This is a genomic window from Marivita lacus (assembly GCF_014637725.1).
GTDB classification, from domain to species: Bacteria; Pseudomonadota; Alphaproteobacteria; order Rhodobacterales; family Rhodobacteraceae; genus Marivita; species Marivita lacus.
This window is the reverse complement of sequence record NZ_BMFC01000001.1, coordinates 848,163-905,833: the sequence shown is the minus strand read 5'-3', so window position 1 is coordinate 905,833 and position 57,671 is coordinate 848,163. Positions and strand designations below refer to the sequence as shown.

Below are 57,671 nucleotides of genomic sequence, written 5' to 3'. Positions count from 1 at the left end.
GAGATATCCCCGATGGCTACGCTTCGCTGAACATCCTCGACAAACTGCGCTAATTCGGTGCGTAGTGCGGCTGACTGAAAACCCGCCCTGCGCAATTGATCAAGGATAGGCATATGCCGACAACGCTGGTCGTGCTGGCACATCCCGAACGGCGGTCCTTCAACGGCGCATGGTCGGATGCGACCGAGACTGCGGCGCGCGCGCAGGGTGATCGGGTCTTGCGATCGGATCTGTGCCAGATGGGGTTCGACCCGGTCGAAGGCGTGCACCATTACACCGATTGGCCCGAAAAAACTGCATTTGATCCGCTCAAGGCGCAGGAACGCGCGGCAGGGACAGGCACAACGCCGAGCGATGTGCAGATCGAGGTCGACAAGATCAAGCAGGCCGACCGTCTGGTCCTGCACTTCCCCCTTTGGTGGTTCGCTCCGCCCGCGATCCTCAAGGGCTGGTTCGACCGCGCGTTCCAACATGGCGCACTGCACGATACCAACATGAGGTTTGACAGCGGCACGCGCCGGGGAAAACAAGCGCTGATGTGCGTGACAACCGGATCAAACGCATCCGAGAGCGCGCATGATGGCAAGGAAGGCGACATCAACCTTCTTCTTTGGCCCACCGCCTACACGCTGCGGTATCTGGGGTTCGATGTGCTGGAACCGGTGGTGGTGCATGGCGTGCATGGCTATCACCGCGGCGACCGCAAGGTGCACCTGACCGAACGGCTGAACGCTGCGCTACACGCGCAGGCAGGCGTGCTGGCGGCGTTAGGTACAAGGCCGCGACTGCGGTTCAACGCCGACACGGATTTCGATCAGAACGGTCAGTTGCGATGCGACAGGCCCAGTGTGACACCGTTTATTCGTCACCGTGCGGCGTTTGACCCATAGATTGTTTGTACCGGACGCAGCCGCAGCCTACATCGCCAGAAGACATACCGGAGTCGGCCCTTGATCCTGAACATAGACGTGCACCTTGCCTACCAATTGTCGCAACCGACCGACCTGTTGTTGCAGATCGAGGCGGCGGATCTGGACGACCAAACGCTGCTGGACTCGCAGATCGACTTCTTCGATGTGCCGGATTTCACCCGCGTTCCCGCCGACGAAGCCTTGGGAAACCGCATCTGGCTGAAGGCCGATGGGCTGTTCCGCTGCACGTACAGCGCGCGGGTGCAGATCGCACGGTCCGCGCCGGATGTCCGGACCTTGGAGGCGGTGCCGCTGCACCTGCTGCCGGGGGACACGGTGCGTTATCTCATGCCATCCCGCTACTGCCCGTCGGACGAGTTTCAGACCTTCGTGGCGGCCGAGTTCGGGCATCTGAGGGGCGGCGCGCAGATCGCGGCGATCCGAGACTGGATCTACGGTGCCTTCAGCTATGTGCCGGGCGTCAGCAATGCGCAGACGACCGCGCTGGACAGTTTTGTGCAACGGCAAGGCATCTGCCGCGATTTCGCGCATGTGCTGGTGACATTGGCCCGCGCCGCAACCATTCCCGCGCGGTTTGCCAGCGTCTACGCGCCGGGTGTGACCCCGCCTGACTTCCACGCGGTGGCCGAAGTGTATCTCGATGGCGGATGGCATCTTGTGGACGCGACGGGGATGTCGCCTGCCGAGACGATTGCGCGGATCGGTGTCGGTGCGGATGCGGCCAGCGTTGCCTTTCTCAACATCTTCGGTCAGGCGGATTTCGTCGCGCAAAGCGTGTCTGTTCGAGCGGAGTAAACAGGGTGGCGCGGCCTAACCGGCCGCGCAGCGGTCACCGCGAAAACAGGCCAGCGCCTTTTGTACCTGCTCGGCGGTCGGATTGGCATGGGTCATTCCGGGGCAAGGCGCGATCTGCATCACCCAGCGACGGTCCTCCAACCTGAGAAACGCGAGGTGATCACCCTTGGTTATGCCGCCACACCACGGGCCAAGGCAGGACACGCGCAGGATCACATCCCGCTCGAACCGCTTGGTGAACCCGTCCTTTGTCAGGGAATAGCCGGCCAGCCACCCCGTGATGTCCACCGAGCTGCGGGCCCTCGACGTGCCTTGGTCGGTCCGGTCGGGCAATTCCGTTTCGTCGAGAAAGAGATCGCCCTTGACGATGATATAGGTATCTTCGGATTGGGCGGCGCGTTCGAAGTCTCGGGCAATGTCCGGGGCCGCGCAACTGAGCGCAAAGGCCGGTTCCGCGAGTGCGATCAGCGCCGCAAGGACAACGCCAAGGCGCGTCACAAATGGCCTTTGAACGCGGTCAGGACGCGGTCGTAGACGTGGCGCTTGAACGGCACGATGTTGTTGATGAGCTGGTTCGGGTCCATCCACTGCCAGCGGCTGAACTCCTGATGCTCGGTGGCGATGTTCACTTGGTCATCGGTGCCCTTGAACCGCATCAGGAACCATTTCTGCTCCTGCCCCCGGTAGCGCCCCTTCCAGAGCTTGCCGACAAGGTCATGCGGCAGGTCGTAGGGAATCCAGTCCTTGGTTTCGGCCTCGATCTTGACGAGGCTCGACAGGACGCCAGTCTCTTCCCACAATTCGCGCAGGGCCGCGTCCCGCGGGCTTTCGCCCTTGTCGATACCGCCCTGCGGCATCTGCCAGGCCGGGCCGGGATTGTCGATGCGCTGGCCGACAAAGACATGCCCGTCGTGGTTCACCAGCATCACCCCGACACAGGGGCGATACGGCAGGCGGGCAATCTCTTCGGGAGTCATGATGGGGCCTTTGCAAAATCGCGGCACAGGGAATGCCCCCTGTGCCGCTCAGTGGTTCAGTTCGTTCAGTCGTTCGACGGTTGCAGCGCAGTCAAGCCCTTGAGGATGTCGATGGCGTAGGCCAACTGGTAATCCTCTTCGCGCAGCGCGGCAGCGGCTTCGGCCTTGGCGCGGTCGGCTTCGATCTGCTCAACCTCGTCCTCGCTCAGGCTGTCATTGCCGAGACTTCCGCGCAGATCGGCCTCCGAACGGCTGAAGGCGTTGGTGTCCTCTTCCTCTTCGGTGGCTTCGGGGCGGCGCGGCTGCGCCACGACGATGTCGGGCGACACGCCCAGCGACTGGATCGACCGGCCGGACGGGGTGTAGTATCGCGCCGTTGTCAGGCGCATCGCGCCGTCGCCCCGCAGCGGCATGACTGTCTGGACCGACCCCTTGCCGAACGACTTGGTGCCGACGACGATGGCGCGGCGGTGATCCTGAAGCGCACCGGCAACGATCTCGGACGCCGAAGCAGAGCCGCCGTTTATCAGCACGACAATCGGTTTGCCTTCGGCCAGGTCCCCCGGTGTCGCGTTGTAGCGGTCACCGTCTTCGGGATTGCGGCCACGGGTGCTGACGATCTCGCCTTTTTCGAGGAACGCATCGCTCACGCGGATCGCCTGGTTGAGCAGACCGCCGGGATTGTTGCGCAGGTCCAGAACGATGCCTTCGACATTGTCCATGCCGCCCGCAGCTTCGATCTGTTCGGCCAGCCCAGCTTCGAGGTTGGCGTAGGTCTGATCGTTGAAGGTGGTGACTCGCAGAACCACGGATTCGCCCTGCAGGCGCGTACGCACGGCGGTCAGCTTGATCGTGTCACGAATGATCGACACGTCGAACGGTTCGGCCTCGCCCTCGCGGACAACGGTGATGATGATTTCCGACCCGACCGGGCCGCGCATCAGGTCCACCGCATCGTCGAGTGTCAGGCCCAGAACCGACGTGCCGTCGACATGGGTGATGAAATCGCCCGCTTCGATCCCGGCTTCATCGGCGGGTGTGCCGTCGATCGGGGACACGACCTTGACGAACCCTTCCTCCTGCGTGACCTCGATGCCAAGACCACCGAACTCGCCCCGCGTCTGCACCCGCATGTCTGCCGCGTCGTCAGGCGACAGGTAGCTGGAATGCGGATCAAGCGAGGTGAGCATGCCGTCGATGGCCGCTTCGATCAGATCGCCTGCATCCACCTCTTCAACATATTGCGCGCGGATGCGTTCGAAAATGTCGCCGAACAGGTCGAGCTGTTCATACACGTTTGTGGTGCGGGCGCTTTCCTGCGCGACCAGCGGACCCACGAATTGCGTCGTGGCCACGATGCCTGCGAGTGTGCCGCCCATGGCCGCCATGACTACTTTTTTCATTCGGTCCTTCCCTTATCCTGTGTGAACCACCCGAGGGGGTCCTCTGGCCTGTCGCCCAATCTGACTTCTATATAGAGCGTTTCGGACAGCGCTTCGCCAGCCCTTTCACCGGATGGTGATTGAATATCGTCGGTTTCTCCTGCGGGACCGCCCATCAATCCGACAGGGCTGCCTTGGGGAAGCACCTGACCGGTCTCGCCGAACACGGTGTCGAGACCCGCAAACACGAACAGGATATCCGGTTCTGGTTCAAGAATGCTGACCAGCCCGTAATCGAGCAACGGCCCCCGGTAGCGGATTGTCGCCGCTGTCGGTGTCGTGACCAGCGCGCGAGGACGGGTCGCAATCAGCACGCCCGGTCGCGTCACACCTGCCGCGTCGATCTCTCCCGCGCGGCGCAAAATCTCTCCGACGACGGGCAGCGGCAATTGTCCCTTGCGGTCGCTTGCCGCGGGCAGGTCGAGATCCGCCTCGTTTTCGGAGATCTGGGTGAGGCCCGCCGCGAAACCGTCCAGCGTTTCGGTCGCGGCGATCAACAGCGCGGTCTTGACCGGATCTTCGGTGAACTTGCGCGGCAGATCGGTGCGGTCGGCCATCGCCTGGCTCAGCGCGGTGCGCGCGGTCTGGATGTTGGCAAGGCCGGTCTGCAGAGTGTTCGCCGCCTCCTGCTGAAGCTGGCGCAGCACGGTCGCCTCTTCGACATCGGAGCGCAGACCTGACGCCGCTGCAGACAGCGCAGGCGTGACGGACGCCATGAGCAACCCAGCCCGTGCCGCGCCGATCGGCCCGTCGGGATGGACGAAATTCTGAGGCCTGGCATCCGGCCCAAGCGACGACAGCGCCGCCAAAAGGCGCGTCACTTCGGCATCGCGGGCATCAAGGTCGCGGCGCAACTCGGTTTCCCGGATCGACGCCGCGCGCAGACCGTCGCGCATCGCGGCCAGCCCGGTCTCGAACGCCTGAACCGCATCGGTCAGCGCCCGCACCCGGTCGCGCGCAGTGTCCGCCGCATCCAGCTGAATTGTCGCCTCTTCCAGTTGCGCCATCGCGCTGCGCGCGGCCTCTGCCGGAGTCTGGGCCGAAAGCGATGAGCCAATCAGGCAGAGAAGAAGCGCCAGATATCTCATGTGCGGATCAGGCTTTGTCCTGTCATGTCATCAGGTTGCGGCAACCCCATGAGCGCCAACAGCGTCGGTGCGAGATCGGCCAGCCGCCCATTGGCCAAAGTTGCACCATCCGGCCCGCCATAAAGCACAACCGGAACAAGGTTTGTTGTATGCGCCGTGTGTGCCCCGCCGGTGTCGGGATCGACCATCATTTCGCAATTGCCATGATCCGCCGTGACGATCATCGCGCCACCTGCCTGTTCGACAGCGGCAAGAACCTTGCCCAGCCCGGCATCCACAGCCTCGCATGCCTTGATCGCTGCCTGCAGATCGCCGGTGTGGCCGACCATGTCGGGGTTCGCGTAATTGGTCACGATCAGGTCATACCCCGCCTCGACCGCCGCGACGAATTTCTGGGTCACTTCGTCAGCCGACATTTCGGGCTGAAGATCATAGGTCGCCACGTTCGGGCTTTTTGGCATGAAGCGGTCTTCGCCTTCCTCCGGCGTTTCCCGCCCACCGTTGAGGAAGAACGTCACATGCGGGTATTTCTCGGTCTCGGCCAGCCGGTACTGCGTGCGCCCATGTTTGGCGACCCACTCGCCCAGCGTGTTGCTGATCTCCTGCTTGGGGTAGGCGGTGGTCATGTAGGCATCATGCGCCCTCGAATAGTCCACCATGCCCAGCAACGCGGACAGGTCGGGCCTGCCGCGCTCGAACCCGTCGAAGGCGGGATCACCAATGGCGGCAAGGATTTCGCGCGCCCGGTCGGCGCGGAAGTTGAGGCAGAAAAGCCCGTCGCCTTTTCTCAGGCCTGCATAGCCACCGATCACGCAGGGCTCGATGAATTCGTCGGTCTGACCCTTGGCATAGGCCTGCTCGACCGCCTGCAATGCCGTATCCACTGGAACGCCTTGCCCCCGGATCATCGCGTCATAGGCGCGTTCGACGCGGTCCCAGCGCGTGTCACGGTCCATCGCGAAATAGCGCCCGATCACCGTACCGATTGTGGCGGACGCGGGCAGGCTGCCGACCATGTCCTGCATGAACCCCTTGGCCGAACTGGGCGCCACGTCGCGCCCGTCGGTGATCGCGTGCAGCACCACGTCGACACCCTGATCGGCAAGCATCTTCACTGCCGCCTTGATATGGCTGATATGCCCGTGCACGCCCCCGTCCGAGACCACACCCATCAGATGCGCCCGTCCCCCGGCATCCTTGACCGTCTTGGAAAAATCGAGGATCGCAGCGTTTTGAAAGAAACTGCCGTCTTCGATGGCCAGGTCGATCTGCCCCAGATCCATCGCCACAACGCGCCCTGCGCCGATATTGGTGTGCCCGACCTCGGAATTGCCCATCTGTCCGCTGGGCAGGCCCACATCGGGACCGTGCGTGATCAGCGTTGCATGGGGGCAGGTCGCCATCAGGTGGTCCATCGTCGGCGTGTTGGCCAGTTTCGGCGCGTTCGCGTTAGGATCGTCGCGCAGACCCCAGCCGTCGAGGATGGTCAAAACGACAGGTTTCGGTGTGGTCATGTGCGGTGTCCTCTGCGCGGCGCGGTCTTTCGCACGGTGTAGCAGAGGTGGCGTCGAATGTGGAGAGAAGAGGGCGCGCTAGTCAAACACCCGCCACCCCGCCCACCAGCGGGTCAGGGTGGTGATCGCGCAAAGACCTGCGTAACCGTAGGCCAGCCAGGGAAACACAGCCGGGACCAGGCACATTGCCACGAAAAGCGCGATGGTCTCTGTGCCTTCGGTCAAGCCGCCGAGGTAATAAATGCCCTTGGTGGGGTATTCCCGGGACGCCAGCCTGCGTTTTTCAGCGATGATCGAAAACGCGAGAAAGCTTGATCCCGTGCCGATGAAGCTGCAGATCAGGACAGCGGCGGGCAGAGCGTTCATGGCGGGGTCGTGCAGCGCAAATCCCAGCGGGAACAGGCCGTAGAACATGAAGTCCAGCGCAATATCCAGAAATGCGCCCCTATCGGTGGGCCGGGTCAGCCGCGCCACCGCACCGTCCAGACCGTCCGCCAGCCGGTTCAGCGCAAGGCAGAGCAGCGCCACCCAGAACAGTCCTCCCCACAGCGCCGGCACCCCCAAAAGCCCGATGCAGAAACCCACAAGCGTGATCTGGTCTGCACTGATCCCGCGCGCGACAAGCATCCGCGCAGGCCGGTCTATGGCGCGTTTGACATACGGCAGGAGTGCGGCGTCGATCATCGTTCGGCCTCGCGCGTCAGGGTCGGTGATCGCCATAGCGGGCCGGTCTCAGCGCGTACACTGAAATCTTGCACACCTGTTTGTCATTTGACCACAACCGGGTAACGCTGGTTTTAAGCTAGGAACTCAGGCGTTTGCCTCAAATACCAAGGACATGATGACATGCGGACACTTCTTGCTGCCACGCTGGCCACATTTGCCGCCATTTCGGCCCAAGCCGAACCCGATCCGTCGAACTGGGACGCAGTGACCGAAGAGGCGCGCGGTCAGACCGTCTATTGGAACGCCTGGGGCGGATCGGACACGATCAACAGCTTCATCGCGTGGATCGGCAACCGGGTTCAGGAAGACTACGGCGTGACGCTCGAGCATGTGAAACTGTCCGACACCGCCGATGCCGTATCCCGCGTGCTGGCGGAAAAGACCGCCGGCAAGGACGAGGGCGGTGCGGTCGATCTGATCTGGATCAACGGCGAAAACTTTGCCGCGATGAAACGGCAGAACCTGCTGTTCGGTCCCTGGGTCGAACAGACACCAAGCTGGGCCAATGTCGATGTTGCGGGCAAACCGGCGGTGATCTCGGATTTCACCGTTCCCACCGATGGGCTCGAGGCACCGTGGGGCATGGCGCAAGTGGTGTTCTACTATGACACCGCGCGGATTGAAAATCCGCCAACGACGATGGCAGAACTGGCCGATTATGCCGCAGCCAATCCGGGTCGCTTCACCTATCCGCAGCCGCCGAATTTCCTCGGGTCTACCTTTCTCAAGCAGGCGCTGATCGAATTCGTCCCCGACGCATCGGTGCTGCAAGCGCCGGTTGACGAGGCGGATTACGAGGCGGCGACCGCCGAATTCTGGACCTTCCTTGACGGACTGACGCCGAGCCTCTGGCGCTCGGGCCGCGCCTATCCACAGAACGAATCCCGCCAGATACAGCTCATGGCCGATGGCGAGATCGACCTTGCGATCAGCTTCAACCCGAACGAGGCCAGCAACGCGATTGCCAACGGGCAGCTTCAGAACACAGTGCGCAGCTTCGTCATGGACGCAGGCAGCATCGGCAATGCCAGCTTTGTCGCCATCCCCTACAACGCCAACGCCAAGGCCGGTGCGATGGTATTGGCGAATTTCATCATGGCCCCCGAAGCGCAGGCGATGATGCAGGACCCCGAAGTCTGGGGCCTTGGCACCGTTCTGGACATCGCAAAGCTGTCGGGCGAAGACCGTGCGCGGTTCGATGCGTTGGAGCTGGGCATCGCCACGCTGCCGCCCGAAGAGCTTGGTAACACCCTGTCCGAGCCGCATCCAAGCTGGATGGTCAAGCTCGAGGAAGACTGGACCGACCGGTACGGCGTCGCCCAGTAGACAGGGCGTGACCCCCCGCTGCGACACGACAACGGCGCGGGCCCGGCTGTTGCCCTGGGCTCCGTTTCTGACACTCGCCATCATGGTCGGCCCCGTGGTGGCGGGTGTCTTGGGCACGATTGGCCCCGCCTTCGGCTACATGCCGGCGCTTGGCGGTGACGCGATCACCCTCACCGCCTTTGTCATGCTGTTCGACTGGCCCGGCATCACCCGCGCCAGCGTTCTGAGCGTCACCACCGGTGTCGCGGCAACCTCCTTGTCCCTGCTGCTGGTGGCCCTCATCTGCGCCGCCTGGAGCGGATCGCGCGCCTTTCGCATCATCGAACGCATGCTGTCGCCGCTCTTGTCGGTGCCACACGCCGCTGCAGCCTTTGGGCTGGCCTTCCTGATCGCACCGTCAGGATGGATCGCGCGGGCCACATCGCCCTGGCTGACCGGATGGGACAGACCGCCGGACCTGCTGATCCTCCAAGACCCGCTTGGCCTGTCCCTGATCGCGGGGCTGGTGGTCAAGGAAGTGCCGTTCCTGCTCTTGATGACGCTCGCGGCACTCACCCAGATCCGCACGGTACAGGCCCGCGACACCGCTCTGGCCTTGGGATACGCCCCGGTTACGGCGTGGTTCAAAACCATCTTCCCCCGCGTCTATGCGCAGATCAGGCTGCCGGTCTACGCGGTGCTCGCGTTCTCCATGACAGTCGTGGACGTGTCCCTGATCCTCGGGCCGACAACGCCATCGACACTGTCGGTGCAGATCCTCAAATGGATGAACGACCCGGACCTGAGCCTGCGCTTTCTCGCCTCGGCTGCGGCTGTCTGGCAACTGGCTCTGGTCATCGGCACGTTGATCCTGTGGCGCTTGGCAGAATTCGCGGTTGCGCGTCTGGGGCGCATCTGGGTCACCACGGGCACACGCGGAGGCGCGACACGCAGCATCAAGGCCCTTTCCCTGACCGCCGCGATCCTGAGCGCCAGCGCCATCGCACTCGGCATCCTTGGCCTGCTGGTCTGGTCCTTTGCCGGGTTCTGGAGCTTTCCCGACCTGCTGCCCGGCACGTTCACGACACGGACATGGATGCGCCACACAACGAACCTTTGGCCTGTCATCACCGAAACCCTGATCATCGCGTCGGTCTCGACCTTTGTCGCCCTGCTGCTCACACTCGCCTGTCTGGAGGCAGAGGAACGCCACGGCCTGAAACCCGGCACCCGTGCGCTCTGGCTGCTCTACCTGCCACTCATCGTGCCGCAGATCGCCTTCCTGACCGGGTTGCAGACTCTGGCCATTTATACCGGCCTGGACGGCAACCGGACCGCGGTGATCGCGGTGCATATCGTCTTTGTCCTTCCTTATGTCTTCCTGTCGCTGGCAGACCCATTCCGCGCCTGGGATGCACGCTATGGCCGTGTCGCGCGGGCGTTGGGCGCGGGCTGTGACGGGGTGTTGTGGCGTGTCCGTCTGCCGATGCTGCTGCGTCCCATCCTGATCGCGTCTGCCGTGGGCTTTGCCGTGTCCATCGGGCAATTCCTGCCAACGCTTCTGGCAGGCGCAGGACGGGTGCAGACCCTCACCACCGAGGCGGTCGCGCTGGCCTCCGGGGGTGACCGGCGGGTCATTTCCGTCTATGCGCTCAGCCAGACGGCGCTGGCGCTCTTGCCCTTCGCGCTGGCGCTGTTCGTTCCCGCCATCCTCTGGCGCAACCGCAGGGGGCTGCGCCATGCCTGATCCCGGACTGACCCTTGACGGCGTGGTGATCCGCCGCGATGGGCGCACGCTGGTCGACATCTCGGACCATGTCGCACCCGGCGAGGTGCTGACCGTGATGGGCCCCAGCGGATCGGGCAAGTCAACGCTGCTGTCCTACATCATCGGCACGCTCGACGCGGGGTTCGCGGCGCAGGGACAGGTAAAGCTGAACGGCACCGACATCACCGATCTCGCCCCCGAGGCGCGGCATGTCGGCATCCTGTTTCAGGACGACCTGCTGTTTCCGCACCTGTCGGTGGGCGAAAACCTTGCCTTCGGGCTGCGCGCCAGCATCAAGGGCCGGGCAGAGCGCAAACGCAAGATCGACGCAGCGCTTGAAGACATCGGGCTTGCTGGCTTTGCCGCACGCGACCCCGACACGCTGTCCGGTGGGCAAAAGGCGCGGGTCTCATTGATGCGGATGCTGCTGTCAGGTCCAAAGGCGCTGCTTCTGGACGAACCGTTTTCCAGGCTCGACACGGAACGTCGCGACAAGATCCGCGAACTTGTTTTTGCGCAGGCACGCGCGAACGGGCTGCCTGTTCTGCTGGTCACCCATGATCACGCCGACGCAGACGCGGCGGGTGGGCGGGTGCACCGGCTGGACTGACACTGCGTTACTCGCCCTCGGGTGCCGTTCGCGTCGGCACCTGTGCACACCGCAACTTCAGCGCATGGGCCAGTTCGACTGGCAGGATGGCAAAGCACCTCGCATAGCGCGGGATCAGGCGCGCGGGCTGCGACAGCGCCCGCCACAGCCATTCCATCGCGATGGCGCGCACCCATCCCGGCGCCCGCACCTGTGCGCCCGAAAAGAAATCCAGACCCGCACCGATCGAGATAAACCCGACATGATCCAGCTTGCCACGCCCGTAGGCCGCGAACAGCTCTTGTTTGGGCGCGCCCAGCGCAAGGAAGGCGATATCGGCTCTTGAGGCGATCAGCGCCTCCAGAACCGCATCCGCCGAAGCGCCTGTCGGATCGAACCCCATCGGCGGGGCCAATGTGGCCACGATCCGCGTGCCGGGCACTTCGCGTTCAAGATAGGTCTTTGCAGCGGCGAGTGTGTCATCGGTGCTGCCAACCAGCGCCAGCGTCTTGCCATGTGCCGCCGCGATCCGCACCAGTGGCAAAATGGCATCAGAGCCGGGGATCAAAGACACCGGCCGCCCGGCCAGTTTCGACATCCAGACGATCGGGTTGCCATCGGCCACCACAAGGTCTTGTGCAGCGTAGGCGTCCCGAAACCGCTGGTCCTGACGCAATTTTACCAAATGGTCCAAATTGATCGTGGCCAGTGAAAACCCGTCCCCCGCACGCAGGCGCGACGAGATCTGCCGCTCGAGAGCGACCCAATCGGAGACGTTGACCGTCACATCGAAGTCTTGGCCCCAAAAGCGCATCGGTGCCTCCTGTATCGTGACTTTGGGGATTTCTGCCTGCGTCATGCGGCCAAATCGCGACCACGGCGCTGCAAAATCAAGACATTCCTGCAAAATTTATCCTAAGACACACGAGAAATCCGGCGTTTGTCGAATTATGACCATGATTGGATGGTCTACGCCCTGCGGAAAAGACGCACAAACCACATGAGCAGCCTGTGAAACGCATCCGAAACCGTATTGTCCGCCGTCCTGTGAGGGTCGCGGCATGAGCGGTGTTGTCTCGATCATCGGCTGCGGTTTCGTGGCCGATCTCTACATGCGGTCGCTGCGCGCGATGGACGGCATCACCGTGGCCGGGGTCTATGACAAGAATGCCACACGGCTTGCGCAGTTCTGTACCTTCTGGGATGTGCCCTCCGTCTCGTCGCTGGAGCAGCTTCTGGATCAGCACCCGCGCGATGGCGTCGTGCTCAACCTGACAAATCCCTCCGCGCATTTCGAGGTGAATTCTGCCTGCCTTGCCGCGGGCTGCCACACCTATTCGGAAAAGCCGCTGGCCATGAGCGTCGACGACGCCAAGGCGTTGCATGCACAGGCACAGGCGGCCAACCTGATGCTGGCCTCCGCACCCTGCAGCATGTTGGGCGAGGCGGCGCAAACCCTTGGTCACGCCATTCGCACTGGTGTTGCCGGCGTGCCACGTGCCATTTATGCCGAACTGGACGACGGGTTCGTGCCGCAGGCGGCGTATAAAAAGTGGCTCTCGGAATCCGGCGCGCCCTGGCCCTTTGAGGATGAGTTCCGCGTCGGCTGCACGCTGGAGCATGCGGGCTACTATCTGGGCTGGCTGATCTCGTGGTTCGGATCGGTGCGCACCGTGGTGGCCGCCTCAGCCGAAACCATCCCCGACAAGGAAGGCACCGGGCCGTTCGCACCGGACCTGTCTGTGGCGACGTTGTTTTTCGACAAGGGTCCGATGACCCGCCTGACCTGTTCGATCGTCGCGCCGCACGATCACCGGATCCGCATCATCGGCAACGATGGCGTGTTGTCCTGCAAGGCGGCTTGGGACAATTCCGCCAAGGTGAGTTTTGCCAAGCGCATGACGATCCGCCGCCGCCTGATGGAATCGCCCTTTCCCAAACGGCTGAAGCTGCCCCAGCCGACCCATCCCAAGGTCAAACGCTGGGGGGCTGCCGCGATGAACTTCATGCTTGGACCAACCGAGATGCTGGATGCGATCCGGCAAGGCCGTCCGTCCCGCCTGTCCAACGATTTCGCGCTGCACATGACAGAGGTGACCCTCGCGATCCAGAACGCGGGCGAAACCTCCGGCGCACAGGCGATGACCACGCGCTGCAATCCGATGGAGCCGATGCCATGGGCGATGTGACACGCGTCCTGATCACCGGGGCGTCCGGGTTCATCGGGCGCGCCACGGTCCAAGCCGCCCGTGATGCGGGGCTGGAGGTCGTCGCGGTGCAGCGTCGTGCGGGACCCGAGCGCGAAGGCATCACGTACGTTTCGACCGACCTGACCGTACAGGACAATGCGGAGATGCTGGTTGACGCGATGCAGGGATGTGACGCCGTCATTCATCTGGCCGCCGCCATGTCGGGCGATCCGCAGGACCACGCGCGCCTGACCATCGGTGGCACGCAGCGGATCATCGAGGCGATGCAGGAGGCCGGTGTCGGCCATCTGACGCTGGCCAGCTCTCTTGCCGTCTATGACACCCGTCACGTGCCCGTCGGCGGAGAATTGACGGATGGCACACCGCTGGTGACCCAAAGCACCGCGCGCGATCCCTATTCGGGTGCGAAGGCACAACAGGAATCCCTTGCCCGTGCTGCGCGAGTCAACAGCCTGACCGTGCTGCGCCCCGGCATTGTCCATGACGCGGATCACCTGTGGAACGCGCATCTGGGTGTTGCCGTGGGGCCACTACTGTTCGGCGCGCCACCCAACGATCCGTTGCCCATGTGCCACGTCACGCGCTGTGCCGCGGCCCTGGTGCTGGCCACGACTCAGCGGGTCAATGGCACTTTCACCCTTGTCGATCCGGCGCTTCCGACCCGCGGCGCGGTGATTTCGGCTCTGCAACAGACCGGCTGGCCCAAGGCAGTTGCGCCGCTGCCCTGGCGGGGTCTCTGGACTGTTGCCAATATGCTGCGCCCGGTTGCGTCAAAGCTGCCGGGCCTTTTGCGCGCGCCGGTCCTGCGTCAACGGCTGCTGCCAATGACATACCGGTTTCAGCCTCCGATCGGGCTTGATCTGCCCGAACCGCCCCCGCTCTGGGACACCGCAACATGAGCCTGCCCAAGATCGCATACCTGACGGGCGAATACCCCCGCGCCAGCGACACGTTCATCCAACGTGAGGTGGCGAACCTGCGCGCGCTGGGGCACGAGGTTCTGACCTGTTCGATCCGCACCACGGGGGCCGAACATCTGGTCGGGCCAGAACAGCGCGAGGAGCATGCGCGCACGTTCAAGGTGCTGGATGCCCTGCGCAATCCGGCTGTGACGCTCAAGGCCCATCTGCGCTGGATGAAGACCCCGGGACGTTACTTGTCGGCGCTGTCGCTGGCGTGGCGCAGCGCTCCCAAGGGCATCAAGGGACGGCTTTACAACCTGATCTATTTCGTCGAGGCGGGAGTTCTGGCCGCGAAACTGTCCGATGAGGGTGTGACCCATTTGCACAACCATATCGCCAAGGCATCTTGTACCGTGGCGATGCTCGTGGGCGCGCTGTCAGGGCTGCGCTGGAGCTTTACCATCCACGGGCCGGACATCTTTTTCGAGCCGCACCACTGGCGCATCGACGAAAAGGCGGTACGGGCCGCGTTTGTCGCCTGTATCAGCCATTTCTGCCGTTCGCAGCTCATGTGCTTTGCCGACGCGCAACATTGGCACAAGCTGCATATCGTTCATTGCGGTGTGGACCCGTCGCGGTATGCGCCCAAGCCGGTTCGAACCGGCTTGCGGGCGCTCTTTGTCGGACGGCTGGCGGGCGTCAAGGGTGTGCCGATCCTGATCGACGCCGTGGCGCGATTGGCCAGCACATACCCAGACCTCAGCCTGCGCCTTGTCGGTGACGGGCCTGACCGCAAGGCGCTTGAGGCCGAGGTCACCCGACGCGGCCTGCAGGACCGTGTGGTGTTTCTGGGCTACAAGTCACAGGCCGAAGTGGCCGAGGAATTGGCCCAGACGGATGTGTTTGTCCTGCCCAGCTTTGCCGAGGGTGTGCCTGTTGTGCTCATGGAAGCGATGGCATCGCAGGTGCCGGTGCTGACCACGCGGATTGCAGGGGTGCCGGAACTGGTCGAGGACGGCGTGAGTGGCAGGGTGGTGGCGCCCGGTGACGTGAGCGCCTTTGCGGACGCGCTGGACAGGCTGTTGTCGGATGCGGAGTTGCGCAAGGCTTACGGTGCTGCAGGCCGTGCCAAGGTGGTCGCGGAATACGATGCTGCGCGAGAAGCACGGTGGTTGTCGGAACTGATCACCACCTATACCGAGGGACGCGCCACACCCGGCTTGCGACCCGAGGCGGAGGCTGCATCATGAGCGTGGATGTCGTCCTGATCGGCCGCAATGAAGGCGACAAGCTGGTCGCGTCGCTGGCCTCTGTCGCGCCGCAGGCGCGGCGCATGGTCTATGTGGACAGCGGGTCAAGTGACCAGAGTGTTGCCAATGCTGAACAGGCCGGTGCCATCGTTGTCAGGCTGGACATGTCGGTTCCGTTTACCGCAGCCCGCGCCCGCAACGAGGGGTTCACGGCACTGATGGCGCAGGACACGCCGCCTGACGTGGTGCAGTTCCTCGATGGTGATTGCATCATGGCCGAGGGCTGGCTGGCACAAGCCGAGGCGCGGTTGCGCTCCGAGGACGGGCTGGCGCTGGTCACCGGGCAACAGCGCGAGATGCGGCGCGATGCGAGTGTGTTCAACCAGATGTTCGACGTGGAATGGTCGCGCCCGGCGGGCGAGATCCTGACCTGTCCGGGCAACATGATGGTGCGCGTCGGTGCCTTTGAAAAGGTGGGCGGGTTCAATCCAAAGGTGATCGCCGCCGAAGATGACGAGTTCTGCACACGGTTGCGCAAGGCCGGGTGGCGGCTGGTGCGGATCGCGGAACCAATGGCCGGGCATGACGCGAACATGACGCGGTTCGCGCAATGGTGGAAACGCGCCGAACGCACCGGGCACGGGTTTGCCCAGGTCGGGCACATGCATCCGGAGTATTTCGTGCGTGAACGTCAGCGCGGCTGGGTCTACGGTGTGATCCTGCCTGTGATCGCATTTGTCGGAGCGTTTGTGTCGCCGGTTGTGCCGGTCCTCGCGATAGGGCTTTATGCACTGTCCTACTGGAAAACGATGCGCGGGTTGAAGGCCGAAGGTCTGCCCGACCAAGAGGCGCGCGCGCACGCGGTTTTCCTCACACTGTCCAAGTTTCCGAATGTCCTTGGCATGATCCGCTTTCACTGGCGGCGTCTGAGCCACGCGCAAATGCGCATCATCGAATACAAGTAAAGGGTAGACACGAATGGCGTCTTCGAAAATCCGGGTTGGTCTGATCGGGGCCGGGTACATCGCAAGCTGGCATGCCGACGCGTTGCGGGCCACCGATGGGGTCGAGATCACTGCTGTCTGCGATCCATCCCTGGCGGCGGGCAAGGCGCTGGCCGATGCGCTGGGTGTGCGCGCTTTCGGGGATCTGGCTGACCTGATCGAGGCCGGGGTCTGCGACGCCGTGCATATCCTGACGCCGCCGCATCTGCATCACCCGCTGGCGATCCAGTGCCTGAAGGCGGGCCTGCATGTGCTGGTGGAAAAGCCGGTGGCGACTTCGGCCATCGAGACAGCCGAGATCGAGGCGGTCGCGCAGGAACATGGCGTGCGGTTTCATGCGGGCCACAACTTCATGGGTCTGCCGTCTTATGACCGTCTGAAGGGGATGCTGGCGAAAGGTGATCTGGGTCGCGTGTCGGTCGCCGAGGTGCATTGGTGCCTGCCGCTTGCGCCACTGCGGTCGGGGCCGTTCGGCATCTGGCTGCTGCGGGAACCGAAGAACCTGCTGCTCGAACTCGGCCCGCACCTGATGGGATTCATCGTCGATCTGTTCGGCGTGCCGGACATCCGGTCGGTGCAGCTGTCCAAACCCGTTGACCTGCCGGGTGACGACACCCGGTACCAGTCATGGCGCATTGTCGCGCAGGCAGGGGATGTTGACGTGACGCTGACCATTTCGATGGTCGAGACGATTGATGACCGATCCCTGACCTTGCGCGGGTCGTCCGGCCGGGCGCGGCTGGACTTTGCGGCGGACACGCTGGTGGTCGAGCGCGAGAATGCGTCCGATCTGGTGTTGAATCCGTTGCGCCGGCAGCTGGACCTGTCTTGGCAACATCTGCGCGAAGGTCTGGGCAACACCTTTACCCAGGTCAGATCGCTGAATCGCAAATCGCCTTACGCGCTGAGCTTTCAGGGGATGAACACGGCGATCTACACCGCGCTGCGAAAGGGCACAGAACCGGACGTGCGTTTCTCGGGGGCCAGTGCGGTGCAGGTGATGTCCGCGCTGGATCAGACCTTGGCATTGATCCCCGCGGACATGCTGAAACCGGCTGCACCCAAGGTGAAAACCCGCGATCCGAAGCCGACTGCCATGGTGATCGGTGGTACCGGCTTTATCGGACGCGCCCTCACGCGAGCACTGGTGGCCAAGGGGCAGGATGTGCGTGTGTTGAGCCGGGGGCGATCCGGGCCGTTCCCCGACCTGCCGGATCAGGTCGAGACCGTCGGTGTCTCGCTTTACGACAAGGACGCGCTTGTCGAGGCGATGCAGGGCATCGACGTGGTCTACAACCTTGCCCGATCGCTAGAGGGGACATGGGACGAGGCGCTGGAGCATGACGTGGGCGTGGCTGTGCGGATTGCCGACGCGTGCCAAGAGGCAGGTGTCAAACGGCTGGTCTATACCGGCACGATCGCAAGCTATGACATGTCCTCGCCGCTGCAGAAGATCACCGAAGACGTGCCCTTCGCCGCCGACATGAGCGACCGCAACATGTATGCGCGGTCCAAGGCGGAATGCGAGAAGCGGCTGATGGAGATGCATCGGCGCGACGGATTGCCATTGGTGATCGCACGACCGGGGATCGTGGTAGGGCATGGCGGGCCGCTCCAGCACTGGGGCATCGGGCGTTGGCATGGCGCGGGCGCGGTGCGGATCTGGGGGGATGGGTTGAACATCCTGCCCTTCGTGCTGATCGACGATGTGGCGGACGGCCTGATCCTGATGGCCGAACATCCCGATGCTGTGGGCCAGAGTTACAACCTGATCGGTGAGCCAATGTTGTCGGGCAAGGGCTATTTCGATGCGATCCAAAAATCCCTTGGCGCGCGGATCGGGGTCAGCACGGGCAACCTGACGGTGTTCTGGGCGGCGGATGCGATCAAGCATGTGCTCAAGGTCTACGCGCTGCGGCGGCACGGGCTGACCCGCCCGTCACTGGCGGATTGGAAAAGCCGGGCGCATCTGTCACCCTTCGTGAACACGAAACCCAAGGCGGAACTCGGCTGGTCACCGGAACAGGACAAGACGCGGTTCATCGAGAAAGCGATTGGCAAAGCCAATCTTTTCGGGTTCTGATCGGGGTCATTTGATAAACAATCCCCTCAAATCGGACGTATTCTTGACAGAATACGCTGACAAAGATCGACGACGCGGCATAGGTCGCGCTGATTCAGGACCGGAAAGCAGAGATGCCGCGCACAGAGGCTGAGACATGACCGAACAGCCCAAGTTCCAACGCCGCAAACGGCGCGTGGCAGAGGACGCTGTCGCGCAGACTCAGCGTGCGACGACAGCCACTCCGGACCAAACGATTGCAGACCTTGAAGCGCTGATCGCCGAGAAAGAGGCGTTGTTGCAGCGCAAGGCCGAGCTTGAGGCAGAGCGCATGCGGCAGGCCGCACGCGAGGCCAAGCGCGCCCGCGCCGCGAAAGCCGCTGAAGAGCAGGCGCATCAGGCCAGACTGGCGCGCGAGGCCGAATTGGAGGCGAGGCAGCGCGCGCGAAAGGCAGAAGAGGATGCGCAGCGCAAACGCGATGAAGATGCGCACGCCGAACAGGCCAAACGCGCTCAGTCAGTGAAGCCAAAGGCGCCGCTGGTGCTGGCCCGTGCGCCCGATCCCAAACCGCAAAGCGCAGCTGTCTTTGATCCCGAAGCATCGTGGAAAAGCATCGACCGGTTCCCGCTTGATGCGCAGCGCCTTGCAGAGAGAAACGTGATCACCGCATTGCGCACCGATCCGTCACACACGCGGTTCGATATCCTGCGCACGCGCATGTTGCAGGCCTTGTCCGAGAACGGGTGGACGCGCGTTGCAATCACCTCTCCGACCAAGGATTGCGGCAAGACCTTTACGGCGGCGAACCTTGCCATCAGCCTGTCGCGGCAGGAAAACTGTCGCACCGTGCTGCTTGATCTCGATATGCGCAGCCCGAGCCTGCACAAGGTTTTTGGTGTGTCCGACACCGGATCCATCGGGGACATGCTGCGCGGAGACATTGCGCCGGACGCGCATCTGCAGGGCTTTGCGCCGAATTCCATCGCGGCAGGGTCCCATGTCGCCATCGGATTCAACGGAATCGTCGAACCCTATGCAGCAGAGCTGTTGCAAGACCCGTCAACGCAGGCTGTGTTTGACGAAATCGAGACCCAGTTCCAGCCGAACGTCATGCTGTTCGATCTGCCGCCTGCCCTGCTCAATGATGACGTGATCGCAATGCGGCCGCATATCGACGCGTTGCTGATCGTGGCTGCTGGTGGTCTGACCAAGGCAAACGACATCAAGGAAACCGAGCGCCGCATCGGTGAGAACATCCCACTGCTCGGCGTGGTTCTGAACAAGTCCGAACACATCGAGGCGGGCGACTACTCGTATTGAACCTTACTGCGCGTTGCGCGGCGACAGGGTGAGGCCTGCCAAAGAGGCAAGGGGTTTGGCCACGAGGGCAATAACCCCCAGAAGCAGCGCGATCACCGCGCCCAACATGAGCTTCAGGCCCTTTCCCTTTTTTCGAGAGGGGGTTGCGTTGGCCGCTTCAAGGACGGGCACTGAAATCACCGGACGGATGCCCAGAACACGCTCCATCTGAGCGGCGTTGCGGATCGGTGGGTTCATCAGTTCAAGAACAAAGGCGACGCCGACCGCAAGCATGAGACTGGCCACGCCGCCCATCATCGCGATCGACCTCTTGCTGCGCGACACCGCGTAGACCGGGACAATCGCGGGCTCCAGCACTTCGAACCGCGCGAGTTGGCGCTGTTCTGCGAGGTTCTGGCTCATCTCGGCATCCGCCTTGCGACGCGAGATCACAGTGAACTGTTCGTTCAACTGCGTGAGTTCGCGTTGCAGCGATGCCAGTTCACGCTCCACTGTCGGCGCTCGGCCCAGAAGCTCGTTGATCCGGGCGGTCCGCGTTTCGATCAGGTTGATCTGGTCCTGCAACAGGCTGATCTGGCGCTGCAGCTCTTCGGGACGGACACGCGCGCTGTTGGATTCAAGGGTCAGGACCTGCTGGCGCAGCGTCAGAAGCGAGGCGTTCAGCGTGGTCAGTTCGCCCTGCAGAACCGAGATGTTGCCGGGCAACACCTCGGCATTGGCCGATTTGAACTGTGCGATCACGTCTTCGGCGGCTGCAATTTCGGCGCGGATGCGAGCCTCTTCGACATTGAAGAACTCAAGCTCGACCTGGGCACGATCCACGCTGCGGCTGCGGGCCTCTTCCATCACGCGAGCCAACACTTCGTTGGCCACGTCCGCTGCCTTTTGCGGATCGCTCAGGTTGACGGTGATGACCATGCCGGACACGGCTTGCACCGGCTGCCAGGGCTCACCGGTCCCGATGGCTTCGATTGAGACGGACTGGCGCATCGCATCCAGACGCTGCGCCGGGGTCAAGTTGGGAATATTGGTAAAGAGATCGTACTTTTCCATGATCTCGACCAGAGAGCCACGGGACATGACGCGCTGTTCGATCAACTGAACCGTGCGGCGCGTATCAAGGCTGGCGCGGGTGTCGACCATTGCACCCACACTGGTGTTGGTGCCTGTGACCTGCGCGTCTTCGATCTGGACGACTGCGATGGCGTTGTAGACCGGAATACGGGAGAGCGCGATGACAAGCGCAATGACACACCCGACAAAGGTGATCAGCATGATGAGACGCATACGCCGCTTGAGTGCGGAGAATACCTCTTCGAACGACTGAAAATACAGCACGCGTCCAACTCCAGTACCAAGGCCCCCGCCTTGCCCAATTCGGGTCAGATCGTGACCGTCTGCCTTGGACAAGTCATAATCTAGTGAAATCAAGGCGGAATTGCGACACCAAAAACCGAAAGAAATGGAAACAACGTGTTTCCGCACCGTGCTTCACTGAAAAGTCAAAACGCGTTCAGTTCTGTGGAATGCCGGTGATCGGCAAGGTCGAGACCACGTCCCAGACTGTTCGTTGCATCAGATCGGCCAGAGCCTGCCCCGGTGCGGTTGACGGGGTGCCATCGGCGCGATCCAGATGCCTTGGCAGACCAACGGGCGTGCGTTGGTACAGCACCGCGTAATGGGTCAGGGCGACCAGATAGGCACCCAGATCATTGATATGGATCGGATCCAGCGTGCCGTCATCCATCCGCGCAAAGAGGTCTTCGCGTGATGTGATGCCGTCGACCCCATCGCCGGATTCGATCCGACGGACGAATTCGGCGATCACCCGACCGGCCGGGATCACGTGGATCGGACCGGCTTCAGGCGCAGAGGCCATGGCCTGTGCCAAGAGAACACCCTCCCAATAGCGCACCGGGTCTTCATCGAGCCGCGTCAGCCAGCCTTGCGGATCGTTCAGGTCGTGCCACGACTCGTAGAGAAACACACGAATGTCGGGGTTGCCCTCGCGCGCGGCGGAAGCCCATTTCTCAAGGTAATCCGGCGCGTCGAAATAGTTGATAGCGGCTTCGATCTCGAGCATCTCGGTCAGCACGAAGGCGTCGAAATCACCACTGGCCAAGGCGTCTTTGGCATCACGGTAATGGTCATGTGCGTTTTCCACATCGAAGCCCTGGATCGGTTCGTCGGGTTCCCAATGGGCCTTGAGCGGTGTGCCCCACCCAAGCTGGGACGCGTGATCATGCTCGGCCAATTGCGCCAGCATCGCGGGCATGTCGCGCCCGACGAGCGAGTGGCCAAGATGAAACACCGTCAAAGGGCCATTCGGCGGCGGGAGGGGTGTGTCGTAGCGCGCCGCGAGTTGATCCGGCGACAAGGGCTTTGGACCGGACAGATAGGCCCATGCTGCGGCACCGCAGGCCATCGCGGCCAGTCCGGCCAAAACAAGGTGAGCACGTCGCATCATGATGCCTGTCGCCGCGCGCGCATGGCGCGACGGCGCGCCATGGCATCGTTCCGGATCGCGGCGCGATCAACCTGGGCAGGCTGCGACATCGGAGTGACGTCTGCTGATCCCTGACCGCCTTGTGTCGCGCCGCCCAGCTTGGCCACGCGATCGGCCAGCGCGGACAGTGTCGGGAACTGGAAGATGTCGGTGATCGACAGCTTTGCCAGGTCCAGCCTGTCCCGCAAGGCACGGTGGGTCTGCACCGCCAAAAGCGAATGCCCACCGAGATCGAAGAAATTGTCTTCGGGTTGGATCGTCGTGACCCCCAGCACTTCCGTCCAGATCGCGGCGATCCGCGAGCGCAACGCCTCGTCCGCCTGACCGGTCATATGGACCTGAGTCCGCTCTTTTGCCTTGGGCCGAACAGCGATGATACCGGGCGCAGGCAGGGCCTTGCGGTCGATCTTCTGGTTCGGCGTGACCGGGAAGGCCTCAAGCGTGATCACATGCGCCGGGACCATGTAGTCGGGCAACCGCGCCGACAGGATTGCGCGCAGATCCTTGCTGTCGATCTCGGTCGTGGCGGTGATATAGGCCACAAGGCGCACATCTCCGGGTGTATCTTCGCGGGCCAGAACGACTGCATTGGTGATCCCGGTACAGGCCTGGATCGCGCTTTCAATCTCGCCCAGTTCGATCCGGAAGCCGCGCAGTTTGACCTGAGTGTCCGCGCGCCCAAGGAAATTCAGACGGCCATCGGCGCGGCGCTGGACCAGATCGCCGGTTCGGTAGATCCGGCCCGGCGCAAACGGGTTGTCGCGGAACCGGTCGGCTGTCATCTCGTCGCGCTGCCAGTAGCCCCGGGTGACACCGGCACCGCCGATCCAAAGCTCGCCCTCCTGACCGATCCCGACCGGGTTCAGATCGTCATCCAGAACATAAAGCTGCGTGTTCGCGATCGGGCGCCCGATATTGACGGTGGCGTCCTGTGCAGTCGCGATTTCCGCCGACGACCAGATCGTCGTTTCGGTGGGCCCATACATGTTGGTGATGGTGGCATCTGTGGCGGTACTGAGATCGGCCACCAAGGCACCCGGCAAAGCCTCACCCCCGAGCAAGAGGTGCTTCAATCCGCGCAGGTTGGGGCGCGCATCGTCGTCCATCGCGATCATCCGCGCCATGGACGGGGTGCATTGCATATGCGTCACACTGTGGCGGGACAGCATCGCAGCGATGGAGAAGTCGGTGTCTTCGTGATTGGGCGACGGCGCAGAGTGGCGCACGACCTCTGCCAAAGGTCTGAGACCTGCCAGAACCTGATCCGTGGCAATGCCGTAGTCGATCAGGCAGGCAATTTCCGAGACGCCAATCGCCTGAAGCTGTTGCACACGCGTCAAGGCATCGTCGATTGTCCCGAACAGGCCGGACTCGTTGAAATACCGTTCGAACGCGAAATCGAGGATGCCTTCCAGGTCTTCCTCACTCAGGTCGCCAAGGTTCAGTTCGAACGCGCTTTTCACGCCTTGCGGTTTCTTGAAGGCCGGGAAGGTCCAAGCGTATTGCTTGATCAGCCCCGCTGCAGAGCGCAAGTACTCCTTCATCGGTTCGCGCGCAATCTCGCGGGCCTGATCGCGCGTGTCGGCCAGACAGGTGTGCAGCATCAGCGTGACTGTGAAGTCATCCGGGTTGTGCCCTGCGTCGCGCAGCGCATGACGGTAGATCGTGATCTTGTCGGCCACCTCGTCGATGGACTGGCCCAGAAGATGCGTCAGCACATTGGCCCCGTTCGCCCCGGCCTCGCGCCATGTGTCCGGATTGCCTGCGGTCGTGACCCAGATCGGCAGTTCCTTTGACACAGGGCGCGGTTGCGTGACTACCTCGTGCATCTGGCCGTCCTTGCGCGGGAAGGCGACGGCTTCACCCCGCCAGAGCTTGCGCACCTTGTCGATGGCTTCGAACATCGCGGGCTTGTTGTCGGGGGGCGTGTTTTCCGGGCGCAGGACAAAATCGTCGGGCTGCCAGCCGCTTGCGATGGCAATACCCGCGCGCCCGTTGGTCAGGTTGTCGATGACAGCCCATTCCTCGGCAATGCGGGCGGGATGGTGCAGCGGGGCAACACAGCTTCCGGCGCGAACACCGATGTTCCTCGTCACACCGGCAACGGCAGCCCCTGTGACCGACGGGTTCGGATAAGGGCCGCCAAACGCGTGGAAATGGCGTTCCGGCGTCCAGACGGCGCAAAAGCCGTTTTCATCGGCGAATTTCGCGCCCTCCAGCAAGAGGCGATACTTGTCCCGACCAACGCCGTCATCATTGCCCCAATAGTAGATCGAGAATTCCATGCCATCGCCACCCTTGCGGGCAGGACCACCCGAGATGATGCCTCGCTGGCTGGCACTGGGCAGCACAACCTTGATGCCGCGGGCCATGGTGTAGAAGAGTTCCAGCACCGAGATATCGAAACTGAGGCTGGTGACCGCAAGCCAAGCGGCGTTGTCGCGGTCCGGAACAACCGCATCCATGCCCGCATAGAAATTCATCACGTTGCGATGTTCGACCATGACGCCCTTGGGCAGTCCGGTCGACCCGGAGGTGTAGATCACGTAGGCCAGATGATCGGGCGATGCGACCGGATCGGGATTGTCGGTCTTGGCCACGGCCAGACGCGGATCGCGGTCGATGACAAGAAGGTCAGCCTCGGTCGCCGGCAATTCGGCATGCAGAGCGTGTTCGGTGATGACCACAGATGCGCCGCTGTCCGTGAGGTAATGCGCGAGTCTGTCGCGCGGATAGTCGGGGTCGAGCGGAACATAAGCGCCGCCTGCCTTGAGAATGCCCAGCGCCCCCGCGACCAGCTCGGGACCACGGCGGCAATGCAGACCGACCATCCTGTCGGGCTGCACGCCCATCGCGCGCAGGGTATGCGCGACACGGTTGGCGCGTTCGTTCAGGGCTGCAAAAGTGACCTCTTGGTTTTCGAACACGAGCGCGATCGCATCCGGGGTGCGGGCAACCTGCGCCTCAAAAGCGGCATGCATGGTCGTCGGTCCATCAAGGGGCACGTCGGTCGCATTAAATGTGCTCAGGACATGTTCGCGTTCCTGCGGGGGCAGCGCCGCGATGTCCGCGGGTGCAGTGCCTTTCGCCAGTTGTCCGGCGATCCAGTTCAGACGGTGGACCAAGACATCGGCAAAATCGGGTGCGATCTTTCCGTGATCCACATGCGCGGTCACGTTCGGACCCGTCACCGTGAAGGTGATCGCCGTCCCGGGAATATGTCCGGCACCCTGCGACACTCCGATTGCGGGGGTTTCAAGCCGCGACAGAGCCGCATCCCGCAGGGGCAGATCGGTTGCAAAGCCCGTTTCGACATGCGGAAGCGTTTGGCCAAGTGACCCGGCGAGGACCGGAACCCAAGGGCGGATCAGCCCGAAGCGGGCATTTTCAATCAGCTGCGGATTGGAAAATGCGAGAACTGATGCGTGTTCCGGTGACAGACGTTGGGCCAGACAGCCCAGTGCCTCGCCCAGATGCTCGGAATGGATGAGAGTATCGCGTGTGGTGAGTGCTGAATCATCGGACCGGGTGAAGGGCAGCGACAGGGGCACCACACGAGCGAGCATTCGACGCCAGTGCCCTTCCATCTTTGCCACGGGGCGCATTGCGTCTGTGATCGCCGCGCGGTTAGTGTCGGACAGGGACGGCAGGACATCACCCAAGGCGACTTGGCTAGACGGGTTGGCGGACTTGCCGTCGGTCCCGGTCAGGTTCTTCATCTGCAGGGCACCATCCGCGAAGGCGACTGTCAGGGACGCCTCATCAACGGCGATCACGGTGCCCGGTGCGGCGCTGCTTTCCGTCAGTGATGCTGCACCGATGTTCAGGATCAGGTCGCCAATGACCAGTTTCGGCGTACAAAGCGGATTCCAATACGTCCCGTGATCCAGCGCGCGGATCAATCTCACGGCATCGGATGCAGGCTGGTCGAAACGGAGAACGCCATTGGCCTCGGGCCTGTCGGTCAGCGCGTGGTAGCTGCGGTGAGACATGCCCTGAGCGCGGCGGTTCGGCAGGCCGTGGGTCATTTCGTGAAGGAGGTCGGTGAAGCTGGTCAGCCCGGCCTCATAGCACGTGGTGTTCAGCGTGAGCGCCGTGTCGTGGGGCGAGATGTCAATGCTGCGTTCAACGAGGATATCACCGGTGTCGACACCTTCGTCGATCAGGTGCCAGGTGATGCCATGTGTGGTCTCGCCCTCGATCAGCGCCCAGATCGGAGCATTCAGACCGGCGCGTCTGGGCAATGGTCCGTCGTGGAAATTCACCGCACCTGTCCGGCCAAGCGACAGGATTTGGGGCGGCAGGATCTTGAGGTTGGCGATGCTCAGCACCCAATCCACCGTGACAGTCCCAAGCCGCGTGGAGAGGTCGGCACCGTGACCTTCGCAGCGGATACCGTGTCCCTTGGCCCATTTCGCCACATCCGGATTGTCGGTCACGAGGGCAGCCAGACCATGTCCCTGAGACAGGAGCGTCTCGGCGCAATGCTGTGTGAGGCTTTCGTCTCCGATGATGATGCAGTCGAACTGGGTCATGGATCAATCCACGCTGGTCTGAAGGGAAGGTTCCTGCGGCAGGCCGACGGTGCGGATCGACGCGTCGGGTGTCGGACGCACAAGCGCGCGCAGATCATGTGTCACCATGTCCCTGAGGAAACGCTGCGCGCCCGGCGTCGGTTTGCCCTCGATCTTGCGCCGTAGCCGCCAGATCAAGGTGCCGATGACATTGAGAGCGGTCGCAGCGATGGCGTAGCCCCGGCCATGGTTCTTGCTGAAATAATACCAGCGGCTTTGGTACCAATAGGCGGGCGTGCGCGTCCATCTGCCCATGCCGGTCGAGACAGAGCCGATATGACAGACGCGGCTTTCACGCACGAAATGCACCTCGTGACCCGCGCGATGTGCGCGCAGACACAGATCCGTTTCTTCGAAATAGAGAAAGAACGTCTCGTCAAAAAGGCCGATCTCTTTGAAGGCACTTGTCCGGGCCAGCATCGACGCGCCGAGAATCCAGCCCACCGGGCCGGATGTTTCGGGAATATGCAGTGGCAGCATGTGTTTCTTGAGCAGCCGCGTGATCGGACCCAGCCGGATCGAGGCTTCGAATTCCGAGGCAAGGCCCGGAAAGCGGAAGGCGCTGCAATGATCCTCGCCGGTTTCTCCGTAGACCCAGCTACCGGCGATGGCCACCTTGGGATGCGCGTGCAGATGGTTCACAAGCGTGGTGATCGCATCGCGTTCGACCTGTGCATCCGGGTTGAGGATATAGATGAATTCGGCTGACGGACAGATCGCCAGTCCGGCGTGGATGCCGAAATTGTTGCCAGCCCCGAAGCCCGCATTCCGACCGGATTGCAACACCTGAACCTCAAGATGCGCAGGCCATTCGGCGGAACGCGTCAGGTCGGTCATGCGCTGGAAGGAGTCGTCGGGCGAGTCGTTGTCGACAAGGATGATCGCACCACCGAAATCGGCCATGGCTGCCGCGGCTGACTGTGCCGCAAGCACGGCCAGATCCGGTGTCTTGTAGTTGAGAACGACGACAACGATGTCCGTCATACAGGTCACTCCGCTGCCTCCGTGGCGGTGAAAGACAAGACGCGCCCCTTGCCGCCAACGGCAGCTTCGGTCGTGGTGATGACCCTGCGCAAATAGCTGGCAAGAACACGCACATTTGGCTCGAGAACCATGCTGTCATGATCTCCGGGCACTTCAAATACTTCGATCTGGGGCACGTGCTGCCCCCAGTCATTGTCATCGTACAGGTACGCGCGTTCGTGGTTCACCAGCTTGCCACCGGAGACTGACCAGGTTCCCATCAAAGGCGGTCTGAACAATGCGATGCGTCCGGACCAGGGTGCGACCTCATACGTGCCAACCGCTTGCAGGAACGCCTGTTCGATCTCGGCGTTGTGGAAACTGTGCGCGGTGCGGGTTTCCCTGGTCGTCTTGCGCTTTTCGATTTCCCACTGAACCCGGTTGCGCAGCCACACCAACGGGTATGACACACCTTTGCGCCGGGTTTCCTGCATCTGGATCAACAGGCGGTCTTTCCGGCTAAGCGGACGGCGTTGCGGTAAAGGCGTATCGAGCAGAACGACAAGCGCGACCTCTTCGCCCATCGCCTCGAGCTGGTGCGCGATCTCGTAGGCGGTGATCCCGCCGCCTGAAAAGCCACCGACATAATACGGCCCTTCGGGCTGTACCTGCTTCATTTCGGCAATATAGTCGCGCGCTGCATCCTTGATCGACAGGTGCGGGGTCTCATCCCCGTAAAGGCCCTTGGCCTGAAGCCCGTAGAACGGTCGGTCCGCACCCAGAAGCTGGGCGAGATGGCGCAGGTTCAACACGTTGCCGAACATTCCAGCAACAAGGAAGAATGGCGCTTTCGGCCCGCCCTCGCCGTCATGCATCGCAACGATATGCTTGAATCGCCTTGTCTGCGGCTTGGGTTTCTTTTCGGCGGGACCGGCGGCATCTTCGCTGATGCCAGTGCGGTCCTTGATCAGCGATGCGCAGGCCCGGATCGTCGGCGCTTCGAAAAGGATCGAAATCGGGAAATCGACGCTGTAGGTCTTGCGCACCTTGGCAAACAGGCGGACGGCAATCAGCGAATGACCCCCAAGGTCGAAAAAGCTGTCTTCGACGCCGACATTCTGCACGCCCAGCAGATCTTCCCAGATGCCGGCCAGCGTCCGTTCGATTTCGGTCTCGGGCGCGGCATAGTCGCCATCAAGCTGCGGGCGATCGAATTTCTGCGCCTCCGACTTGGCGTCGCCGGCGATCCCGGCCTGTTCGATCAGCGCGCCCATATCGAGCGAGGAGATGAAAATCTGCGGTTCTGTCCGACCGAGCGCGCGCAGAAAGGCATCGGTCCCATCCTCTGGTCGAATGCCCTGTGACAGGTTGTGCTGGAACCGCTCTTCAGCTGGGGACAGCGGGTGGGTCGCTTTGCTGAAATCCGAAGGTTCGAATTCAGAGGCGCTGACCTTGACCGGGGCTGAAAGCGCGGACATGTCGGAGAGTCGCTTGATCGAAAAATCCCCGATCTCCATGCAGACCGTGCCGTCGGGCATGGCAATGGTGATGTCGAAAGACGCGGTTTCGTCGGCATTGCGGTTGGGTCCGGACGATCGGACCCAACTGACGATGCGGTCCGGTAACGGGTGGTAGACATGCACCCGGTCATAGGACACGGGCACCCACAATTCGTCTCCGGTATAACCGTCGATCAGTTCCATCGCCCAGCCCGTGGCAATGTCCAGAAGACCGGGATGCAAATGCAAGCGCTCCTCATCCTGCATTGCGCTTGCAAGAGACAGATCCGCGATCCCCTCACGAGTGCCGTAGGCGCAAGCGTCCAGAACCTTCCAGCGCGGACCAAAGGCCATCTGCGTTTCCTGCGCCGCATCCAGTTTCTTGCCCGTGGTGACCCTTCGTGCAGCGCCACACCGTTTTCGAATGGCGGCGACGTCGATCGGTTTCGGCTGGATCTCGGGGATCAGCGACAGGTCCGCAGTGACGATCGGCACGAATCCGTTACGCCCGTTCAACATACAGCTGCCCAGTACATCCATATGATAGCCGTCATCCCGCCGGGACAGCCGCAAACGAATGTCGCGTGCGCCCGCTTCCGGGATGTGAAGCGGCCTGAGGAAGGTCATGTTGCGGATTGCGTAGCCGCTGGTTTCGCCCTGTCCGCGCAGCGCCTTGGACGCCAGCGTCAGGTAACCGGCCCCGGGGAACAGGGCATCACCCTGCCGGGTCCTGTGCTGGTCAATGAACCAATCGTCGGTGGTGTACCGCGCCTCGAAAAGGCGGTGGCCCGCCGGATCGAACCCTGTCTTGTCGAGCAGCGGCAGATCAACCGGGCTGAAGCTGATCGGATCGGTATCACCGATACGGTCTGCCAAGGCGGTCGCAGCCATGCCGACATCCGCCCAGATACCCCAGTTGATCGCGAGGACTTTGGTTTTGTCACCCCTGCGCGCATGTGCATATGCGTTCAGATATTCATTCGCCGCGACATAGTCGATCTGGCCTGCGGGCGCTGTCTGTGTCGATGACGACGCGAAGAGGGCAATGAAGTCCGTCGATCCGTCCGGGAAAAGCTGATCCAGAACCTTGGTCCCGTGGATCTTGGACGAGAAAACCTTTTCGATCGACCCTGTCGATTTTGCGAGGAGCGGCGCATCCTCCATCACACCGGCGGCATGGATCACGCCGTCGATGCGACCAAGGCGTGCGAGGGTGTCGTCCACGACATGCTTCATCTCTGGCAGGTTGCAGATATCGGCCGCAAAGGCACGAACATGTCCGCCCAATGCCTCGAGCTCCTGTACCGCACGGATGCGGCGGGAAAGTTTGTCCTGCGGGGCGTGCCGCTGCAGGTAACGATCCCAGACCTCGCGTTCTGGCAAGGCGTCACGTGCAGTCAGAATCAACGTGCAGCCTTGGGCAGCGAGTGCTTTGCCAACGGTCAGCCCGATACCACCGAATCCGCCAGTGATCAGATATGTGCCACCCGGCTGAACGGATGTCTCGGCTGTCGGTCTCAATGCTGTTTTCTGGAGCGATTGTTCATAGCGACGCCCAGACCGAAAGACCGCAACACCCGAAGAGGGATCGGCAATCATCTCTTCGATCACCTGATCGGTCAGATCCTCCCACGCCTGATGCGTGTCACTCCTTTTTGCGCGGCGCAGGACAGGTCGCCTGGCAGGTTCATCCGGAAGCCGCAGATCGACCGAGGATACAGTTAGCCCCGGAATTTCACGCGGAATGACGCGCACAGGTCCGGCAATGATCGACTTTTCGGGCGACATGAGCCGCTCTTGCCCGAAAGCAGCAGCGCCATTGGTGAACACGGTGATCTGGGTCGGTTTTGGCAACGTGTCATCCGCAATCGCCTGAGCGATGAACATCAGGGAATAGAACCCATGTTCCTGCATGCGCTGGAAAAAGCTGGAGCCCGGACGGTGGCTGTTGTCTTTGGTGATGCCCCAGAAATGGGCGATCCGGCTTGGCACCAATCCGCGGGACAGCATATCGCGGAACAGAAGGTCATAGCCTTCCCGACCGCGTTCGGGTGCAAGGACATACGTCGTGTCATTCAACCGTGCGAAACTGTCGCCCGGCCAAACCTCGACAATCGAATGTCCCGCGGCGCGCAAGCGTTTCGCCGCGGCAAGGGCCACTCCGGCATCGTCCATGAATACAAGCCAGCTTTGCAAATCGGCTTTGCCCAGTTCGGTGCGCACCTCCACGGGGGCAGAAGCGTATTTTGGCCTCCATGCAGTGGTCCAGCCCCAGTTCTCGACGCCGTCGATGCGGGTCAGGAAGCTTGAGACCTTCTCGGTCTGCGGCTGCCCCGGTTCGATGAAATAGCGGGATCGCTGAAACGCGTATGTAGGCAGCGGCACACGATTGCGCCGCGCGTTGCCCCAGATCTGATCCCAGTCGAAGTCGCCACCCAACGCCCAGATGCGCCCAAGCACCTCGAGCATGTGGCGATCGTCTTCGATCTCTTCCTCGGGATGGCGCAGGCTGGACAGGACCTGGGTGGCCTGAATGCCCTCACATTGCCGCGCCAGCGCGGACAGCGCCTTGCCGGGACCAACCTCGAGGTAGATGCGGTTCTGCCTGTCCGACAGCGTGTCGAGGCAGTGCGTGAACTGCACCGTGCCGCGCAGGTGCGAGACCCAGTAATCGGGGCTTGTCGCCTCTTCATCGGTCATCATCACACCGGTCCGGTTGGATGTGATCGGAATTGTTGGCGGGTTCAGAGTGATCTTCTGTAGGTAAGACCGGAACCTGTCGAGGATCGGGTCGAGCATCCGCGAATGAGCCGCAATGTCGATCGGGATGCGCTGGAACTCGATCTCTCGATGCCTGAGTTCGGTTTCCAGCGTCATCAGCGCAGCGCTTGGACCGGAGGCAACGCTGAGCCCTGGGCTGTTCACAGCACCAAGATCAAGCGCGTCACCCAGAAGCGGCCTCAGATCCTCGGCCGGGAGCGCGACTGAGAGCATGCCGCCTTTTTCCACGCTGTCAAACAGCGTGCCCCGCAGATGGACAAGACCGATGCAGTCTTCGAACGACATCACACCGGCAATGCAGGCGGCGGTATTTTCGCCCATCGAATGACCGGCGACAGCGGCTGGCTGAATGCCCCAGCTCATCCAGAGCTGCGCCAGCGCGTATTCGACGATCATGATCAGTGGCAGTTGCAGCGAGGGCTGCCGCAAGGCCTCGGTCGCCTGCGCTTCATTGCCCGGATCAGGACACCACAAGTCTCGAATGCTGCGGGAGTCGAGCGTTTCAAGGTGGCTCAGCCCACGGTCGATCCATTCGGCAAAGACCGGCTCGGTCTCGTACAGATCGCGGGCCATGCCGACATATTGCGCTCCGCCGCCGGGAAAGAGGAACACGATGTCGGGCCGGGACATGGCATCATGTGTATGAACGCGGCGCGAGCCGGATTGTTCGAGCAGCATCGCCGCATCAAGATGATCCCTTGCGACCACAAGGCGGCGCTTTTCAAAGGCGCGCCGGCCTGTCCGCAGCGTCCATGCGACATCCGCAAAAGGCTGATCGGTATTGGCCCGCAGATGCGCCGCCAGGCGCGCGGTGTTTGCATCAAGAGCCGCCTTGGTGCGACCGGAAACCGTGATGATTTGGAATGGCCAATCGCTTTCCTCGGACGGCGGGGCATTGGGTGCCTCTTCGAGCACGACATGCGCATTGGTGCCCCCGACGCCAAGCGAGTTCACACCCGCGCGGCGCGGATGGTCGCGGCGCGGCCAATCCGTCAGACGGTCATTGACGCGAAAGGGCGAATTTTCGAAATCAATGGCCGGGTTGGGTCTTTCGAAGCCGAGGCTCGGCGGCATCTGGTGATGGTGGAGCGCCATCGTGGCCTTGATCAGACTGGCCACACCCGCCGCGGTATCCAGATGACCGATATTGGTTTTTACGGAGCCGATCCGGCAATGACCGACCTTGTTGCTGGTTGCAGCGAAAGCTTGCGTCAATGCCGCAACCTCGATCGGGTCACCAAGATAAGTGCCCGTGCCGTGACACTCGACATAGTCGATGCTGTCGGCGGTCACACCAGCCATCGCATGCGCCTCGGCAATTGCGTCAGCCTGACCCTCGACCGATGGCGCAAGGTACCCGGCCTTGGCCGCGCCGTCATTGTTGACCGCGCTGCCCTTGATGACTGCCCAGATATGATCACCATCCGCCAAAGCATCCGCGAGGCGACGCAGGACCACGACGCCCGCTCCGGATCCGAAAACCGTGCCCTTGGCCCGATGATCAAATGCGTGACACTGACCATCGGGAGACAGGATCTCGTTTTCCTTGTAAAGATACCCCCGCCCATGTGGCAGCTCGATCGTCACACCGCCAGCAAGCGCCATGTCGCATTCGCCGTTCAACAGCGATTGGCAGGCATAGTGCGTGGCGACCAGGGATGTTGAACAGGCTGTCTGCACGTTCACAGACGGCCCATCCAGATCGAAAATGTGGCTGACACGGGTCACCAGGAAATCCTTGTCGTTCCCGGTGTGGCGCAGCAGGAACATGCCGGTGCCTTCCACCAGGTCGGGATTCGAACACAGGTTGAAATAGAAATAACTGCCCATCCCGCAACCACCGAACACACCGATCCGCCCGTCGTGGCGGTCGGGCATGTGACCAGCGTTTTCCAAAGCCTCCCATGCGCATTCGAGGAATTGCCGATGCTGCGGATCCATGATCGCGGCATCCTTGAGAGACAGGCCAAAGAATTCCGCATCGAAATGGTCGAACTGTTCAAGCCGCGCCGCATAGGGCACGTAGTCACGATGGCGCAACAGTCCCGGCGGCACACCTGCCTCGGTCAATTCCTCATCGGTCAGTCGGTGAATCGAAGACACACCGTCCCGCAAGTTTCGCCAATATTGCGCCAGCGATGCCGCCCCCGGCAGGTGGGCGGACATGCCGACGATGGCGATATCTGCATCCGCAACCGAATGCGGCGCGGTTGTCTCATTCGTCATAGCCGTACCCTATTCCCAACTTTGGGTCAGTATTGCACAAATATGATCAAAGTTGGGCGTTCAGCAGGGTCGCAGATGGTCTCTTTGGATAAAGAGTTAATCCCGCCTCACAGGGCCGCAAGCTCTGCAACTGCATCAAAATTGATCCACAAGGCCAAAACGATGATCGCGGCCCCAACGCAGCCATAAATGGCGTCATGCTTTGGATCCCAAGCCCGGGCATGACGGGCGAGCCACACCACAAAGGGATAGGCAGCAAGCCCGGCAATGCCCTGACCAACAAGAGCGCCGAACAGCCCGCCGTAGCTGAGCCCCATATAGAGAAAGCCCAGCGTCAACGCCGCCCGTGCCGCCGACAAAACGAAGAACCGCCGCGAGTCGCCTGCAGCAAGCGCCGCCTGTTCGTAGGTCAACACGAGGATCTGTGGCATCTGCATCGCGGCGATCATGACAACCACTGTGCCTGCCATAATGTAGCGCGAGTCGTACATCACCTCGATCAGCACAACACCGGCCATCGACACACCGCCGGTGATCGCCATCATCCCACCGGTCAACACAAGCCGCATCTTTTGCAACTTGCGGAAATTCTCGGTGCTTTCGGCAGGGGCGCGTTCGCGGTAGACCGGGATCAGGATTTTCCGGGTCATCATCCCTCCCATAAGCAGCGGGAAGCTCGCGAGGAAAAATCCGATATTGTAGATGCCGAACTGCTCCAATGTCAGGAACTTGCCGATCAACAGCTTGTCGCCCTGCATGTAAAGAAACCCACAAATCGTGCTGAGAAAGATCCATTTTCCAAAGCCGATCAACTCTGACGCCGCGGCGCGTTCCCACTGGAACCGATTGCGTTGACCTGGAAGGAAAACATTGTACGCCAAGAGTACCATCGCCGACGAGAGGATCCCGCTGACGACAAGCGCCCAGACCGATTGAAGGTACCATGCGAGCAGAACCGCGAGCAGCAAGGAGATCGCTTGTACGGCAAGGTCAATGCCGGTCAAACGCCCCAGCAAGAGGTGTCTGTTCGCGGAATCAAGGCGGGTCGGGTTGAACCCCGAAATAAAAAGGGTGACACCAGCAGCAGGCAGAATCCACGCCAGCAAAGGCTCTCCGTAGAGAGCCGCAACAGGGACTGCGAGACCGCAGGCGACGATCCACAAAAGCACACCCCGGACCACCTGAATGGTCCATGCAGTATCGAGGAATTTCTGATCGTCGCCGCGTTTCGACTGCATGATCGACGGGCTGACCCCGACATCCGAGAACATGGCCAAGCCCTGCATGATGACCGACACAAGTGCCATCATCCCGAACGCTTCGGGGAACAAAAGACGGGTGAGGATTAGATTGGAAGCCAGTCGCAGCACTTGACCCGTTGCGTAGCCGCCAAGGGCGAACACGGAGCTGCGCATGAAGCGCGCGTCCAGCGAGGTGCCGCGAAATTTTGCAACGAGGGCTTCCATTACCGTCCACGACTCCAGCCGCTTGACTTACCACCTGTCACGCGCACTGCCAGCGAGACACCTGAGTAAACGGCAAACCCGATCGGATCCTGAAGGGCAAGCCTCAACTTTTCGCGTATCGGGAAAGCTGGCTTGTCGTCATTGTGCAGCAAATCCGGGTGGTGTTCGCGGATTTCATCCACCCCGGCATTCTGACGGCGACGCACACGAACAAGGTTGTTCCATCCCTCGACCAGAGGCCAGGTATAGGTCGCAGGCACCCCGATCCGTTCCTCAGGTCGGAAACTGAGGCGCACATAGGTATCATCGGAAATGATGTCCGGGAACGTATCCCAGCGCATTCGGCCTGCCGCGTTAACGGCAAACACCCCCGCTCCGGGCACTCCATGCGTCATGAACGGAACCTTGGAATAGATGCGGGAATAGGCGCGGGTCGCCCAGCTTTGCGGGTTTGCAAGAACAAGCGTGCCACTGGCATAGCATGGCTCAGCCGTATCAAGCGCCTCGTAAAGCTGACCGATCAGGCCATCAGAAACCTCGACATCGGCATCCAGATACACCCGGATCGGTGCCCGCGCCACATGATCTCCGGCGTTCAGCGCCCCAAGCTTGCCGCCCTGCTCGCGGTCGAGGACTTTCAGGTCCAGCCCTTTTTCGGCAAAGCGGTCGCGCATTGCCAAGGCGATCTGCGCTGTGCGGTCGCGGCTTCCATTGGAAATGACAATCGTCTCGAAGGGCGCGCCATGATCCCACCTGCTTTGAAGGACGCACTCGAGGCAATGCCCGATCAGCGCCTCTTCGTTCGAGGCCGGGATCAGAACACTGAGAACCGGCATTGGCTCGGATTTGGGACCGCGTGTATTGAGCGGCATATCGAGGCACTTCCTATACTGTCAAGAACCTGCGGATCAGAGCGCACGGCTTGCATAGGATAATGTCAAATTTATGGATAGCGGGAAACTCTTGCCTTATTCTTCAGTTTCCGCAGTGGCACTGGATCGCAGGGTCCGCCAGCGCGGATTGTCGTCGCTGAGATGGCGCAAGGCACCCCAGCTTCCCCATTTGCTTGGTCCGGCAACGTCGACAAAGGCATTGAACGGGCTGTCGGTTAGGCCGGTCCAGGCATCCAATGCGTCCTCGTAGAGACCCGCCATATGGTCAGAGTAGCTGAACGCGATGAGAAATGAGACAAGCGTCTCATCTTCCACAGCATCGCCGAACGCGGCAGCGTGCGTGCCCCCTTCGTACATGATCAACTCCAAACCGTTGGTTGATGCAACCTCGGCGTGGTAGGGCCAGAGCGTTCCGGTCAATTCGCGCAAAGACCCGCGCCGCACAAGGTCTGCGGCAAGCGCGGCAAGCCCGTTGAATTGGTTCTGCGCGACGTATTCACGCAACGCCACACGCGACAGGCCCTTGGCACGGCCATCGGCTTCGGCCTTGGCGGCAGCGTCTTGCAGCGCCGCAGCCAGTGTTTCAGGCTCACCCAATTCATATCCGAAATAACCGGTTACCGCGTAGGCATCGAACATCTCGACAGGATGGGTGCCTAAAGCTTGCTTTGCGCGGTCCCCGAACAGGATCGATTGCTCCAATTCCGGCCAACCGGTATGCACAGCGACCACCCGTTTGAGCCGGGTCTCTGCCTCAGCGCCGAACACCTCGGTCCAGATGCTCAGAACCTTTGCCGACCGCAGCCCGTAATATTGCATCCACCCATCGTCGGTCTGCCCCCAGAGGCGTTCTGCCTGCTCGCCTGCCCAAAGCGCCTGTTCGAAAATGAAATTCCAGACTTCGTTCGAGTATTCGACATAGGCGACGCGGGCAGGATCAAGATCAGCTTGGACCGTTTCCGCAAATCGACGAACGAGATCATCATCGGCCATATGCGGTATGTTGAACCAGGCATCCGCCCCGATCCTGTTGGACAGGTTTATCATAACTGGCAACGGCACGCCGCGCCAAACATAGGTAAAGTCTGCTTTTTCCGGCAGGTCGTCCCATGTCACAATCGGCGATCCGTTCGTGAACATCCAGTCCATGAATCGCACGAGCGCGACATCACCCAATCTTTCCAGCCAATCGGGATTGAACACTTGGCCCGCCTCGAAAGCCCCAAGGTGTTTTTCTGGAATCACGCGGATATTTCGGATTGGATCCGAAGCATCCGTCGCACTGATCGAAATGCCCACCGCTCCTTCGCCGGGGGTATACTGAAAAATCCGCAATCCCGGTTCTCGCGTGATGACACGTGCACGGCCTGTCACCGACAAACTACCTGAACCCTCGTAGAAGAGCACATACCGACCAGTCAGGTGGTCAGCGTCTCTCGGTTGATCCGTCAGAATGAGGCTTTCCAGCGCTGTCGCCGCCTCCGGAACGATGAGCGGCCAGCCATTTTCGTCAAAAACGCCCGCAGCCTCCATGTCTTCGAAGTCCATCCCCCCCCATTGGCCCGGCAGATGACCAATCCAGGGCCTTGCGGATTTCATCACATCCAGAAAGGGATGCTGGGTCGACCAGTCCGAAATGCCGTTCAAACCGAAAGCGATCTCTCTACTTTGCGGAGAACCCTGCGCCAGGCTGTTTCCGCCTGCGAAGGCCAGCAAAATCACGACCAAGACTTTTAACAAAGATCTCAAGATCACGCTCCGCGGAATTTTTGCCAAGCCAGATAACGGAAAAAACAGTGCGGTTTTCCAGTCATTAAAGATGTTACCGCGAAAGTGTTTCGGCAAGTGCTTCGCGCAAAGTTTGGGCAGATTCAGCGCGCTCTCTGGCCAGAGCAACAGTCCAGTCATCGGTGCTGGGCAGTGCAGGTGAGTCTTGGAAAACGGAGGGCGCCGTAGCACTTTCATTTGCCTGGCTTCGGTCCACATCGGGATCAGTCGCGCGGCCGAGCACAGCGCCGCCCCCCGGCACCATGAGTTGATTAATGATATTTGCCTCATCAATGAATCCTTCGCGGACAAGCCGCTCTGCAACTCCTGCAAGCGCAGTTTGCGATGGTGAAGGTGTCAGTCCAGGGAGGGTGTTAAGCGCGATCTGAACAAAAGTGACGGTGTCGGCATTCAAAATGAGGTGATTGACCAGTTCTGTCACGGCTTCCGCATGCTCGGCCTCCGTCAGGGGCAACCTGTCATCGAGCGAATTCAATGCATCAAAATATCTGGCATGCTCAAGATACGATGCAAAAGAGGCAAACCAACTGTCCTTTTCCTGATCCGTGCCCCTGAGCTCGATAGAAAGTGCGGCAAGGCTGTCAGGGTCCTGTTCACGACTGTTGGCCATGTTTTCGATGGGCGCGCGTTCGGCCATCGCAAGTTCCGCCTCGAGGTGACGTGACAACTCGGGAAACAGTGCTTCTGACGAAGCCTCGACAAGCCAATTCAACCGTGGGTAAACGACGATCTGAAGCCCAATGGGCAACGCGGAAAAATTGTTGAGAAGCTCTATTTTTATGTCCTTTGGCACGTCCACCTCATGGCGCATCGCCGCGATAAAAACATCATCCAGCGGGTTGCAATCGCCGAACCTGAGCATGCCGGGGTCCGCGCTGCCCGATAGCATGCTTTCAAACTCGGAAATCTCGCGAAGCTGGACCTGTGAGCCATGCCCGATCTTGGCCGCCATCCGCGCTTCTTCGATTTGACCTTCGGACAAGTACCGGACAATCAACGCAGTCTGAAGCGCGGCTGAATCATCAAATCCCTCTTCAATCGGCACATCCGAAGGATCACTGATCTGCGACCATACCGCATCAGATAGGGCACATCTTTTGCCTGAAATTGCTCGACCCTCAGGCAACAAGGTCACTGTCAACGCCGCATCGGCACTTGACCAGTCCCGAAACGAAGGAGTCGCCAACTGGGAAAACCCGCTGATATGCGCAGTCTGGTCGATTTGGGACGCGATCATCTTGCCAAGACGCTCCACAACCGAAAAATCCAGCGCAAACAGATCGCTCTCGATTTGCCGAAGCGCAGGACTGCTCGGAAATGTGCCCGTTTCAATTGGCAGAACAGGCAGTAGCGACGCCTCCGATCTTGGACGGTCCCGAATATCAATGACGACCAGCCGCGGGGTTTCGCGTTTGACACGCACTTCGCAATCACAGTTCAGCTCGATTTCAAGGCCGGTTCGGGTTGCTATCACTGCGTTGATCCGGTCGGTATTGATCCGGTCGAATAATCTGCTGGTGTCCAGATCCGCGAGACCAGGCGAAAAACTCAGACCGAATTTCCCGGTTGAGAGTGGTTCTGATCGTATCTCGATAATGTCGAGCTCTGTTGCGATAGTCAGGCGAGTGAAATCGCCATGCTCGCCAGCGCGGACGATCCCGATATTGGCGAATGCAGCCTGCGGCAACACAAGACAAATGCCGAGAATGATGGCGCGAAACACCTCATGCATGGGATTTCAACGAACGGATGGCTTCATCCAATGCGGCAAAGCCCGGGCGGTGATGATGCGGTATACTTTGCCGTGCGACCTCAAGGCACATCTTGGGCGGATGCTGGTGGAAGTGCGAGACGAAAACCTCCTTGATGGTTTTGTAGAAATTGATGTCATCATCTGCGGCTGCTTTGACCTTGAGAGCGAAGGGCGCGACCAGGCAATACGCCAGAAAGACCCCGAGAAATGTTCCGACCAATGCGCCACCGATCAGTTTTCCCAGAACCTCGGGCGGCTGGTCGATCGACCCCATTGTCTTGATCACGCCAAGCACGGCCGCAACGATACCGAGCGCCGGAAGCCCGTCTGCAATGGATTGAAGCCCGTGCACGGAGTGTTCGAGATGGTGTTTGGTTTCGTCGATTTTCCGGTCCAGAAGCTCTTCGACCTGCATCGGATCATCGTAATTCATCGACGCTGACCGCAACGTGTCGCAGATGATGTCAAGCGCGGCATGATCTTTCAGAAGCTTCGGGAATTGCAAAAAGATTTCTGATTCCCGCGGGTTGTCGATATGCGCTTCGAGCCCGACGGGATTCTTTCGGGCAAGGTTGATCAGCTGGTACAGAACCTGCAAAAGCTGGTTGTAATCCTCGGCCTTCCACTGACTGCCCTTGAAGACTTTCATGGTGTCCCTGCCAGTCTGCTTGAGCGAAGCCAAGGTGTTGCCCACGGCAAACGCTCCGACAGCGGCACCCCCGATCATCATCATCTCGAACGGAAGCGCCTTGAGAATTATGGTCATCTTGCCACCAGCCAGAAGGTAACCTCCGAAGACCATGCAGAAGGTGAATGCGATGCCCGCAAATGCAATCATTCGCCCATGTCCTTTCCCTTGTTCGGGTCGTGTTCACATCACGACGAATTCTGCATGCAGCGCTCCAGCAGCCTTGATCGTTTTCAGAATGTCGATCAGGTCGTTCGGAGTAATGCCCAGAGCATTCAAGCCGGTGATGACGTCCGAAAGCGTTGTGCTTCCCGGCACCTCCGCAAGAGATACAGCCGGAGCGTTTTCGATCTGCGCGGCCGTGCGCGGAACAACCACCGTTTCGCCTTCTGCAAAGGGGTTTGGTTGCACCACGATGGGCTGTTCCTGAACCGTCAGGGTCAGGTTTCCCTTTGATACAGCCACCCGCGAGACGCGTACGTTTTCGCTGATAACAATCGTTCCCGAGCGCTGGTCGACCACGACGCGGGCCAATGTGTCGGGCTCGATCCGCAGATTTTCGATCTGCGCCAGAAGGTGGGACGGTGATCGCTGACCCGAACCACCAAGATCGACAGAGATGGTTCCGGAATCGCTCATGGTCGCAATGGACGCGCCAACCGCCAAGTTTATGGCCCTCTCAACCCGGAAGGCCGTCGAAAAATCAGGGCTCTTCAATGCCACTGTCAAATTCTGCATCTGGCTGAAATCAAAAGACACTTCGCGTTCGACGATCGCCCCAGAAGGAATGCTCCCGGCGGTCGGCACACCTTGAACAGTACGTGCCGCATCACCTTCGGCAGCAACACCTCCGGCGATGATCGATCCTTGTGCGACTGCATATATCTGCCCATCCGCAGCGTTCAGCGGCGTCATCACAAGCGTTCCGCCACGAAGGCTCGACGCGTCGCCGATCGCAGACACGGTGACATCGATCCTGCCACCGGCACGGGCGAAGGGTTGCAGTTGCCCGGTCACGATCACTGCAGCCACGTTTTTTGCGCGGAACTGTTCACCGGTGACGTTCACCCCGAGCCGTTCGAGGATGTTCGACATCATGTCTTCCGTGAAGGGTGAATTCCTGAGCCCATCCCCGGTGCCGTATAGCCCCACGACCAGACCGTACCCAACAAGGTCGTTGCCCCGGACACCTTCGAAGGTCGCGAGGTCTTTCAGGCGCACGCCCTGTGCCAATGCCAAACCTGGGAGCAGCACAAGGAGGATCGCGCCCAGAAACGCTTTCATCGCAGATACTCCGCCAACGAGACACGGCCTTGGCGTGCAGCTATGCGGTAAAACACCTCAAGCTGTTGTTGTGCCGCTTCGAATTCGGACGCGGCCTTGAACTGGTCCACCCCAGCCAGCGACATCCGGTCAAGGGCGATCCGGCTTAGATCGGACTCCGCCGCAAGGCGTGCCGTATCGATCCTTGCTTCGATCAACCCGAGCCCAGCGCGTTCTTCGGTTATGCTGCTGTCAACCTGCAACAAAGCGATGCGTCCCTCATCCAGCAAGGTTTTCTGATCGACCACGCCAAAGCCCAATGACGCATCAGAGGCCAGTGCAGCGATCCCGAGCGCCTTGAGCATGTCCCGCACCGTTTCGCCATCTGCGCGAAGCCCGAGTGTTACCGCTTGATCCGGACCGATTGGCAGTTGCGCAAACCCGGTTTCCGACCCGGAATAGGCCAAACTCTCGAACGGACCGCCCGGTGCGTCGAACCAGGCTTCGACCGCCGCAATCGCATCGCCCGGATTGGTCGCGCCAGCAATCTGCGATCTCAGCATGGCAAGTAGGGACTCACCGTTCGGCAATGGCCTTGCGCGTGTCCCGGACCCCGAAAAGAGGTACCGCCCTGCAATCTCGGAATTCAACGCGTTGACGGTGTCGATCATTGTTGCCGCAGCGGCATCGGAAAGGGTCTTCAGCTCTGACGGCTGCTGAAGCTGAGAGACAAGCGAGAGGCTTGTTCCGAGTTGCCCGGTCTGATCCTGTATCTTGCCCAGCACCGATTGCATCGCGCTTGCAAAGAGTCCTGCTTCGGCGATTCCGCGTTTGTGTTGCTCGAGCAATTCGGATTTCCGGTCAAGCAGCGAAACCGCCATGGGCGATCCGCCAAGATGGCGCGCCGTGTCTTTGGCCAGACCGGTCGTCGCCTCTTGTGCCGACGCATCAGCGGCGATGCGCAGACGGGCCTGAAACTGGCTGGAGAGCATGAATGTTGCAAGATCGCCGATAGAGCGCATGATAGTTTCCTTCAAATTCTGAGAAGTTCTGACAGCATGTCGTCCACGACCTGAACGACACGCGCATTGGCGGCATAGGATTTTTCAAGCTCGATCAGCTTTTGCAGTTCCTGGTCCGTATTGACCCCGTCGGCTGCACTTGCCTGGCGAACATCATTCAGATGCGCTGAAGCCGCAGTTTCGGAATCACTGAAACGCACTCGGTTTGCTGCGACATCATTGGAGAGCGCCTGGATGTGATCGACCAAAGAGCGCGGCCCAGATCCCAAAATAGAGGAACCGGGTGCCTGAGCGGCGGTCATTTGACTGCGCAGTCTCAAGAGCAGATCGGCCTGACCGGCGTCACCCTCTCCGAGGGCATTGATGCCATCCCGCCAGCGCCACGGATCGGTGGTCGAAATGCTCAGCATCGAGTTCAGAGTGATGCGGCCTGCAAGTCCGACCTCTGCAGTGGCAGAAAACGGCATGCCCCCATCCGTGAAGACACCAGAATCACCTGGGGCCAGCGTCGTGTCTGGCCCTCCCGGTCCGAACCGGTCAACGGCGTCGCGTGCAATCGCGTCAAGTCGGCGCTGCACCAACGGAGCGCTGACATCGCGCAGGTTAAAATGCGCTTCGAGCGATCCGCCGTTCATCATCCCCGATCCGGGAATATCGACACTTTTTCCATCCAGTCGGAGTGTGGACAGAAGACCGTTATCGGCCGTCATATGCGGCAGGATCGTTGATGTGGGGTCAAAGTTAAAGGTTGCCGCCTTTTCATCCAGAAGGGTGCGGCCCTGCGTTGTGAACACGGCAATGACGCCACTGTCACGTTCCACCACGTGGAGCGGAACGATTTCTGCAAGCGAATCGAGCGTTGCATCGCGCCGATCCATCAGCCCATGTGCGTCTTGTCCGAGATGTTTGGCACTCATGATCTGGGCATTGAGGCGTTCAAGCTGAGACAGTCCGGCGTTCAGTTGGTCAACGGTACTGGCGATGTTGGCGTCGGCCCGTGCGCGCAATCCGTCGACACCCGCACTGGCATCGCGCAGACCCGAGGCGAAATTCTCGGCTGCAAAGGAAATGTTTCGCAGACGCGTTTCCGAGGACGGGTCAGATGCGGCGGACAACAGCGCGGTTTCCAGGCGCGTCAGCTTTTCGGCGACCGACCCCTGTGTATCGACGCTGCCGACCAACTGTTCGAGATCCGAGTGGAATCTCGATTGTGCAGAGGTCGCGGACGCGTCCGCCAAGGCCATGCGCTTTTGATGGGCCCGGATCGGATCGGCGTGCCGCGTAACCTGGGCCACGATCACGCCACCAGACGACTGCGTCGCGTTGGTCGACAGAGATGTTTCACGTCGCCCGTAGGTTTCGTTCAGTGCATTGGCGATGTTCGAGGCAATGACGGTCGTACCGCGGGCGTTTGCGGAAAGACCGCTCAGGGCGTTTGAGAGAGCACCAGAGAGACTCATGGCTATGTCCTTAAATGTTCAGGGGATCAGCGTTTGATGTTCGTTGCTTCCTGCAGCATTTCATCAACGGTCTGGATCACCTTGGCATTGGAGGAATAGGCCCGCTGGGTCCGGATCAGCTCGGTCAGTTCATTGGCGATATCGGTCGCAGATTCCTCGAGTGCGAAGGACAGGATATCACCTGTCGATCCGTTGCCCGCATCCCAGAGAAAGAAACTCCCGCTTTCCGGTGTGGGCATATAAAGCTGGCTGCCCGCTGCAGCCATTCCGTTGGGATTGGGAATGTCCACCAACGGAACCTGGTACAAGGTTCGTGTCGTGCCGGTGTCGTAAAACGCATTGACGAGGCCAGTTTCATCCACTTCGACCGAGGTCACCTTGCCCACCGGGGCACCGTCCCGGCTGATGTTGAACGGGGCAAAGATATCGGAAAGCTGTGAAAGCCCCTCGTTCAATCCGAGGCGTCCGATATTGATGTCGATAGGTCCACTGGGTGCCGTGATGGTCAGAATGCCAGTTGCAGAATCATAGGGTCCGCCGGTCACGTCATCGACACTGAGCAACGTGCCACCAAGAGTACGCGCATCGTCGAACTCGAGGTCGTATTGACCGATGACCGTTGCGGGATCAGCACCGTCGACGATTTCAAGGCGCCATTGGTTGGAGGTTCCAGCGGTTGGCACAACCGGAGTGAAGGTAAACTCGAGCGTTTCGGCGCGACCGAGGTTGTCATAATATTCGATCGACTGAGTCAGCGGATCACCCAATGCGCCCGCTTCGGTCTCCGTTGCCGGCAGGTTGATTCCCAATTCGATACGAGTGGTCGGTTCGCCACTGAACTGGTTGACATTGATGCGCACGGGTTCCAGCGCCTCACTTGTCGCACGGGGATAGTTGGGGATCGTGCCATCTAGGTTTGCGGGCCATCCAAGAAGGATCTGACCCGATGCCGTGCGCAGGTACCCGTTTGCATCCGTACGGAATGAGCCGGTTGTCGTCAGGAACATTTGTGGCGTTTCCGACCCGGAAAGAACCTCTGTCGCCTGGGCAACCGGTAGGAAGCCGCGTCCGCTGACGGCGAGGTCAGTGGAGTTCGATGTCGTGGTGATCGCGCTGTCCTGATCAATGTAGCGCTGCGTGGTCGTGCGGACGCCCCCGGCAGTGTAGGTGCCGCCGCCCGAGGTCACGACCATCGAGTGAAAATTCGCCTCGACCCGTTTGTATCCGGGTGTTTGTGAATTGGCGATATTGTCGGAAATCGTCGCCAGACGTGTCGCATGGGACGCGAGACCAACAACGCCCGCGCTGAGAGAAGAAGAAATCGACATGAAACGCCTTTCTGGTGTGATGGCTTGTGCTCTTCACAGCAGTAAGGCGTGCGCTTTAACGCGGACCTAACGGATAAAACTTGATCTAGTTTCCCGTGCAGTCGTCAGTACCGCAGGAAGATCAGTTCGATCCTGTTGTTGCGCGCGGACATGAGGTTTTCGACGACGGGTTCACGATCGCCATAGGCGGTCAGGCGCTTCACCCGGTGCGCATCCATTCCGTAACCGATCAGGAGTTCGGAAAAGGCAAAGGCGCGATCGGCGGACCAATCCCATGCAGGATCGTTGATCTGGACAACCGGAACCTTGGCGACATGACCCTGTATCGCAATTTGGTTGTTCAGAAGCTTGCTGGCTTCCCGAACGGCAAAGGCGATCTCGTGCGTCAGTTTCGTCGGCTTGGCGCCATCGGTGAAGAGCGGATCGTCCTCGGCATCGAAGAATTCCAGAACCAGCCCTTCATCGGTGACCCGGGTGACCACGTGGCGCAGCCATTGGTCTTCCAGCATGCTTTCCCCGCTCAGGCCCAGAAGAACGTCCTGCACTTCCTTGAACGCGCTGTCTTGGGCATTGTCTTCGGAACCGTCGCTGGTGGTGTCCTGCAATGAACTTGCGCCCACGCCCATGCGGGGCAAAACGTCAGCGGCAAATACGCTGTCGCCCATGAACAGCCCGTCCGATCCGCTTGACAAGCGGCTGATCGGAGCCGTTGGGCTGAAATAATCCGCGATGCCCTTGCGTTGTTTCTCGGTTGTCGCGTTCAACAGCCACATCAACATGAAGAAGGCCATCATCGCCGTGACAAAGTCTGCATAAGCGACTTTCCAGGCACCCCCATGGTGCCCGCCAGCAACGATTATCTTCTTTCTTTTGATGATGACTGGCGCGACATTTCTGTCGGTCGCCATACCCTACTCTCCTTACACCCAAGTCATGGCGTAGCAGGTGGATGTAAACCTTGGCTTAACACTTAAAAATCGAGGCGTTTCGATGCTGCCCCGTCAAGCACCGAAACGATGCGGAGAAAACGGTGTCAGGTTCAGGTTGCTTGGTTGATCCGCGATCAGACCAGCCACGAGGCGTCCGGTTTTCGGTCCGGCCGTAAGCCCGACATGCTGATGCCCGAACGCCGTGTAGACGCCGGTTTTGCGCACCTCTCCGATCAAGGGCAGACTGTCGGTCGTGGCTGGGCGGTGCCCCATCCATGTCTCTTCACGCTCGAACTCCAGCGCCGGGAACGCCTCTGAGATCTTGCGGTGCAGCAGGGCGAAAGGCGCATCGGACGGACCGGCCTCGAGCCCGCCAAGTTCGACGATACCCGCACACCGCAATCCTGCCCGCATCGGCGTTGCCACAAACTTGCCCGACGAAATCATTGAAGGCGCCCGCGGGCCACCGGACGCATTCGTCATGACGATGTGATACCCACGTTCGCTTTCCAGCGGGATATTCAGCCCAAGCCTGGTCATCAACGATTTGGACCATGCGCCAGAGGCAATGACCACCGCGTCGGCCTCAAGCGAACCCACGGACGTGATCAGCCGTGGCGCGGTACCGTCGATTGCCTCGATATCGTCGACCGTGGCCCTGATGATGCGACCACCTGTCTGTTCGAATTCCCGTGCAAGGGCCGCAACATAGCCACCCGGGTCGGTGACGAACCCGTGATCCTTGACGACGGCAAGACAGGTGATCCCGGTGCCGAAGCTTGGATCGAACTCCTGAACCGCAGCGCCTTCGATCAGGGTCGGTACGAACCCGTGCTCGCGGCGCAGGTCCCAGGAGTAACGGTCCTTTTCGAATTCGGCTCGCGTTCCGTATGCAAACACGTAGTCACTTTTGCACAGGTAGTCACGCGCGGCCAATCCTTCGGTCAGGGCATAGTGCTGGTCCACGGTATCGGCGGTGATATCGGTCAGATCAGACGCGATCCGTCGCGTGTCGCGGTCATTGGCGTGCTTGAGGTAGCGCACAAGCCACGGCGCGATCTTTGGCAGATAGGACCAGCGCAGAAAGAGAGGCGAGTCGGGATCAAGCAGCATCTTCGGGGCCTTGGTGATCAGCCCCGGGGTCGTCACCGGCACCATCGCGCAGGCTGCCAGAAGCCCTGCGTTTCCATAGGATGTGCCCTGCCCCGGCCCGTCCCGGTCGACAAGCGTCACCTCCTGCCCGAAACGCCGCAGCCAGATGGCGGTCGACACACCGACGATACCTGCACCGATCACGATGACATGCTTGGTCATGGAGAACACCCTGTTCACGCCGACGGGATTCATGCGGCGTCGGGGCAAGATGGCACGGGAGCAGAGTGTATTCCAGATGGATGTATTTCAAAAGGCGTCGCTTTGCAGCCCGAGACTGGAACGCTTTATGTCGGGTTCGACAGCGGCAATGCGCTGGCGATCTTTGACTGGATCCCGACAGAGATCACCATCGACACGCCCCTGAATCGCGGACCGGATTGCGCCTATTCCTGACGAAGCCGAATTTTTTCAGGCGGTTGCAGGTGCGGTTGTGACAGGCGGCGTCCTTCCGAACCGAATGTTGATGGCCAGTATCCCGAAGGCGGCGATTGCACCGGCGATGTTCACGAAAACCATTTCCGGCCACAACGTCGCGATCCCGGCAAGAAGACTCAGGGCACGCATGACAATTCCCAACGGCTTCTCCATGCATCCCTGCAACGCACCCGCCAATGCGTAGACCCCGACCACACCAAAGCAGAACACCTGGATCATGGCGGGCCAGTCCCCGGACAGGAACGGCGTGTAGGCGAACAGAACCGGGATGATGTAGAGACCTTTGGCCAGCTTCCAACTTGCGACACCCGTCGCCATCGCAGGTGCCTTGGCGATGGCCGCTGCAGTGAACGCGGCGAGGGCCACGGGCGGTGTCACATTGCTGTCCTGCGACAGCCAGAAGATGATCATATGCGCAGACAGCAGCGCGCTTGTGGCAACTGCCGGCGGCACAACAAGATCGCGCACAGGCGCCGCGATCTCAAGCGGCAGCGACCGGATCAGGCCGGACGCCTCATCGCGGGTCAGTTCGCGACTGAGCAGTTCGATCTGCTCTGGCACACCGAACATGAGCACGGCCTTCGCCGCTTCGGGCAATGTGCCCGCCGCCAGTTGCGTGATCACGAACTGGTCGCTGATCATGCCCGACAGCGCCGGAGCAGACAGAGTTGCCAGCACGATATAGGCAGCGGTCACAGGCAGGCCCATGCCCAGAACGAGGCTCGCAAGTGCAATCAGGATCAGCGCGATCAGGATATTCCCGCCAGCCCAGCTTGTGATCATCAGGCTGAAGGTGTTGCCGATACCTGCGGTTGCGATCACATTCACGACCAAACCAACCGAACACAGCAGGACTGCGGTCAAAACCATGCCCTTGGAGCCCATCACAAAGGCCTCGAAAACGGCTTTCGGTCCCATGGGATTCTTGGTCAGCCAGCTTGACGCGATCACCGCGAGGATTCCGAAAACCGCCGCATAGGTGGGCGTGTAGCCCACAACCAAAAGGCCGATCAGCGTGCAGATCGGGATGATGAAACTGGCACCTCCTTGCTTGAAGGCAGAGCCGAGTGTCTGGCCTTCGTCCGGGATCGGCTGCAGATTGTTGCGGCGCGCCTCGATGCGGACAAAGAATGCGACCGAAAGAAAGTACAAAAGCGCAGGCAAGGCTGCGACCGCGACGATGGTTTCGTAGGGAATCTGCGTAAAGCTCGCCATGACGAAGGCACCCGCGCCCATGATCGGCGGCATCAACTGCCCACCTGTAGAGGCAGCGGCCTCGACACCGCCCGCGAATTTCGGGGCAAATCCCGCGCGTTTCATCAGCGGGATGGTGATCACACCGGTCGACGCCGTATTGGCCACGGCAGAGCCTGAAATCGTGCCCGTCAAACCAGAGGCGATCACTGCAACGATGCCGGGGCCGCCGACCAGCTTGCCCGCAACAGCGCGGGCCATGTTGATCACGAACTCCCCAGCACCGGAGCGCAGCAGAAAGGCTCCGAATATGATGAACAGGAAGACATAGGTGGACGAGATGCGCGCGATTGTCCCGAACATGGCATCATCGCCATAGATCGACCGAAACGCCACGGTTTCAGGACTCAGGCCCGGGAAAGAGAATACGCCCCCGACGAAGCGGCCCCAATAGGCCACGTAGGTCAGAGACAGTATGATGAGGATGGGAATGACGATTCCGGCGACACGCCGCGTCAGTTCGATCGCGCCGATGATGCAGATGCTTGCCGCGATCCAATCCGTGGTCGCGAACTTGACGCCCCGGTCGTAGATCGCGTTTTCGGCCTGCGCCAGCCAGACTGCCGATACCGCCACCGCAAATCCAAGCGCGAAGTCAATCGCCAGCGGTGCTGCGTTGCCGGTCCCCCCACGCCACATCGGGTAAAGCAGGGCCGCGAGCATGGCGAAGCCCGCAAAGTGAAACGCGTTGCGTTGAAGTTCGGACAGAACCGGATCAAAGGCCACATAGATATGCGCGACCGCGATCGCAAAGCAGATGAAAGACAGAGCATTGTCTGCAATCCCATCAAACGAACGGAGGCGTCCTCCGTCTTCGTCTTCTTCATTTTTTGACATGGTCCCACCCAAACATCAGAGGACCAGCCCGCAAAAAGCGCGGGCTGGCTGAATCCGTGTGGATCAGTTGGCGATCAGGCGTTCGGGAACATCGAGGCCGACTTCCTGGTAATAGCGCAGCGCGCCGGGGTGCAACGGCAGCGGCAGACCCGCAATCGCGCTTTCGAGGCTCATCACCTTTGTCGCCGGGTGGATCGCCTGCAGGAACGGCAGGTTTTCATAGATCGCCTTGGTGATCTGGTAGACATGCTCCTCGGGGATATCCGCGTTTGTGGCAAGGAAGTTCGGCTGTGCGACTGTCTGCACATCCGTGTCCTGCCCCGGATAAGATCCCGCCGGAATGGTGTAGGGTGTCCACAGACCGCGATCCGAATCCGCCATGGCCACTTCTTCATCGGTCAGGCTCAAAAGCGTGACGCCGTCGCCAGCCGAGGCCATCAACTGGCTGATCGCACCGACAGGCACGCCGCCTGGGGCACCAAGACCCTTGACCTGACCGTTCTGCAACGCCTCTGCAGCCGGACCGTATCCGCCATAGACCAGTTCGTAATCGGTATCGATGTCAACGCCGAAGCCGGACAGGATCGTTCTGTTCGAATCGATCGTGCCGGAGTTCTGCGCACCCATTGCCATGCCTTCGCCCTTGAGCGCGACCATGTCGGCCAGAGTGCCGGTCGGGGCCACGTCAGACGACACGACGAAGTGTTCGACGTTCTGCCACAGCATGGACACGGAACGCAGGTTTTCCTGCGGACCAACCTCTGCAATCGGGCCTGTGCCTGTCGCGGCGTAGTAGCCAAACAGACCCTGCAGGATTGCGAACTGCGCTTCGTCTTCACGCAGCAGGCGGATGTTTTCGCCAGAGCCCGCAGAGCTGATCGCGGACATGCCGATCTTCTGGGTCGGTTCAAGCTTGACCTTCGCCAGCGTCGCCAGGGCCACACCGACCGGATAGTAGGTACCACCCGTCGAAGCTGTTGTGAGAATGTAGCTGCCGCCCTCGTCCTGCGCGTGAGCGGCAAGGCCGGATAGAGCGATGGTCGCCGCAAGAGCGGCGGTCTTGAAGTGTTTCATGAAGTCCTCCCGGTATGTGCACCTTAGTAGCGCTGAGGACACCTTAGGCACAGGAATGCAAAAAGGGGTAGGAAACAATCCGCAGGTTAGCGACATCGCCGCTTGCGGAAATCCGCAGGGATCATTCAAGCAGCTTGGATTTCTCGAGGCCCAGCTTGACGATCTTGTCGTTCAGCGTGCGCCGCCCGATGCCCAGCGCCTCGGCCACGGCATCCATACGCCCGCCATGGTTCGAGATCGCCTGCGAGATCAGAGTCTTTTCAAACCGCGCCACGGCCTCGCGCAGGGTTGCGGGAACATCGTCGATCAGATCGTCGGTCCGCAGCGCTTCGGCCACCGATCCACCGCCCCGGCGCGCGGCCAGAACCCGGCGTTCGGCGACATGGCGCAGCTCTCGGACATTGCCGGGCCAGCCATGGGCCAGCAGGGCCGCCGCGTCCTCGGACGTGATCTCGATGGGGCTGATCTCGTAGGTTTCGCAAAACTGGCTGACGAAATGCTCGTAAAGCATGACAATGTCGTCGCCTCGGTCGATCAAACGAGGCAGGCGAAGTTCAAACGCATTCAGGCGAAACAGGAAATCCGCGCGAAACAGACCGGCATCCACCAGAGGGGCCAGATCCTCGTTCGTGGCAGCCACGATGCGGACATCGGTCTGGATCTCTGCGTCAGTGCCCACAGGCTGGATCACACCCGTTTCCATCGCGCGCAGCAGCTTGATCTGCACCGGGATCGGACAGGCCGCGACCTCGTCCAGAAACAATGTCCCGCCATCTGCCTTGCGGAAACTGCCAAGCAGCGTTTCGGCTGTTCCAAACATCTGCTCTTCCACACGGTCAGGCGCCAGCGTCGCACAATTGAGCGCCACGAATTCCTTGTCGCGCCTCGGGCCCAGCCGGTGCAGCGCCCGCGCCACCAATTCCTTGCCCGTCCCGGTTTCCCCGGTGATCAGCACGGGTGCATCCGACAATGCCAGATCGACAGCTTCAGCCTTGAGTTCCGCGACCCGCAGATCGCTGCCCAATAACACGCGGTCCAGACCGGAGAGCGACACAAGCTGTTCGCGCATCCGCTTGGTCATGTCCGACAGACGGTGCTGTTCAGCTGCGTGTTTCAGAACGGTCAACAACCGTCGCGGCTCGAACGGTTTTTCGAGGAACGAATAGGCGCCGTTCTGGATGGCATCCACCGCCATCGGAATATCGCCATGCGCCGAGATCAGGACCAGCGGCGGAGCGGGCCGCCTTGACATTTCGTCCAGCAGTTCAAGACCGGACATGCCGGGCATGCGGACATCGGACAGGACCACGTCAGGTGCGGTCGCCACGATCCGTGACAATGCGACCTGCGCGCTGCCAACGGCATCGACCACCCAATCGGAGCGTTCCAGCAGAACCGCCAGAGACTGCCGCATTTCGGCATCGTCATCGACAATGAGGGCGCGGAAGTGCTCAGCCATTTGACGCAGCCTGCGTGGGAACCGTGATCATGAAAACGGCCCCGCGATCCGCTTTGTTTTCCGCATGCAGCGTTCCCCCCATCTCGTTGATGATCTGACCCGATATGGCAAGACCAAGCCCCATGCCCTTGCCGGAAGGCTTGGTGCTGAAGAACGGTTTGCTCAGATCGGCGATGTTCAAATCCCCCAGCCCGTGTCCGTTGTCCTCGATTCGCACAACCACTGTGTCGTCCCGTTCAGCCATCGAAAGATCGACCACGCCTTCGTCCATGCCTTCAGTCGCGTCGATCGCGTTGCGCAGGACATTAACGATCACCTGCTCGAACCGCTCGGGGCGTCCACGCACCATGACCGGCTCTTCGGGCATGTCAAAGGTCAATCGGGTGCCAACCTCACGCGCCGTGTGCTGCACCAGCTGGGCAGCGGCGATCACGGTCTCCTGCACCGGAAAGGCAGTTGCACCTGTGGCGGATGTGCGTCCGAACAACCGCAATTGATCGACGATACGCTGCATCCGGTCGAGCAACCCGGAGAGCTGCGGCCAGAGCGCGTTCGGTTCGGCATTGGCGGCAATCTCTTCCGCGACAAGGTAATTGCGCATCGCGGAAATCGGCTGTCCCAGTTCGTGGGTGATCGAGGCCGACAATTGTCCAAGGGCGGCAAGCTGCTCCTTCTGCGCCAGTTCGCTGCGCGCGGATTCCAGTTTCTTCTCGGTGTTGCGCCGTTCCTCGATCTCGCGGGTCAGACGTTTGCGATCCGCGTTCGAAAGCGCCAACGCACTGCGCAGCTGCGCCGCGCGATAGACCGACGCCGCCACTGTCAGCAGCAAAAGCGTCATCAAGCCGCCGGCGACGTATAACAGCGCTTGCCTGCGGGAATTGCGCACCTCGGACAAAAGGTGGAGCGACCAGTCCTCTTCTTCGAGATCGGCCTTGGTCCAGACATAAGCCGTCCCGTCAAGTCGCGCACGACGATCACTTTCAGGTGTCCAGTCTAATGGAAACAGGGTCTCGCCCCCGAATTGCTGCTGCTCTGCCAGTGTGCGGCGGTCCCCATCGGACAGCGGAGCCATGTAGCCGTAGATCAAATCGGGATCGGAACTGGCCAGCACGACCCCTTGTTCATCCGCCACCAGTACCAGCTCGCCATTGCCCGACAGCGCACGGTTCAGGTCGTTGAACCCGATCTTGACGGTCACGACCCCCTGGATCGTGCCTGTCTCATCTCGCACAGGTTCGGCAATAAAATAACCCGGCCTGCCGGTGGTGACGCCAACCGCGTAGAACCGACCGGCACCGCCCACGACGGCATCGCGGAAATACGGGCGAAAGGTGTAGTATTTCCCGACAAGGCTGTCGGTGTCGCGATAGTTCGAAGACGCAACCGTCTTGCCATTGAGGTCGAGCACAAAAACGAACTCGGCCCCGGCACGCGAAGCGATGTCGGCAAGTATTGGATTCAGTTCGGCGGTTTCGCCCGTCACCAAGGCGTTCACCGTACTTTCGTCGATCGACAGAACATATGGCAGATGTTCAAGCCGGGTGAGCGCGTCGTCGATGGACGAAGCAAAGAATTGCGCTCGTTCGGGCGTCTGCGCGGCTTCGGTTCTCAAGAAGTAGGACGCCAGCACTAGGTAGCTGCCAATGGCGATTACGCACAGACCAAGCACCGCTGCCAGCAGGAACAGCCCCCGCCGCGACGACGGGTCTCCGGTATGTGGGGACGGCTTTGTCAGCGTGTCGGTCATGCTGCAATCTATAGCGAATGACAGGGAGCAGAGTCAGCGATAAATCGCGGTGCTGTCCGGCCACAATCCGTTCCAGCCAGACCGCAGGCCCACAAGGCAATGCGGCAATGCCGTCAGTCGGCAAGAAACCCGACCAGCGCGTCCAGCAACGCGTGAGGCGCTTCCTCGGGGATGGCATGCCCACAGTCGAGCGCGCGGCCTTGCACCGAATGGGCCTTGTCCCGCCATGTCCGTGTCACGTCGTACAACTCCCCGACCACGCCCTTGTCACCCCAGATCGCCAGCACCGGGGCGTCGATTTTTCGCTCCCGGTCGGCTCGGTCATGGTCAAGGTCGATCGTTGCAGCGGCACGGTAGTCTTCGCAGATCGCATGGATGGTTGCCGGGTCGCGGTAGCTACGAAGGTATTCGCCCATCACCTCTTCGGTGATCGCGCCCGGTGTCTTGACCTGTCCGCCGATGTGACGCCGCAAGAAGTATTCCGGGTCAGACCCGATCATCCGTTCCGGCAGATCCTCGGGTTGGATGAGGAAAAACCACCAGAAATAGCGTGTGGCGAATGCCTGATCGGTCTGCTCGTACATGGTCAGTGTCGGTGCGATATCGAGAACCACCAACCTGTCGACAGCCTCTGGATGATCCAGCGCCATGCGATGCGCGACACGCCCGCCCCGGTCATGCCCGACCACGGCAAACCTGTCATGCCCAAGGGCACGCATCAGTGCGACCTGATCCTTCGCCATCTCGCGCTTGGCATAAGGATGATGCGGCGCATGGCTTGGCACCTTTTCGCTGTCGCCATAGCCGCGCAGGTCCGACGCAACGACGCTATAGCCCGCCTTCACAAGATCAGGCGCGATCTTGCGCCAGACGACATGGGTTTGCGGATGCCCGTGCAGCAGCAGCACCGGCGGACCGTCACCGGCGCTCGCATAGTGAATGCGAACGCCGTTCACCAGTTTCCAATCAAGCCTGAAGCCCGGCAGAAACCGCGACTCGGTCATGATGGCCAGAACCGAAGGTCAGGCATTGTCGCCACGGATCGCGTCACAGACCGCTTCGGTCACCTCCTTGGTGGTGGCGTTTCCACCGACATCCGGGGTAAGGATACCGTCCGCGCAGACCTTTTCGACTGCGCGCATCAGGCGGGCCGACGCGTCATGTTCACCAAGATGGTCGAGCATCTGGCTCGCTGTCCAGAATGTCGCCACGGGGTTGGCGATGCCCTTTCCGGTGATGTCGAAAGCCGAGCCGTGGATCGGTTCGAACATGGACGGAAACCGGCGTTCAGGGTCGATATTCGCGGTCGGTGCGACGCCAAGCGAGCCGGCCAGGGCTCCTGCCAGGTCCGAAAGGATATCGGCATGAAGGTTGGTCGCCACGATCGTGTCGAGCGACTGCGGATTCTTGACCATGCGCACGGTCATCGCATCGACCAGCATCTTGTCCCATGTCACGTCCGGGAATTCCTGCGCCACTTCTGCCGCGATCTCATCCCACATGACCATGCCGAAGCGCTGTGCGTTCGATTTGGTCACCACGGTCAGGAATTTGCGCGGACGCGACTGTGCGAGTTTGAACGCGTAGCGCATGATCCGAGTCACGCCAACCCGCGTGAAGATGGCCACCTCCGTCCCCACCTCTTCTGGCATGCCCCTGTGGGCACGTCCGCCATGCCCCGAATATTCGCCTTCGGAGTTTTCGCGCACGATCACCCAATCCAGATCGCCCACCCCGACATTCCGCAAGGGTGATGTGACACCCGGAATGATCTTGGTCGGGCGCACATTGGCATATTGGTCGAACCCCTGGCAGATCGGCAAACGCAAGCCCCAGAGCGTGATGTGATCCGGCACGTCGGGCGCACCTACAGCACCAAAATAGATCGCGTCGAACGGCTTGAGCTGCTCCAACCCGTCTTCGGGCATCATCACGCCGTTTTTCTTGTAATAGGCGGATCCCCAATCGAACCAGGTCATGTCAAAGCGCACATCCCCGGCGCGTTGCGCAAGCACGGACAGGACTTCGCTGCCCGCGTCGATCACCTCTGGGCCAATGCCATCGGCGGGAATGGCAGCAATTTTGTAGGTCCGCATCATATTCTCCTGATATCTCGTCCTCGCGTCAGGCACGGCTGCACCGGACGTTCGGCGCGACAATCGCAACTTGACCCGCCCAAGACAACGCGCCAAAGATCATATAAAAAAATCAAATAATGGACAGTAATGGAATTACGTCAACTCAGATGCCTTATCGCAGTGACCGACACGCTTCACTTCGGTCGGGCCGCGCAAAACCTGGACATGCTGCCCGCGTCATTGGGTCGTCATATCAAGTTGCTCGAAGACAGTCTTGGCACCCGACTGTTGATCAGAACGACCCGAAACGTGTCGTTGACGGAGGCGGGTCGCACCTTTGTCGAGGCGGCGCGCGACATCGTCGAACAGGCCGACAGGCTCGAGGCAAGCTTTCGCGAGAACCGTCAGGATCAGGCATCGATCCTGCGGATCGGAGCCATCGACAGCGCCGCAGCAGGCCTGATGCCGCAGCTTCTGCCGCATTTCCGCGAGCTTCACTCCGACATCGATGTCGAGCTGCTCGAACAGAAAACCATCCGCCTTGTCCCAAGGCTGTTGTCTGGCCGTCTCGACATCGCAATTGTGCGCCCACCCGAAGTGCGCGATGC

The 57,671-nt window shown here is 61.0% G+C and carries 43 protein-coding genes (2 of these 43 cut by a window edge); 14 read left to right on the top strand and 29 right to left on the bottom strand.

The genetic code is table 11. The annotated features are described in order from the left end of the window. The 3 genes in view from IEV82_RS04315 to IEV82_RS04305 are tightly spaced (at most 60 nt apart) and all read left to right on the top strand, a layout consistent with a single transcriptional unit that may run on beyond the window. Positions 1-53 carry the final stretch of a lytic murein transglycosylase gene (locus tag IEV82_RS04315; RefSeq protein ID WP_188480700.1) on the top strand. Its footprint begins 1,291 nt before the window's first position, so 53 of the gene's 1,344 nt are visible here — the last part of the coding sequence; the start codon falls outside the window, past its left edge; the stop codon is at positions 51-53. Between the two features lie 60 nt (positions 54-113). Beyond that, complete coding sequence (locus tag IEV82_RS04310; RefSeq protein WP_188480699.1) at positions 114-890, top strand: NAD(P)H-dependent oxidoreductase; 777 nt, start codon at positions 114-116, stop codon at positions 888-890. Between the two features lie 60 nt (positions 891-950). After that, positions 951-1,727 (top strand): transglutaminase-like domain-containing protein, encoded by a 777-nt coding sequence (locus IEV82_RS04305; RefSeq protein WP_188480698.1) that lies wholly within the window; start codon positions 951-953, stop codon positions 1,725-1,727. A 15-nt stretch (positions 1,728-1,742) separates the two neighbouring features. On the opposite strand, the gene IEV82_RS04300 is transcribed toward IEV82_RS04305, so the two are convergent. The 6 genes from IEV82_RS04300 to IEV82_RS04275 all read right to left on the bottom strand — a co-directional run bounded on the left by IEV82_RS04300 (position 1,743) and on the right by IEV82_RS04275 (position 7,432). After that, on the bottom strand, positions 1,743-2,225 hold the full coding sequence (locus IEV82_RS04300; protein WP_188480697.1) for a hypothetical protein: 483 nt from the start codon (positions 2,223-2,225) through the stop codon (positions 1,743-1,745). Beyond that, on the bottom strand, positions 2,222-2,704 hold the full coding sequence (locus IEV82_RS04295) for an RNA pyrophosphohydrolase (RefSeq protein WP_188480696.1): 483 nt from the start codon (positions 2,702-2,704) through the stop codon (positions 2,222-2,224). Before IEV82_RS04295 ends, IEV82_RS04300 begins: the two co-directional genes overlap by 4 nt. Before the next feature lie 65 nt (positions 2,705-2,769). Further along, positions 2,770-4,107, bottom strand: a complete 1,338-nt coding sequence (locus tag IEV82_RS04290; RefSeq protein WP_188480695.1) for a S41 family peptidase — start codon at positions 4,105-4,107, stop codon at positions 2,770-2,772. Then, positions 4,104-5,234 carry a murein hydrolase activator EnvC family protein gene (locus IEV82_RS04285; protein ID WP_188480694.1) on the bottom strand — a complete coding sequence of 377 codons (1,131 nt, stop codon included), beginning with the start codon at positions 5,232-5,234 and terminating at the stop codon, positions 4,104-4,106. The genes IEV82_RS04290 and IEV82_RS04285 overlap by 4 nt, the downstream gene beginning before the upstream one ends. After that, on the bottom strand, positions 5,231-6,748 hold the full coding sequence (gene gpmI / locus IEV82_RS04280) for a 2,3-bisphosphoglycerate-independent phosphoglycerate mutase (RefSeq protein WP_188480693.1): 1,518 nt from the start codon (positions 6,746-6,748) through the stop codon (positions 5,231-5,233). The genes IEV82_RS04285 and gpmI overlap by 4 nt, the downstream gene beginning before the upstream one ends. A 78-nt stretch (positions 6,749-6,826) precedes the next feature. After that, positions 6,827-7,432: a CDP-alcohol phosphatidyltransferase family protein gene (locus tag IEV82_RS04275; RefSeq protein WP_188480692.1), complete on the bottom strand. Its 606-nt coding sequence runs from the start codon at positions 7,430-7,432 to the stop codon at positions 6,827-6,829. A 162-nt stretch (positions 7,433-7,594) separates the two neighbouring features. On the opposite strand from IEV82_RS04275, the gene IEV82_RS04270 reads away from it, so the two are divergent. The 3 genes from IEV82_RS04270 to IEV82_RS04260 all read left to right on the top strand — a co-directional run bounded on the left by IEV82_RS04270 (position 7,595) and on the right by IEV82_RS04260 (position 11,157). Next, complete coding sequence (locus IEV82_RS04270) at positions 7,595-8,800, top strand: ABC transporter substrate-binding protein (RefSeq protein WP_188480691.1); 1,206 nt, start codon at positions 7,595-7,597, stop codon at positions 8,798-8,800. An 82-nt stretch (positions 8,801-8,882) separates the two neighbouring features. Beyond that, the gene (locus IEV82_RS04265; protein ID WP_188480813.1) at positions 8,883-10,526 is read left to right on the top strand and encodes an ABC transporter permease; all 1,644 of its coding nucleotides are present in this window, start codon (positions 8,883-8,885) and stop codon (positions 10,524-10,526) included. Beyond that, on the top strand, positions 10,519-11,157 hold the full coding sequence (locus IEV82_RS04260; protein ID WP_188480690.1) for an ATP-binding cassette domain-containing protein: 639 nt from the start codon (positions 10,519-10,521) through the stop codon (positions 11,155-11,157). The genes IEV82_RS04265 and IEV82_RS04260 overlap by 8 nt, the downstream gene beginning before the upstream one ends. 7 nt (positions 11,158-11,164) lie before the next feature. Here IEV82_RS04260 and IEV82_RS04255 read toward each other — a convergent pair whose 3' ends face one another. Continuing rightward, a complete protein-coding gene (locus tag IEV82_RS04255; protein ID WP_188480689.1) occupies positions 11,165-11,950 on the bottom strand; it encodes a WecB/TagA/CpsF family glycosyltransferase in 786 nt (261 codons plus the stop codon). 247 nt (positions 11,951-12,197) lie between these two features. On the opposite strand from IEV82_RS04255, the gene IEV82_RS04250 reads away from it, so the two are divergent. The 6 genes from IEV82_RS04250 to IEV82_RS04225 all read left to right on the top strand — a co-directional run bounded on the left by IEV82_RS04250 (position 12,198) and on the right by IEV82_RS04225 (position 19,885). Beyond that, positions 12,198-13,325 carry a Gfo/Idh/MocA family protein gene (locus IEV82_RS04250; RefSeq protein WP_188480688.1) on the top strand — a complete coding sequence of 376 codons (1,128 nt, stop codon included), beginning with the start codon at positions 12,198-12,200 and terminating at the stop codon, positions 13,323-13,325. Then, positions 13,313-14,245: an NAD-dependent epimerase/dehydratase family protein gene (locus tag IEV82_RS04245; protein ID WP_188480687.1), complete on the top strand. Its 933-nt coding sequence runs from the start codon at positions 13,313-13,315 to the stop codon at positions 14,243-14,245. Before IEV82_RS04250 ends, IEV82_RS04245 begins: the two co-directional genes overlap by 13 nt. After that, on the top strand, positions 14,242-15,498 hold the full coding sequence (locus tag IEV82_RS04240; protein ID WP_188480686.1) for a glycosyltransferase family 4 protein: 1,257 nt from the start codon (positions 14,242-14,244) through the stop codon (positions 15,496-15,498). The genes IEV82_RS04245 and IEV82_RS04240 overlap by 4 nt, the downstream gene beginning before the upstream one ends. Continuing rightward, complete coding sequence (locus tag IEV82_RS04235; protein WP_188480685.1) at positions 15,495-16,463, top strand: glycosyltransferase family 2 protein; 969 nt, start codon at positions 15,495-15,497, stop codon at positions 16,461-16,463. The genes IEV82_RS04240 and IEV82_RS04235 overlap by 4 nt, the downstream gene beginning before the upstream one ends. Before the next feature lie 13 nt (positions 16,464-16,476). After that, positions 16,477-18,585, top strand: coding sequence for an NAD-dependent epimerase/dehydratase family protein (locus IEV82_RS04230; RefSeq protein ID WP_188480684.1), 2,109 nt, complete (start codon positions 16,477-16,479; stop codon positions 18,583-18,585). Positions 18,586-18,721: 136 nt separating this feature from the next. Next, positions 18,722-19,885 (top strand): CpsD/CapB family tyrosine-protein kinase, encoded by a 1,164-nt coding sequence (locus IEV82_RS04225; RefSeq protein WP_188480683.1) that lies wholly within the window; start codon positions 18,722-18,724, stop codon positions 19,883-19,885. 3 nt (positions 19,886-19,888) lie between these two features. Here the strand turns inward: IEV82_RS04225 and IEV82_RS04220 are convergent, their stop codons facing one another. From IEV82_RS04220 to IEV82_RS04145, 16 genes are all read right to left on the bottom strand, one after another. Then, positions 19,889-21,223 carry a Wzz/FepE/Etk N-terminal domain-containing protein gene (locus IEV82_RS04220; protein WP_188480682.1) on the bottom strand — a complete coding sequence of 445 codons (1,335 nt, stop codon included), beginning with the start codon at positions 21,221-21,223 and terminating at the stop codon, positions 19,889-19,891. Between the two features lie 175 nt (positions 21,224-21,398). Continuing rightward, complete coding sequence (locus IEV82_RS04215) at positions 21,399-22,352, bottom strand: hypothetical protein (RefSeq protein ID WP_229747657.1); 954 nt, start codon at positions 22,350-22,352, stop codon at positions 21,399-21,401. Next, positions 22,349-26,926 (bottom strand): MupA/Atu3671 family FMN-dependent luciferase-like monooxygenase, encoded by a 4,578-nt coding sequence (locus IEV82_RS04210; RefSeq protein ID WP_188480681.1) that lies wholly within the window; start codon positions 26,924-26,926, stop codon positions 22,349-22,351. The genes IEV82_RS04215 and IEV82_RS04210 overlap by 4 nt, the downstream gene beginning before the upstream one ends. A gap of 3 nt (positions 26,927-26,929) precedes the next feature. Then, positions 26,930-27,949: a glycosyltransferase family 2 protein gene (locus IEV82_RS04205; RefSeq protein ID WP_188480680.1), complete on the bottom strand. Its 1,020-nt coding sequence runs from the start codon at positions 27,947-27,949 to the stop codon at positions 26,930-26,932. A 5-nt stretch (positions 27,950-27,954) separates the two neighbouring features. Then, positions 27,955-34,434, bottom strand: a complete 6,480-nt coding sequence (locus IEV82_RS04200; RefSeq protein WP_188480679.1) for a type I polyketide synthase — start codon at positions 34,432-34,434, stop codon at positions 27,955-27,957. Between the two features lie 107 nt (positions 34,435-34,541). Further along, positions 34,542-35,900, bottom strand: a complete 1,359-nt coding sequence (locus tag IEV82_RS04195; RefSeq protein WP_188480678.1) for an oligosaccharide flippase family protein — start codon at positions 35,898-35,900, stop codon at positions 34,542-34,544. Continuing rightward, positions 35,900-36,772: a glycosyltransferase family 2 protein gene (locus IEV82_RS04190; protein WP_229747656.1), complete on the bottom strand. Its 873-nt coding sequence runs from the start codon at positions 36,770-36,772 to the stop codon at positions 35,900-35,902. The genes IEV82_RS04195 and IEV82_RS04190 overlap by 1 nt, the downstream gene beginning before the upstream one ends. A 96-nt stretch (positions 36,773-36,868) precedes the next feature. Next, positions 36,869-38,701 carry a hypothetical protein gene (locus IEV82_RS04185; RefSeq protein ID WP_188480677.1) on the bottom strand — a complete coding sequence of 611 codons (1,833 nt, stop codon included), beginning with the start codon at positions 38,699-38,701 and terminating at the stop codon, positions 36,869-36,871. Further along, complete coding sequence (locus IEV82_RS04180; RefSeq protein ID WP_188480676.1) at positions 38,616-40,313, bottom strand: hypothetical protein; 1,698 nt, start codon at positions 40,311-40,313, stop codon at positions 38,616-38,618. The genes IEV82_RS04185 and IEV82_RS04180 overlap by 86 nt, the downstream gene beginning before the upstream one ends. Next, positions 40,306-41,172, bottom strand: a complete 867-nt coding sequence (gene motA, locus IEV82_RS04175; protein ID WP_188480675.1) for a flagellar motor stator protein MotA — start codon at positions 41,170-41,172, stop codon at positions 40,306-40,308. The genes IEV82_RS04180 and motA overlap by 8 nt, the downstream gene beginning before the upstream one ends. Before the next feature lie 33 nt (positions 41,173-41,205). Next, a complete protein-coding gene (locus IEV82_RS04170) occupies positions 41,206-42,306 on the bottom strand; it encodes a flagellar basal body P-ring protein FlgI (RefSeq protein WP_188480674.1) in 1,101 nt (366 codons plus the stop codon). Beyond that, the gene (locus IEV82_RS04165; RefSeq protein ID WP_188480673.1) at positions 42,303-43,307 is read right to left on the bottom strand and encodes a flagellin; all 1,005 of its coding nucleotides are present in this window, start codon (positions 43,305-43,307) and stop codon (positions 42,303-42,305) included. The genes IEV82_RS04170 and IEV82_RS04165 overlap by 4 nt, the downstream gene beginning before the upstream one ends. Before the next feature lie 11 nt (positions 43,308-43,318). Further along, on the bottom strand, positions 43,319-44,767 hold the full coding sequence (gene flgK, locus IEV82_RS04160; RefSeq protein WP_188480672.1) for a flagellar hook-associated protein FlgK: 1,449 nt from the start codon (positions 44,765-44,767) through the stop codon (positions 43,319-43,321). A 26-nt stretch (positions 44,768-44,793) separates the two neighbouring features. After that, complete coding sequence (locus IEV82_RS04155; protein WP_188480671.1) at positions 44,794-46,095, bottom strand: flagellar hook protein FlgE; 1,302 nt, start codon at positions 46,093-46,095, stop codon at positions 44,794-44,796. Between the two features lie 104 nt (positions 46,096-46,199). Continuing rightward, the gene (locus IEV82_RS04150; RefSeq protein WP_188480670.1) at positions 46,200-47,003 is read right to left on the bottom strand and encodes a flagellar motor protein MotB; all 804 of its coding nucleotides are present in this window, start codon (positions 47,001-47,003) and stop codon (positions 46,200-46,202) included. A gap of 93 nt (positions 47,004-47,096) precedes the next feature. Further along, on the bottom strand, positions 47,097-48,338 hold the full coding sequence (locus tag IEV82_RS04145) for an NAD(P)/FAD-dependent oxidoreductase (RefSeq protein WP_188480669.1): 1,242 nt from the start codon (positions 48,336-48,338) through the stop codon (positions 47,097-47,099). Positions 48,339-48,440: 102 nt separating this feature from the next. Between IEV82_RS04145 and IEV82_RS23880 the strand changes: the two genes are divergently transcribed. Further along, positions 48,441-48,572: a hypothetical protein gene (locus IEV82_RS23880; RefSeq protein ID WP_268236099.1), complete on the top strand. Its 132-nt coding sequence runs from the start codon at positions 48,441-48,443 to the stop codon at positions 48,570-48,572. Positions 48,573-48,587: 15 nt separating this feature from the next. Here the strand turns inward: IEV82_RS23880 and IEV82_RS04140 are convergent, their stop codons facing one another. The 6 genes from IEV82_RS04140 to IEV82_RS04115 all read right to left on the bottom strand — a co-directional run bounded on the left by IEV82_RS04140 (position 48,588) and on the right by IEV82_RS04115 (position 57,081). Beyond that, positions 48,588-50,705: a TRAP transporter permease gene (locus IEV82_RS04140; protein ID WP_188480668.1), complete on the bottom strand. Its 2,118-nt coding sequence runs from the start codon at positions 50,703-50,705 to the stop codon at positions 48,588-48,590. Between the two features lie 63 nt (positions 50,706-50,768). Further along, positions 50,769-51,779: a TAXI family TRAP transporter solute-binding subunit gene (locus tag IEV82_RS04135; RefSeq protein WP_188480667.1), complete on the bottom strand. Its 1,011-nt coding sequence runs from the start codon at positions 51,777-51,779 to the stop codon at positions 50,769-50,771. Positions 51,780-51,900: 121 nt separating this feature from the next. Continuing rightward, the gene (locus IEV82_RS04130; protein WP_188480666.1) at positions 51,901-53,238 is read right to left on the bottom strand and encodes a sigma-54-dependent transcriptional regulator; all 1,338 of its coding nucleotides are present in this window, start codon (positions 53,236-53,238) and stop codon (positions 51,901-51,903) included. Further along, on the bottom strand, positions 53,231-54,985 hold the full coding sequence (locus tag IEV82_RS04125; protein WP_188480665.1) for a sensor histidine kinase: 1,755 nt from the start codon (positions 54,983-54,985) through the stop codon (positions 53,231-53,233). The genes IEV82_RS04130 and IEV82_RS04125 overlap by 8 nt, the downstream gene beginning before the upstream one ends. 113 nt (positions 54,986-55,098) lie before the next feature. Further along, complete coding sequence (locus tag IEV82_RS04120) at positions 55,099-55,989, bottom strand: alpha/beta fold hydrolase (RefSeq protein ID WP_188480664.1); 891 nt, start codon at positions 55,987-55,989, stop codon at positions 55,099-55,101. Positions 55,990-56,007: 18 nt separating this feature from the next. Then, positions 56,008-57,081 (bottom strand): tartrate dehydrogenase, encoded by a 1,074-nt coding sequence (locus IEV82_RS04115; protein WP_188480663.1) that lies wholly within the window; start codon positions 57,079-57,081, stop codon positions 56,008-56,010. A gap of 129 nt (positions 57,082-57,210) precedes the next feature. Here IEV82_RS04115 and IEV82_RS04110 point away from each other — a divergent pair, with 129 nt between their 5' ends. Further along, positions 57,211-57,671: the 5' portion of a LysR family transcriptional regulator gene (locus IEV82_RS04110; RefSeq protein ID WP_188480662.1), read on the top strand. 451 nt of this gene lie beyond the right edge of the window; only the first 461 of its 912 coding nucleotides appear in the window; it begins with the start codon at positions 57,211-57,213; its stop codon lies off the right edge, out of view.

Coding starts and splice junctions, on each gene's coding strand:
- IEV82_RS04275 (WP_188480692.1), bottom strand. CDS start 7,432: ATGATCGACGCCGCACTCCTGCCGTATGTCAAACGCGCCATAGACCGG.
- IEV82_RS04170 (WP_188480674.1), bottom strand. CDS start 42,306: ATGAAAGCGTTTCTGGGCGCGATCCTCCTTGTGCTGCTCCCAGGTTTG.
- IEV82_RS04265 (WP_188480813.1), top strand. CDS start 8,883: ATGGTCGGCCCCGTGGTGGCGGGTGTCTTGGGCACGATTGGCCCCGCC.
- IEV82_RS04245 (WP_188480687.1), top strand. CDS start 13,313: ATGGGCGATGTGACACGCGTCCTGATCACCGGGGCGTCCGGGTTCATC.
- IEV82_RS04155 (WP_188480671.1), bottom strand. CDS start 46,095: ATGTCGATTTCTTCTTCTCTCAGCGCGGGCGTTGTTGGTCTCGCGTCC.
- flgK (WP_188480672.1), bottom strand. CDS start 44,767: ATGAGTCTCTCTGGTGCTCTCTCAAACGCCCTGAGCGGTCTTTCCGCA.
- IEV82_RS04295 (WP_188480696.1), bottom strand. CDS start 2,704: ATGACTCCCGAAGAGATTGCCCGCCTGCCGTATCGCCCCTGTGTCGGG.
- IEV82_RS04135 (WP_188480667.1), bottom strand. CDS start 51,779: ATGAAACACTTCAAGACCGCCGCTCTTGCGGCGACCATCGCTCTATCC.
- IEV82_RS04190 (WP_229747656.1), bottom strand. CDS start 36,772: ATGCCGCTCAATACACGCGGTCCCAAATCCGAGCCAATGCCGGTTCTC.
- IEV82_RS04150 (WP_188480670.1), bottom strand. CDS start 47,003: ATGGCGACCGACAGAAATGTCGCGCCAGTCATCATCAAAAGAAAGAAG.
- IEV82_RS04230 (WP_188480684.1), top strand. CDS start 16,477: ATGGCGTCTTCGAAAATCCGGGTTGGTCTGATCGGGGCCGGGTACATC.
- IEV82_RS04260 (WP_188480690.1), top strand. CDS start 10,519: ATGCCTGATCCCGGACTGACCCTTGACGGCGTGGTGATCCGCCGCGAT.
- IEV82_RS04250 (WP_188480688.1), top strand. CDS start 12,198: ATGAGCGGTGTTGTCTCGATCATCGGCTGCGGTTTCGTGGCCGATCTC.
- IEV82_RS04165 (WP_188480673.1), bottom strand. CDS start 43,307: ATGCGCTCTATCGGCGATCTTGCAACATTCATGCTCTCCAGCCAGTTT.
- IEV82_RS04130 (WP_188480666.1), bottom strand. CDS start 53,238: ATGGCTGAGCACTTCCGCGCCCTCATTGTCGATGACGATGCCGAAATG.
- IEV82_RS04145 (WP_188480669.1), bottom strand. CDS start 48,338: ATGACCAAGCATGTCATCGTGATCGGTGCAGGTATCGTCGGTGTGTCG.
- IEV82_RS04235 (WP_188480685.1), top strand. CDS start 15,495: ATGAGCGTGGATGTCGTCCTGATCGGCCGCAATGAAGGCGACAAGCTG.
- IEV82_RS04270 (WP_188480691.1), top strand. CDS start 7,595: ATGCGGACACTTCTTGCTGCCACGCTGGCCACATTTGCCGCCATTTCG.
- IEV82_RS04215 (WP_229747657.1), bottom strand. CDS start 22,352: ATGATGCGACGTGCTCACCTTGTTTTGGCCGGACTGGCCGCGATGGCC.
- gpmI (WP_188480693.1), bottom strand. CDS start 6,748: ATGACCACACCGAAACCTGTCGTTTTGACCATCCTCGACGGCTGGGGT.
- IEV82_RS04125 (WP_188480665.1), bottom strand. CDS start 54,985: ATGACCGACACGCTGACAAAGCCGTCCCCACATACCGGAGACCCGTCG.
- IEV82_RS04120 (WP_188480664.1), bottom strand. CDS start 55,989: ATGACCGAGTCGCGGTTTCTGCCGGGCTTCAGGCTTGATTGGAAACTG.
- IEV82_RS04240 (WP_188480686.1), top strand. CDS start 14,242: ATGAGCCTGCCCAAGATCGCATACCTGACGGGCGAATACCCCCGCGCC.
- IEV82_RS04195 (WP_188480678.1), bottom strand. CDS start 35,900: ATGGAAGCCCTCGTTGCAAAATTTCGCGGCACCTCGCTGGACGCGCGC.
- IEV82_RS04310 (WP_188480699.1), top strand. CDS start 114: ATGCCGACAACGCTGGTCGTGCTGGCACATCCCGAACGGCGGTCCTTC.
- IEV82_RS04115 (WP_188480663.1), bottom strand. CDS start 57,081: ATGCGGACCTACAAAATTGCTGCCATTCCCGCCGATGGCATTGGCCCA.
- IEV82_RS04255 (WP_188480689.1), bottom strand. CDS start 11,950: ATGCGCTTTTGGGGCCAAGACTTCGATGTGACGGTCAACGTCTCCGAT.
- motA (WP_188480675.1), bottom strand. CDS start 41,172: ATGATTGCATTTGCGGGCATCGCATTCACCTTCTGCATGGTCTTCGGA.
- IEV82_RS04140 (WP_188480668.1), bottom strand. CDS start 50,705: ATGTCAAAAAATGAAGAAGACGAAGACGGAGGACGCCTCCGTTCGTTT.
- IEV82_RS04200 (WP_188480679.1), bottom strand. CDS start 34,434: ATGACGAATGAGACAACCGCGCCGCATTCGGTTGCGGATGCAGATATC.
- IEV82_RS04285 (WP_188480694.1), bottom strand. CDS start 5,234: ATGAGATATCTGGCGCTTCTTCTCTGCCTGATTGGCTCATCGCTTTCG.
- IEV82_RS04180 (WP_188480676.1), bottom strand. CDS start 40,313: ATGCATGAGGTGTTTCGCGCCATCATTCTCGGCATTTGTCTTGTGTTG.
- IEV82_RS04205 (WP_188480680.1), bottom strand. CDS start 27,949: ATGACGGACATCGTTGTCGTCGTTCTCAACTACAAGACACCGGATCTG.
- IEV82_RS04290 (WP_188480695.1), bottom strand. CDS start 4,107: ATGAAAAAAGTAGTCATGGCGGCCATGGGCGGCACACTCGCAGGCATC.
- IEV82_RS04225 (WP_188480683.1), top strand. CDS start 18,722: ATGACCGAACAGCCCAAGTTCCAACGCCGCAAACGGCGCGTGGCAGAG.
- IEV82_RS04210 (WP_188480681.1), bottom strand. CDS start 26,926: ATGACCCAGTTCGACTGCATCATCATCGGAGACGAAAGCCTCACACAG.
- IEV82_RS04185 (WP_188480677.1), bottom strand. CDS start 38,701: ATGACTGGACTGTTGCTCTGGCCAGAGAGCGCGCTGAATCTGCCCAAA.